Genomic DNA, 53,857 nt, shown 5'->3' on the forward strand with positions numbered 1-53,857 from the left:
TTCTCGGGGGAGTGGGAAGACGTCTTCGACGGCCTCCTCGGCGAGGATCGGGCCGCCGGCGGCGATCCGGCCGAGCACCGGGACGAAGGTCGGCTCGGGCAGCGCGTCGGAACCGGCGACATCGGTGGTGATGGTGGCTCCGGTCGCGTCGTCGGCGCCGCGGACGTCCACGGCGCGCGGACGGTTCGGGTCCCGGCGCAGATAACCCTTCTTCTCCAGCGTGCGCAGCTGGTGGGCCACCGACGAGGTTGACGTGAGGCCGACGGCATCGCCGATCTCCCGGATGCTGGGCGGGTAGCCGCGGGTGGTCACCGAGGCGCGGATCACGTCGAGGATGGTCCGCTGACGTTCGGTGAGGCTGCTGGATCGTCCGCCTGTCTGGGTGTCCGGGGTATCGGTGCTGTCGCTCATAGGGACGAATCTAGCCCAGTGCACCCGAATCATCAAACATGTGTTCGAGATGGCCGGATCGGCGTGTCGCGGGCGGGATCTGGTTGTGACGCCGGTTGTGACGTGGTGAAAGCGGTGACGAAGTCGCGGAACGGAACTTGTCGGTGGGTGGTCGTATCGTTCGCAACAGTTCGATCACATGTTCTACCGTTCGAACGTTTGGGCGATATAGTCGAACATAAGAGCGATCGAACCTATGTACGAACTCCTGAGAGGAACCGACATGACCGTCATCACCCGCGAATACCCGACCGACGTCGTCGTCCGCACCGTGCCTCGGCGTGGAGATGTGAATCGTCAGCGGCAGGCCCGGCTGCGGCCGGCCGGTTCCCGTCCCTCGGGTGCGGCGTTCCGGCACCGGGGCACCGGCGTGCTGACGTCTCGCGCCTCGCACCGGAGCAACCCGATCACGCCGTTGACGACGGTGATGCTGGCGCTGGTCGCGGCGGGGATCACCGTATGGCTGGGCCTGGTGGCGCAGTTCGGGGAGGCCGTCCAGCCGACCTCGTCGGCCGCCTCCGTGCCCGCGCAGCTCGCGGTGGTCCGGGTGCAGACGGGAGAGTCGATTCAGCAGGTGGCGCGGCGGGTGGCGCCCGACGCACCGGTCAGCGCCGTCGTCGACCGCATCAAGGAACTGAACAAGTTGCCGTCGGTGGCGCTGAACGCCGGGCAGACGCTGATCGCGCCGGTCGGCTGAGGACAGCCCGTGCGCACCTCGATCGGCACGGCGCCCGGCCGCGTCAGAGCGGCACGGGTAGGCTCGAGACCGTTCGAAACGGTCGATTGTCGGTGCGGCGAAGGAGCGGTGATGCACTGTCCGTTCTGCCGGCATCCGAACTCGCGTGTGGTCGATTCGCGAGAAGCTGATGAAGGGCAGGCGATTCGGCGTCGCCGGTCGTGCCCGGAATGCGGTCGCCGGTTCACCACGGTGGAGACTGCGGTCGTTTCGGTGGTCAAACGCAGCGGAGTCACCGAACCGTTCAGCCGGGACAAGGTGATCAAAGGCGTACGGCGCGCGTGCCAGGGTCGGCAGGTCGACGACGACGCCTTGAATCAATTGGCGCAGAAGGTCGAAGATGCGGTGCGGGCCACCGGATCTCCCGAAGTGCCGAGCCATGAGGTCGGGTTGGCGATCCTCGGGCCGCTGCGCGACCTGGACGAGGTCGCCTATCTGCGGTTCGCGTCGGTGTACCGCTCGTTCTCGTCCGCCGAGGACTTCGAACGCGAAATCGAGGCGCTGCGGGCACACCGCGGCGTGACGTCGTCGGGCTGACGGCCGCTAGGTCGCGCTGCGTTCGTCGGTCTCGAGTGCGTCGAGTACCGCAACCTTCGTATCGAGCGGGGCGTCGATCGATTTGGCGGTGACGCCGGCCTGCAGGAGGCCGCGCAGGGCATCGCGGTCGTAAACCGATGGCGTGGTCGTGTCGATGAAATTCTCGACGAGCGCCACGAATCGATCGGGGTCGTCATGAAATGGGAAATGTCCCGAGTTGTCGAAGAATTCGAGCCGGGAGCCCGGCATCGCCGCATGTGCCAGTTCTCCGTGGGCAGCCGGGATGACGGCATCCTGGGTGCCCCAAACCAATTGCACCGGAATGGCTTCGGTCAAATAACATCGGTCCAGCATCGTCACCACCTGGCCGCGCCAGTCGACCACTGCGCGTAGCGTCCGGGCGAAGGCGGATGAGGCCTTGGGCTCGGGCAGGTCGTTCAGAATTCGCAGCATGTTCGGCAGGTCGTGGCCCAGGCCGGTCGACCCGAGCAGCGCTCCGCCGAGGCGCCCGGCGAGCTGAAGAGCCGGCAGTACCAACGGGATTCGCAATAACGCCAGGGCCTCGGTGCCCAGTGGCAACGCCGCGAGCCGCAGTGCGATGTTCACGTCGCGGGTGACACCGCCGGCACCGACCAGTACCAGGCGATCGATCAACTGCGGGAACTGGTAGGCGAACTGCATGGCCACGCCGCCGCCCAACGAATGACCGATGACCGTCACGCGGTCGATGTCGAGCACGCTGAGGAGGTCCCGCATGCCGTTGGCGTACGCGGCAACCGAATAGTCGGCGCGCGGCTTGTCGGACTGACCGTGACCCAGCAGGTCCGGGGCGATGACGGTGAACCGCTGGGCGAGGCGCGTCTGCACGGTTTCCCACGTCGTGGAGTTGTCGCCGATGCCGTGGATCAACAGGATCGCCGGACCGGAGCCGGCCACCCGGTAGGCCCGCCGGTAACCATGGATGGTGCGGTATTCCAGGCGGGGTGTCACGTCACGTACAGAATGCAGGTTGGGCTTTCCGTCGGGCATCGTCCCAGCTCCTTCCCATCGTGTCGGCGAGGCCGACCGCGTGGGTCAGTCGCCTGCGGTGCCGTCGGCGCCCTGGTCGGGATCGGCGAATCCGTCACCGGACTGTTCGGCGAGGAACTGTTCGAACTGGGCGCCGAGTTCGTCGCCGCTGGGTAGTTCCTCGTCCCGTGCCAGCAACGACCGATTCTCCTGAGCAGCGACGAACGAATCGTACTGTTGTTCCAGTGCACTGACCACTTGAGCGACTTCGGAGCTGGCCTCCACCTGTTCGCTGATCTTCGTGTACACCTCGGCACCCGCCTCCGACAGCGCCTGCAGCGGAATCTGCAGCGACGCGATCCGTGAGACCTCGCCCAGCAGGGCCTCGGCGGCCGGCGGGTACGCGGTCTGCGCCAGGTAGTGCGGCACGTGCACGGTGAAGCCCAGCGCCTCGTGGCCGTGCTGAATCATCCGGTATTCCAACAGATTCGACACACTGGCCGGGACCTGCACCTCGCCCACCCACGGTGTGTGGTCGGCGATCAGCTCCTTGTTGCCCGCATGCGCCGTCAGGGTGACGGGGCGGGTGTGCGGGACCGCCATCGGGATGGCGCCCAGCCCGATGACCTGGCGGACGCCGAGGCGCTCGGAGAGCAGCCGCACCGCGGTGATGAAGCGTTCCCAGCGCAGGTCCGGCTCCATGCCGGCGAGCAGCAGGAACGGCGTCCCGGCGGTGTCGTGCAGCGCGTACAGGTTCAGCTCGGGATCGTCGTACTTGGTGAAGTGATCGGTGGTGAACGTCATCAGCGGACGTCGCGACCGGTAGTCCAGCAGTTCGTCGATGGCGAACGAGGCGACCAACTCGGTGTCGAGCGTGTTCTTCAGATGCTCAGCGGCCAGCTTGATGGCGTGGCCTGCGTCGGAGAAGCCTTCGAGGGCGTGCACCATCACCGGGCCGCGGCCGTCGGCGGCAGACAGCTGCGGCGCGGGGAACTCCAGCTCGTACATGCCGCTCTGCTCGGGCTGGTACTGCTGGCCCTGGCGCTCGTCGGGCGCGTTCCCGTCGTGCTCGCTCATTCACACTCCTTGCCGTACTGCGTGCCACACCTCGCTGGATGTGTCTCCTACAAGTGTCGCGCATTATCGCGTTGTTCCCGGTGGCACCCCGCAGTACGCCATGGTGCACCAGGTGCTGCCCGTGCTGCTGGGATCGGGCAAGATCGGACAGATGCTGGGCACCCGATTGGCCGTGAGCGCATTCATCGCGCTGCTGGCCACTGCGTGCACCCCGCCCGCGATCAGGGCCGATCCGCGTACCGGCGACGTCGGAGCGGTCACCGCAGGCCCGGCCGCGGTCCCCGGGCCACGTCCGGACCCGCGCGTCGGAGCGGTGTTCCTGGGCAGCGATTCGGTGCACACCTGCAGTGGCGCGGTGCTCGATTCGCTGGCAGGGAACCTGATCATCACGGCCGCCCACTGTCTGGACGCGTCGTTCGACGCGACGTTCGCACCCGGTTACCGCGGCGGCGTGCCCGGGGACTTCTGGCACGTCGACGCGGTGTATCTCGACCCGCGATGGGTCCGACGCCAGGATCCCGCTGCCGACTTCGCGATCGCGCGGGTCAGCCGCGGCGGCGCGGCCTCGACCGAAACGCTGGAACATCGCGCCGGCGGCGGGTTCGTGCTGGGCGTGGCACCGGGCCCGGATGTTCCGATCACAGTGACGGGATACCCGCTCGGTGACGGCGGGGTCCAGGTCAGTTGCAGTGGGCCGACGTCACTTCCGGACCGTGGGTTCCCGGCGCTGCGCTGTCCCGGGCTGGTGGACGGCACCAGTGGCTCGCCGTGGGTGTCGGCGGCCGAGGTCAGGGGAGTGGTCGGCGGGCTGCAGGGTGGTGGCTGCAGCAACAACGAGCTGTCCTACTCGTCGCCGTTCGATGTGCAGATTCAGGTGCTGTATCAGCGTGCCCAGGAGGGCGGTCCGGCGGACCGGGCCACCGGCGCCCCCGACGACGGCTGCAGTACCTAGCCTTTGAACTGGTTCAGGGCCCGCAGTTTGTTCATCACGTCGAGCGCGGCGACCTTGTAGGCCTCGGAGAAGGTCGGGTAGTTGAAGACGGCGTCGACCAGGTACTCCACGGTCCCACCGCAACCCATCACGGCCTGGCCGATATGGACCAGCTCGGTGGCGTTCGAACCGAAGATGTGCACGCCGAGCAGGGTCAGGTCCTCGGTGGACACCAGCAGTTTGAGCATCCCGTACGAGTCGCCGGCGATCTGCCCTCGGGCCAGTTCCCGGTAGCGCGACACACCGACCTCGTACGGGACCGAGCTGTCGGTCAGATCGACCTCGGTGGCGCCGACGTACGACACCTCGGGGATGGAGTAGATGCCGATCGGCTGCAGTTCCGTCATGCCCTTACAGGGCTCGCCGAAGGCGTGGTAGGCCGCCAGCCGGCCCTGATCCATCGAGGTGGCGGCCAGCGCCGGGAATCCGATGACATCACCGACCGCGTAGATGTGGTCGACCTTGGTCTGGTAGTTGTCGTCGACGAATATCCTTCCGCGGCTGTCGATCTCGAGGCCGGCCTGGGCGACGTCGAGGTGCTCGGTCTGCCCTTGACGGCCGGCCGAGTACATCACCGTCTCGGCCGGGATCTGTTTGCCACTGGCCAGCGTGGTCAAGGTGCCACCGGGACCGACGTCCACCGCGGTCACCTCTTCGCCGAACCGGAATGTCACCGCAAGGTCGCGCAGGTGGAATTTGAGGGACTCGATGATCTCGGAATCACAGAAGTCCAACATCGTCGGACGCTTCTCGATGACGGTGACCTTGGTGCCGAGCGCGGCGAACATCGACGCGTACTCGATACCGATGACGCCGGCGCCCACCACGACCATCGACTGCGGCAGGCTCTTGAGGTCAAGGATTCCATCGGAATCCAGTACGCGCTCCTCATCGAACTTCACGCCGGGTGGGCGTACCGGTTTGGTGCCGGTCGCGATGACGACGTAGCGCGCCTTGATGTTGACGTTCTCGTCGCGTGTCGGGTCCTCGATGACCAGGGTGTGCGGGTCGAGGAACCGGCCGTGCCCTTCGAACAGCTCGACACCGTTGCGCAGGAGCTGATTACGCACGACGTCCTGCTCGCGGCCGATGACGTGCGTGGTCCTGCGCAGCAGGTCGGCGGGCGTGATCCGTTCCTTCACGCGGTAGCTGGACCCATACAGTTCGCGCTGACTCATGCCGGTGAGATAGACGACGGCCTCGCGCAGCGTCTTGGACGGGATGGTCCCGGTATTCACACAGACGCCGCCGAGCATGCGTCCGCGCTCGATGACCGCGACGGATTTTCCCAGCTTGGCGGCGGCGATGGCGGCCTTCTGCCCACCCGGGCCGGATCCGATGACGACGAGGTCGAACTCCTGCATGGAACCCATGACAGCCAGGTTGGCACGGCGCGCGCGATCACGCAGCCCGATCATCGGCGAACTTTGCGGAAACACCTCGAGCGCTACCCGTTATCCACAGATCCGAGTTCATCCACAGACCGGTCCGCCGGTGGCATCAGCGGCCGATTGCTGACGGTCCGCGCTGCCACCTTCGGTGCATGACAACTTTCAGCTCATTCGATTTCCAACTGAACCGGCCCGGCGCCCTGATCGCGGCGGTGCCCGCGGTCCTGGGGTTTGCGCCGGAGAAGTCACTGGTGCTCGTCACCATCATCGGCGGCGAGATGGGCGCGGTCCTGCGCGTGGACCTGTCGGAAGGATTCTTCGATGCCTTGCCCGACGCTCTCGGGCATCTCGCCGACATGGCCACTGCGGCGGATGCGGACGCCGCCATCGCGGTGATCGTCGACGAGCACAGCATCGACTGCCCGATGTGCGCAGACCTGTACCGCGATGTGAGCGACGAACTCGGTGAGGCGCTGTCCGATCACGGCATCGAACTGCTCGCGGTCCACGTGGTGGACCGCGTGGCGGCCGGCGGCCGATGGCATTGCGCCGACGGCTGCGGGAACGCCGGTGTCGTCGAGGATCCCGAGTCGTCGCCGGTCACCATGGCGGCGGTGCTCGACGGCCGTCGCCTCTACGCCCGGCGCGCGGACCTCGTCGAGGTCGTCGCCGTCACCGATGCCCGGCGTGCTGAAGCCTTGCGGCCGGCGATCGAAAAGCGTGCTGCCGCAGTGAATTACTCCGGTCGTCCCGATGCCGAGGTGCGTGCCGACGTCGAACATGCGGTGGCCTGTGCCACCGGTTCGTCGGAGGGCGCGCCGCTACCCGACGACGATGCGGTGCGGCTGGCTTGCGCGGTGGCGGACGCGCGGGTGCGGGACACCTTGTATGCGTTGGCAGTCGGCGCGAACGCCGCCGAGGCCGAGTCGGTGTGGGCTGCCCTGACCCGCATGCTGCCCGCGCCGTGGCGAGTGGAGGCGCTGGTGCTGCTGGCATTCAGTGCCTATGCCCGCGGCGACGGGCCGCTTGCGGGGGTGGCACTGCAGGCCGCGTTGGACGTCGACAGCGGGCATCGGATGGCCGGAATGCTCGACGCAGCACTGCAGTCCGGAATGCGTCCGGACCGCATTCGTGAACTTGCGCTCACCGGCTACAAACTGGCGGAGCGCCTCGGCGTCCAGATGCCGCCGCGCAGCATCTTCGGCAGGTCGGCGTGACCGTTTCGCAGCGCGCGAATCAGACCTTCTCGACCCGGACCGCGTGGGCCATGTGATGCGGCAACTCGACCTGCTCGTGTCCGGGGATGACGATCATGACGCTGCCGTGCTCGGTGGCCTGCACCGTGACACGCGCGTTCGGTACGACGCCGGCGTCCTTGAGCCGGGCGATCAGCTCGGTATCGCCCTGGACGTGTTCTGTCAGCTGGCGCACCCGGACCGCGACTGGGAATCCGGTGGGCAGTTCGGTGAGCCGGACGAGGCTGACGTCGGAATCGCCGGTGGGCATGACGCCGAGTTCGGCGAGGCCCGGGATCGGGTTACCGAACGGCGACGTGGTCGGGTTGTCGAGGACCTGGACCAGCCGGCGCTCGACGTCCTCGCTCATCACGTGTTCCCAGCGGCACGCCTCGGCGTGTACTTCTTCCCACGGCAGGCCGATCACGTCGACCAGCAGGCGCTCGGCAAGCCGGTGCTTGCGCATCACCGACACCGCCAGCGAACGGCCCTTGTCGGTGAGTTCCAGGTGGCGATCACCGGCGACGTGCAGCAGCCCGTCGCGCTCCATGCGCGACACCGTCTGGCTGACGGTAGGGCCGCTCTGCTCGAGTCGTTCGGCAATGCGCGCACGCAGCGGCACCACGCCCTCTTCTTCGAGGTCGTAGATCGTCCGCAGGTACATCTCGGTCGTATCGATCAGATCGTTCATGCCAAATCCTCCAGGCCTCCGCCGGTGCCCAGCTTACCGGTTTGGCCGGGTCATCAGGCATCCACCACGGCCGATCGACGCGGTGATCGATGCGGCGGCCATCCGCGGGCGGCCCGGCCGCGAAAAACGGTGCCCGCCGGGTAATCCGGCGGGCACCAGGGGGGTGCAGTTGTGGGTGGTTGCGGATCAGCTCGCGTAGGCCCGCAGGCGCTCGGCACGCTCGCCGTTGCGGAGCTTCGACATGACCTCGCGCTCGATCTGCCGCACCCGCTCACGGGAGAGGCCGAACAGCTTGCCGATCTGATCCAGGGTGCGGGGCTGGCCGTCGTCCAGGCCGAACCGCAGCCGGATCACCTGCTGCTCGCGCTCGTCCAAGGTGGCGAGCACGTGCCGGATGTCGGTGTGCAGCAGCTCCGAGATCACGGCGTTCTCGGCGGAGAGCGCCTCGGAGTCCTCGATGAAGTCGCCGAGCGGAGCTTCCTCGTCGGTGCCGACCGGCATGTCGAGGCTCACCGGGTCACGGCTGTGCTCGAGCAGGTCGTTGATCTTCTCGACCGGGATGCCCGACTCTTCGGCGAGCTCTTCGTCGGTGGCCTCACGTCCCAGGCTCTGGTGCATCTCGCGCTTGATCCGCGCGAGCTTGTTGACCTGCTCGACCAGATGGACGGGGAGCCGGATCGTGCGGCTCTGGTCGGCCATGCCGCGGGTGATCGCCTGACGGATCCACCAGGTGGCGTAGGTCGAGAACTTGAAGCCCTTGGCGTAGTCGAACTTCTCCATCGCCCGGATCAGGCCCAGGTTGCCTTCCTGGATCAGGTCCAGCAGCGGCATGCCGCGACCGGTGTAGCGCTTGGCCAGCGAGACCACGAGGCGCAGGTTGGCTTCGAGCAGGTGCCGGCGCGCGGCTTCGCCGTCGCGGACGATGGCCGCCAGGTCGCGCTTGCGGTTGTCGCCGAGACGCTTCTTGGTCTCCAGCAGGTGGGCCGCGTACAGGCCCGCCTCGATGCGCTTGGCCAGTTCCACTTCGTCCTCGGCGTTGAGCAGGGCGGTCTTACCGATGCCGTTGAGGTAGACGCGCACCAGGTCCGCGGCGGGACTCTGTGCGTCAAGGTCGGAATCGATACGGCGTGTGGCGTTTGCCATTTGCGGCCTCCTGCTCGTGCTCAGCTCGAACTGTCACTAGCTTCAACGCCGAAGGGGCAGGAGAAGTTCCCGAGGCCCTCTTCGTTCATGGCCTCTGACCTGCGGTTTTTCCCGGTCGACCTGAGAATGTCCTTAGAAAGGAGAAAGAAGGAAACTCAGGTGGAGGTCAGGGCTCGACATCGCCGTCGATGACCGGGTGCCGGTCCTCGATTGCCGGGCGCTCCGCCGTCGGGAACATGGGTGCCCGCCGGGCCGCGTCGTAACGGCGCGGCTCCTGTGCGGTGCGCGGCGGCCGGTCGTTGGCGATGAGTACCGCGATCCACGGCAGGGGAATGGATGCGATCAGGATGGCCAGCGAGATGAGGCCGTTGTGCCAGATGCTGTAAGCGAGGGCAGCCAGCAACAGCGCCGGCACGCGGAACGACATGATGGTGAGGTAGCGGCGAACGCGCGCGCGGTGCTGCTCCTCGTAGGCGGGTGCTGCGCGAGTGATGAGGACCGGCCGACCATCGTCGTCGAAACTCAGCTCAGGGCCGTGTTTCATCCTTCTACTGTCCCACATCTGGCTCAGTGCCGCCGCGACCGGTTCGCCTGAAGTGCCACAATGAGTTCATGGAGACCGACACCCTCGAACGTACCGATTCCGATGAACAGGTCGACGACGGTACGGACGACGACCGACCCAAGCATTTCCACTACGTCAAGAAGGACAAGATCGCCGAGAGCGCGGTCATGGGCACCCATGTCGTCGCCCTGTGCGGCGAGGTGTTCCCGGTGACCAAGTCGCCCAAGCCCGGCTCGCCGGTGTGCCCGGACTGCAAGCGCATCTACGAACAGATGAAGAAATAGCCGCAGCCGGTCAGGCCGGCGGATCCGGCGCCGGTTCGGCGGGCTGATCGTTGGTGAGGGTCTCGGCCTTCTCCTCGAGCCATTCGCGCAGGCGCCGGGCGTGGGTGTCCGGCGCCGGCCATTCCTCCTGGATCGCCGCGTTGAGTTCGGCGCCGATCATGATCGCGAAGCCGAGCGCGAACGCGAACAGCAGGAACGCGATGGGTGTCGCCAGTGCGCCGTACGTGTAGCCCGTCGCGGTGATCCAGGTCAGATAGAACCGCAGTCCCACCGTCGCGACCACGAAAACCACGGTGGCCAGCAGTGCGCCGAACAGCAGCCGATGGGTCGGCAGCGGTTTGGGCAGCGACACCCGGTAGAGCACCGTCACGGCCAGCACGATGCCAAGCAGCAGCACCGGCCAGTACCCGTACTTCATGGCGTTGGACCAGGCTTCGGGAATGTGCTGGGCGATCTTCATCGGTCCGATGGCGGCCACCGGGGCGGTCGCGATCACGAACAGCAGCATCACGAGATACAGGCCGAGCGCGTAGAACCGCTGCCGCACGGGATGGCGCAGCGGCGTCTGGTCATGTGCCTCGACGACCGCGTCGACGAACGCCGAGATCGCCGACGACCCCGCCCACAGCGAGATGACGAACCCGAGGGACACCACCTCGCCGCGGGCGCCGACCGCGATATCGCGCACGGTCGGCTGGATGATCTCGTTGATGACGTTCGGCGAGAAGAAGTTCTTCGCCGTACCGATCAACTGCTCCTGGATCATCGGCAGCGTCTCGGGACCGAACAGCGGTGCCACGTACGCCAAGCTGCCCAGCATCCCCAGCAGCAGTGGTGGAAGTGACAACGCCGACCAGAACGCCGCCTGGGCCGACTCCGAGAAGATCGAGTCGTCCCAGCTCTTCGTCAGCGCACGTCGGATAATCCGCAACACGTGATGACGCGTCGGCTTGATCGGAGGAGTCTGGTCGTTCATGACCAGACCAGCATTACCGAAGAGACCCCATCAGGACCGTATTTGAGGTGACCGGCGGGTCACTCAGTCCTCGCTGCTGACCACCAGCACGGCAGCCAATTCGACCAGCTTGGATTCGTGCTCGTTGGCGTGGTGTTGGCAGAACAGAAGCTCCATGCCGGACGGCAGGGTAGCGCGAACGCGGGCGGCAGCACCGCACCGGTCACAGCGGTCGGCCCGTGTCAGTGTCGGGCCCGTCAGAGTTGCGTTCATGGCGCCTCCTTCTGCTCGTCGCCGCCTGGGCGCTTTGCCGGTTACACATCTCTACTCTGTCAGACGATTTGGATTCCAGCGTTGTTCCCCGGGTGTTCACGGGTGTGTCGTGTCTCACCTATCGCTGGAGTTGCGGGCGCGGCAGGCTGACCGCATGATCGCCGCGCCCGCATTCCTGGTCCATCTGTGCAGTGAAACGGATTGGGCGCGTGCTCGGTTCGATGGTGAGCTCCGGCCGCCCTCGCTGGACGAGGTCGGGTTCGTGCACCTGTCGGCGCCGGAACAGGTCCACCTGCCGGCCAACCGGCTGTACCGCGGCCGGTCGGACCTCGTGCTGCTGGTGTTGGACCCCGAGTTGCTGGCGTCGCCGGTTCGCTGGGAGCCCGGGGTGCCGACGGATCCGGCCTCGATGCTCTTCCCTCATCTGTACGGCGCGCTCCCTGTCGGCGCGGTGATCCGCACCGTGCCCTACCGGCCTGACGCCGAGGGAGTTTTCGCAGCTCTACTCGCGAATTTCGGCGGCGACGCCGTTGGTTAACGGCAAATGAACGACAGTCTGAGAAATCTGTCCACTCATTGGGAATGTGGCCCGAATCACGGTCGGGGGATTGGCACGATCGCGCGCGTAAATATCCCCGACACGGTGAGGGCATGATCAACCACACGAATTCTGAAGACGCGACGGGCAAGCGCCGTCGCGCAAGAGGGCTGAAGGGACTCGGTGTCGCGTTGACGGCGAGCGCTCTTCTGGTCATGTCGGCGCTGCCGGCATGGGCGGCCGAGAACATGACGATCACGTTCATTCGGCACGGTCAGTCGTACGGCAATACGTCGGGCAACATCGACACCCAGGTGCCGGGCCCGGTCCTGACGCCGGACGGTCAGCAGCAGGCCAAGGACATCGCGGCCCAGCTCGGGGACCGGAACTTCGATGCCATCTACGCGTCCACCATGGTGCGGACGCAGCAGACGGCTGTGCCGTTGTCGCAGTACCTGGGTCTGCCGATCCAGGTGTTGCCGGGTCTGCAGGAGATCGAAGCCGGCAAGTACGAGGGCACCCCGGAACGCGCGGGTCTCTTCGGCTACCTGACGGCGCCGCTGGCGTGGGCGGGTCTTTCGGTGACTCCGCCGCCCAACATCAGCTTCAATCCGATCACCCCGAACCTGGACGCGTTCATCCCGTCCGCGGCCGATCCGACGACCGGTCTGACCGGCCATCAGTTCCAGGATCGGGTCAACGGCGCCCTGCAGACGATCTACGACAACGGTGATCGCAACGCGGCGGTGTTCTCGCACGGCGGCACCATCATGATCTGGACGATGATGAACGCCAAGAATCTGAGCGCCGAGCAGAAGATCATGCTGTTCACGCAGCATCCGCTCGGCAACACCGGCGTGGTGGTCGTCGAGGGCAACCCCGAAGACGGCTGGAACCTGGTCGAGTGGAACGGCGTCAAGATCGCCGGCATGCAGAAGGGCCCGATCGAGAATGTGATGACCCAGGTCCGCACGCTGTCTCGTCAGCTCAACTCGGTGGTGCAGGACGTCGCCGCGGCGTTCCAGACCGGGAACGTCGGCAAGATTCTGACGGCGATCAACCACGGTGCGGCCGATGCGTTGTTCTCGACGGCCAAGTTCGTCCGGGCCATCAACGCCCAGGTCATCGGTGGCGTCACCACGGCAATCGACAACCTGCAGAAGAAGCTGGCTCCGCCGGCTCCGGCTGCGGGCACGCAGACCACCACCCCGACCTCGGGTGCAGCGGTCTCGCCGGCCGGCCTGTCGGCTCCGGTTGCGGCCAAGGCTGCGGCCGCGGCGCAGGCGGGCGACTCACCGGCCAAGGTTGCCGACGCTCCGGCGTCGGACAACAAGGTCGACGGTCAGGCCAAGGCTGATGCCGCCAAGGCCGACGCCGACGCCGCGAAGGCGGAGGGCCAGGCCAAGGCCGACGACGCCCAGGCCGACGCCGACGCCGCGAAGGCGGAAGGCCAGGCCAAGGCGGACGACGCCAAGACCAAGGCTGACGCGAAGAAGGCTGCGGCTGAGGCCAAGAAGGCCGCGGCGAAGGCCAAGGCCGAGGAAAAGAAGGCTGCCGCCGAAGCCAAGAAGGCCGAGGCCAAGGCAAAGGCTGATGCCAAGAAGGCTGCCGCTGAGGCCAAGAAGGCCGAGGCCAAGGCCAAGGCGGAATCTGCCAAGGCGACCGCCGGCGCAGGCGCCGGCAGCACCGACTGACGGTTCCTCGCCGGGAAGTAAGTGGATCGGCCCCCTGCTCTGTGGAGGAGGGGGCCGATTTGCGTCGTCGGTGTTTCGTCAATTGTGACAAAAGCTGCCCACTGACCGGGATTGTGGTCTGTATCACTGTTACAGGACTGGCACTGTCGCGCGGGTAAATATCTCTCCCGAGACAGTGAGGACATCATTAACCACACAAATTCAGGGGGCGCGGGACATCGTCGTCGCGCGCGTGGGCTGAAGGGACTCGGTGTCGCGTTGACGGCCGGTGCTCTTCTGGTCATGTCGGCGCTGCCGGCATGGGCGGCCGAGAACATGACGATCACGTTCATCCGGCATGGTCAGTCGTACGGAAATCTGTCGGGGCTCGGTGACACCTCGACGCCGGGGCCGACACTCACCGACCTCGGCCAGCAGCAGGCCAAGGACATCGCGGCCAAGCTCGGAGACCGGAACTTCGATGCCATCTACGCCTCGACGATGGTCCGGACGCAGCAGACCGCTGTGCCCATGTCGCAGTACCTCGGCCTGCCGATCACGGTGTTGCCGGGCATTCAGGAGATCGAAGCAGGCATGTACGAGGGCACGCCGGAACGGGCGGCGCTCTTCGGCTACCTGACGGCTCCGCTGGCGTGGGCGGGTCTATCGGTCACGCCACCCCCCAACATCAGCTTCAATCCGATCACCCCGAACCTGGACGCGTTCATCCCGTCCGCGGCCGATCCGACGACCGGTCTGACCGGCCATCAGTTCCAGGACCGGGTCAACGGCGCCCTGCAGACGATCTACGACAACGGCGATCGCAACGCGGCGGTGTTCTCCCATGGCGGCACCATCATGATCTGGACGATGATGAACGCCAAGAATCTGAGCACCGAGCAGAAGATCATGCTGTTCACCCAGCATCCGTTGTCCAACACCAACCATGTCGTGGTCGAGGGCAACCCCGAGGACGGCTGGAACCTGGTGAACTGGAACGGCGTCGAGATCGCCGGCATGCAGAAGGGCCCGATCGAGCAGGTGTTGACCCAGGTCCGCACGCTGTCCCGTCAGCTCGGCGGCGTGGTTCGGGATGTCGCATCGGCGTTCAAGACCGGTGACGTCGGCAAGATCCTGACCGCGATCAACCACGGTGCCGCCGCCGCGTTGTTCTCGACGGCCAAGTTCGCGCGGGCCATCAACGCTCAGGTCATCGGTGGCGTCACCACCGCTGTCGAAAACCTGCAGAAGAAGCTGACGCCGGCTCCCACTCCGGCAGGCGCCAAGACGGCCGACCCGGCCTCGGGTGCAGTGGTCTCGCCGGCCGGTTTGTCGGCCCCGGCTCCGGTTGCGGCCAAGGCTCCGGCTGCGGCGCAGGCGGGCGACTCACCGGCCAAGGCCGGCGACGCCAAGGATGACGACCTCAAAGCTGACACGAACGCCAAGGTCGACGACAGCCAGGCCGACCAGGCCAAGGCTGACGGTGCCAAGGCTGACGCCAAGAAGACCGCGGCTGACGCCAAGAAGGCTGCGGCTGAGGCGAAGAAGGCTGCGGCGAAGGCCAAGGCCGAGGAAAAGAAGGCTGCCGCCGAGGCCAAGAGGGCCGAGGCCAAGGCGAAGGCTGACGCCAAGAAGGCTGCTGCCGAGGCCAAGAAGGCGGCGGCTGCGGAGAAAGCCGACGCTGCCAAGGCGCACGCCACCTCCGGCGCGGCAAGCGCTGACTGACGGAACAACAGATCGGCCCCCTTCTCCGCGGAGAAGGGGGCCGATTCGTGTCAGCTCTCCGCGCGTGCGGAGAGCAGCAGGTCCCTGGTGATCTCCAGGTGTCCGACGTGCTGCGCGATGTCCTGCAGGATGTGCAGCAGCGTCCACTCCGGGCTCGCGGTGGCCAGCACTGCGGCACGGGTGGTGCCGCCGCGCACCCCGTCGGCCAGATCGCGGTCCTGGATTCCCTCGGTGACCGCGATCTCCACCCAGCCGGGGAAACGCCGCTGCAGGGCGGTCAGGCGGTTCAGCAGCTCGTCGACCTGCCCGGTCGCGGTGAATTCGCTGTCACGGTCCCGCGGGATCCGCTCCCCGGCGATGAAAGACCCGGCCCAGTAGTCCACGACCCCGATGCAGTGGTTGACGATGGCGTAGCAGCTGTTCGCGCCGGGGAGGTCAGGCCGGCGGTTTGCGAGGTCGTCACCGAGCACGGTGAGGATGTCGGCCATCGCGGCGAAGCATTCGGACGAGACGTCCAGCATGGCCTGGCCCAAGGGATGCTGCGAGATCGGCATGCGCGAAAGCCTTTCACACGCAGAGCTTTTCCCGCCTGGGGTTTTTGACCGGCGGGGGCATCCGGCAGCGCAAACTCAACTGATACAACGGTCGCGGCGAAACCGGCGACCACGGCTGCGGCGCGGGCTGGATCTGCAACGGAGAACGCTGGGTGGCCCTGCTGACCATCGCCGAACAAACGAAGACGCCCCGAAACCGGAAGTTTCAGGGCGCTTTCGTTGAGCCGGGGGACTAGTCCAGGTAGTCCCGCAGAACCTGCGAGCGGCTGGGGTGCCGCAGCTTGCTCATGGTCTTGGACTCGATCTGGCGGATGCGCTCACGGGTGACGCCGTAGACCTGGCCGATTTCGTCGAGGGTGCGCGGCTGACCATCGGTGAGGCCGAAGCGCAGCCGGACGACGCCGGCCTCGCGCTCGGACAGGGTCTCCAGCACCGACTGCAGCTGATCCTGCAGCAGCGTGAACGACACGGCGTCCACGGCCACCACGGCTTCACTGTCCTCGATGAAGTCACCGAGCTGGCTGTCGCCCTCGTCGCCGATGGTCTGGTCGAGCGAGATGGGCTCACGCGCGTACTGCTGGATCTCCAGCACCTTCTCGGGCGTGATGTCCATTTCCTTGGCCAGCTCTTCGGGCGTGGGTTCGCGACCCAGGTCCTGGAGCAGCTCGCGCTGGATGCGGCCGAGCTTGTTGATGACCTCGACCATGTGCACCGGGATACGGATGGTGCGGGCCTGGTCGGCCATGGCGCGGGTGATGGCCTGCCGGATCCACCAGGTGGCGTACGTCGAGAACTTGTAGCCCTTGGTGTAGTCGAACTTCTCGACCGCACGGATCAGGCCCAGGTTGCCTTCCTGGATCAGGTCCAGGAACGCCATGCCGCGGCCGGTGTAGCGCTTGGCCAGCGACACCACCAGACGCAGGTTGGCTTCGAGCAGGTGGTTCTTGGCGCGGTCGCCGTCACGGCAGATCCACTGCATGTCGCGACGCTGCGCGGCGGGCAGCTTCTCGCCCTTTTCCATCAGCTCCGACATCAGCTGCGTGGCGTAGAGGCCGGCTTCGATGCGCTTGGCGAGCTCGACTTCCTCCTCGGCGTTGAGCAGCGCGACCTTGCCGATCTGCTTGAGGTACGCACGCACCGAGTCGGCGGAAGCGGTGAGCTCGGCGTCCTTGCGGGCCTGACGCAGCGCCTCGGATTCTTCTTCGTCCCAGACGAAGTCGCCGGAAGCCTTGTCCTTCTCGGACGGCTCCGCGGTGTCGTCGGACTCGTCGCCTTCGGCGGCCTTGGGAGCGGCCTTGGCGCCCTCCGCGGTGGCTTCACCTTCGGCCTCAGCTTCTTCGGCTTCGTCCTCGTCGTCGGCCTCGAGGTCGTCGTCGAGTTCCAGATCGGCGTCGTCGACGTCGATCTCATCGGGTTCGACGGCGAGGTCGTCGACGTCGGTCACGTCGTCGGTGGCGACGCCGTCTTCCGGCTTGGTCGAATCGGTGGCCTTGCGCGGGCCGCGCTTGGCGGGAGCCTTCGCGGCGGCCTTCTTCGCGGGAGCCTTCGCGGCACGCTTGGCCGGCGCAGCCTTGGCGGCGGCCTTCTTCGCGGGGGCTTTGGTGGTGCGCTTCACCGGCTCGTCGGCTGTCTCGCTGGCTTTGGTCGCTACCACGGCCACCCTTTCGGTCTTTCGTACATCGGTGGCGTGGGCGTGCGCCACCGAAAAGCGTCGGCTGTCGAATATTGGCGTCGATCTTCGATCGGATGTTCGCCGCTATCCGTTCAGGCGGCCGCCGTTGACCATTGTAACGACATAGTGCCCAGAAGCCGGTATCGGAGCGTCGGCGTCCCGCTAATGACGGTGCAGCGCGCCGTCGGCGGCCATCGCGGCGCCGACGATACCGGCCGAGTTCTGCAGCGTCGCGGCGACGACGGGGGTGCGGTTCTTCAGCAGCGGCACCCACTTGTCGGCCTTTTTACTGATCCCGCCGCCGACGATGAACAGGTCCGGCCAGATGGCGTTCTCGACTGCCACCAGCACCTTGGTGACTTCCTCGGTCCAGCGTTCGTACGACCAGTCCTTGCGTTCCTTCACCGACGACGCGGCCCGGTGCTCGGCTTCCTTGCCGCCGACCTCGATGTGACCGAACTCGGTGTTGGGCAACAGAACCCCGTCGTAGATCACCGCCGAGCCGATGCCCGTGCCGAACGTCAGCAACACGACGAGGCCATGTACGTCCCGCCCTGCGCCGAACTTCTCCTCGGCCAGTCCCGCGGCGTCCGCGTCGTTGAGCACCGTCACGTCCTGGCCGGCCAACCGGGAGGCGAACATGTCCCGCACGTTGGTGCCGATCCAGCTGCTGTCGACGTTGGCCGCGGTGCGCACGATCCCATCGGTCACCACGCCCGGATAGGTGACGCCCAGCGGTCCCGTCCAGCCGAACTCGCGGACGACCGCCGCGACGGTCTCCGACACGGCTTCGGGCGTGGCCGGCTGCGGCGTGGGGAGCCGGAAACGTTCGCCGATCAGCTGGCCGGTGTCGAGGTCGACGATGCCGCCTTTGACGCCGCTGCCGCCGACGTCGATCCCCAGCGCTCGATGCTGCGAGCCGTCAGTCGCGGCGGTGGGCGTCTCGATCATCTGCACTCCTTGAAGGGGCTGGGCAAGAGGGCGCGACCCACACCCTAACCGCGTGTGCTGCGATAGGCGTCATGACAGCACGCGAACCCGAAAGTGGCACCGCGCCTGTGGCGCTCCGCGCGCTCGCCGAGCAGCTGGCGACCGAGGCCGCCGCGTTCGTCCGCCGGCGGCGCGGTGAGGTTTTCGCCGGTGCCCAGCAGGACGCGGCCGCGGTGCGCACCAAGAGCAGTCCGACGGATCCGGTCACTGTGGTGGACACCGAGACCGAGCGCCTGTTGCGCGAACGCCTGGCGGCGTTGCGGCCGAACGACGCGATCCTGGGCGAGGAGGAGGGCGGGGCGGCGCGCGCTCCCGCGGGTGTTCCGGTGTGGGTGCTCGACCCCATCGACGGCACCGTGAACTTCATGTACGGGCTGGGCGCCTACGCGGTGTCGGTCGGCGTGCAGATCGACGGGGTATCGGTGGCCGGTGCGGTGGCCAATGCGGCGACCGGAGAAGTGTTCTCCGCCGCGCGTGGTGAGGGCGCCGCGGTGACCCGCGATGGGGTGCGGGCGGCCTTGCACTGCAACGTGATCGACGAACTGCCGATGGCGCTGGTGGCGACCGGGTTCGCCTATGCGCGGGAGCGGCGGCGGCAGCAGGCCGGCGCGGTGGCCGAGCTGCTGGCCGAGGTGCGGGACATCCGCCGGGTCGGGTCGTGCGCGCTGGACCTGTGCATGGTCGCTGCGGGGAGGCTCGACGCGTATTTCGAATCCGGTGTGCACGTGTGGGATTGGGCGGCCGCGGCCCTGATCGCCGAGGAGGCCGGCGCCGCGGTGCGGCTGCCGGCACCCGGCGCGGAGGACGACGACCTGGTCATTGCCGCGGCACCCGGGGTATCCGCGGCGCTGGCCGGGCAGTTGGCGCGGGTCGGCTACCGCTAGCTAGCAGGTCCCGCTGTGGATCTTCGGCAGCAGTGAGGTGTCGGCCGGCTGCGTCGCGTCCGGCTTCAGGCTGGCGAGCATGGCCTCGATGTCGTCGCTGTGGGCGAGCTCGTTGAACTCGGTGCCGATCGCCAGGTCGACGGAGTCGTCGGGGCGCTGGTCCTGGAACAGTTGGGTGCACGGCGCGACCAGCCACAGGGCGGCGGCGGCAGACTTGCCGGCCGGGCCGAACCGGATCTGGCCCTGGCATTCCATGCGGGTGCTGGCGTACACGGGGTCATTGCTCGCGGCCGGCTGACCGAAACCGAGGTCGCGCAGCTCGCCGGCGACCTCGCTGGCCTGGCCGCCCTGACCGCTGGCGTTGAGCACGCGGATCTTGGTATCGGCGAGCTTGGCCGGCACCACGTTGACCATCGAGGACTGTGACACCTCGTCGCCCAGCTTGGGCTGGTTCGGTTCGCTCGGTGCGGGTGGGGGATTGCAGGTGATCGCCTGATGGATTTCGGCGGGCTGATTGGCGACGACGAGCCAGGCGATCAGCGTCGCGACGGCCAGCACCGCGAACAGAACCGCGGCGGGCACGTAGTTGCGGCGGCGGAACGGCCGGCCGTGCTTGTCGAAGGCGGTGCCTTCGGTGATTTGAGCGACCACATGTGCACTGTAGATGCCCCGCATCCAGCGTGATTACGAACCATCCCTGGCGTATGTGATGCAAATCACATACAATCGGCGCGCTTTCTGGGCACGAATCATTTGGTAGAAGCGTTCGACGCTGGTACAAAGCTCTGCTGCAAGGTAACGGAGGGGATGACCATGGCTACCGATTACGACGCCCCGCGGCGTTCTGAGACTGACGAGGTTTCCGAGGACTCTCTGGAGGAGCTGAAAGCGCGACGGAACGAGGCGCAGTCCGCCGTCGTCGACGTCGACGAAACCGACTCGGCCGAAAACTTCGAGCTGCCGGGTGCTGACCTGTCGGGCGAGGAACTTTCGGTCCGAGTGGTGCCCAAGCAGGCCGATGAGTTCACCTGCTCGAGCTGCTTCTTGGTGCAACACCGCAGCCGTCTCGCCAGCGAGAAGAACGGCGTGATGATCTGCACCGACTGCGCCGCATAGGGATTCACAAACGTCAGTGGCCGGTCTCGCACGCTTTACGTGCGTGGACCGGCCATTCGGCGTCTTATGGGCCCTGCAGCGCCGCCAGGATCTGATCGGGATGACGAGTGCTCACCAGCCAGTACGGGGTGGGGTCATCCGGATCGTCGAGGACCAGGAGGATCAGCGGCCCGGCCCAGGCCCGGTGCACGACGTACGCGGCCGGGTCCAGCTGCCGTCCCAGCGCCGCCGACTTCGCCGAGCGCGGCACCTCGGCCGACCGGGAGATGACACTGGTCGGGATGTGCGCCTGCCCCACCCACAGCTCGGTCTGGGCATCCGGTCCGGTTCCGGTGCGCACCACGCGCAGCTCGATGCGTCCCATCCACACCAGCGTCGCCGCGGCGACCGGGAGCAGGACGGCGAACGGCGCCCACGTGGGCACGCCCGACACGCCTTGCACCACTTCCAGCGCGATCAGGGCCGCCAGCCCGAAACCCGGTAACCACCACCACAAAGGCACCGTCAACCGTTCCCGATAGAGCACGGTTTGGGTGACTGCTCGCGTGTCCGACACGCGGCCAAGGGTAGTCTGTGCGGTCGTGTCCACCTCTCTGGCGGTAGTTCGGTTGGACCGGGATCTGCCGATGCCGGCCCGTGCTCACGACGGCGATGCCGGCGTCGATCTGTTCAGCGCGATCGACCTCGAACTGGCCCCCGGTCAGCGCGAATTGGTACCGACGGGAATCGCCGTCGCGGTTCCGCATGGCATGGTCGGCCTGGTGCATCCGCGCTCGGGATTGGCCATCCGGGTCGGCCTTTCGATCGTCAACGCACCCGGCACCGTCGACGCCGGGTATCGCGGCGAGATCAAGGTGGCGCTCATCAACCTCGACCCCAGCGAGCCCATCATCGTGAAACGCGGTGACCGGATCGCTCAGCTGCTGGTGCAGCGGGTCGAGCTGCCCGAGCTGGTCGAGGTCACGTCGTTCGACGAGGCGGGGCTGGCTGACACCTCACGTGGCGCGGGCGGCCACGGTTCCTCCGGCGGACATGCGAGTTTGTGATGGCATTCGAGTTCAACCCCGAAGAAGACGGCCCTTTCGACGTCGAGGACTTCGACGACCCGGCCGACGCTGAGGCGGCCCGCCTGGACCTTGGTGGGGTGCTCGTCCCGGTGCCCGACGGTTCGCAGCTCAACGTCGAGGTCAACGAACAGGGTGTGCCGAACGCCGTCTGGATCATGACGCCCAACGGGCGCTTCTCCGTGGCCGCGTACGCCGCGCCCAAGACCGGCGGGCTGTGGCGCGAGATCGCCGCTGAGCTGGCCGAGTCGCTGCGCAACGACAACGCGCAGGCCCGCATCGAGGACGGACCCTGGGGCCGCGAGGTCGTGGGCCTGCCGGCGCCGCAGCCCGGTCAGCCGCAGGTCGTGATGCGGTTCATCGGGACCGACGGCTACCGGTGGATGGTGCGCTGCGTCGTCGTCGGCACCGAGGAGACCATCGATGCCATTGCCGACGAGGCCCGAACCTCGTTGGCGGACACCGTGGTTCGCCGTGGTGACACCCCGATGGCGGTCCGCACCCCGCTGCCGGTGCAGCTGTCGGAGCCGCTGCTGGAGCAGCTGCGCGCGGCGGCCGCCCAGATGGCGCAACAGCAGATGGAGCAGGCTCAGCAGGCGCTCGAACAGCTGCAGCAGCAGATGCAGCAAGGGCAACAACCGCTGGGCGAGGCCGAACCCGGACCCGATGCCCGCCGCAGCGAGCAGGGCTCGGCCATGCAGCAGCTGCGTACCCAGCAGATGGGGACCATCACAGGAGGCTGACGGCCTCCCGCAACGCGGCGACACATGCGTCGCCCAGCACCGTCGGCTGCGCACCCATCGCATCGAGGGTGACGGTCCGCAGCGCGGCCCTGGGGGCCGCCACGGCCCATTCCGCCGCGACCGCGACCGGGTGGACGGCGTCGTCCACCGCCCCGGCCACGCCCATCGGCACCTGCAACTCCGCCAGTTGTTCGCGGGTCGGCCCGCCGTAGCCCGCCGCCTCTTCCATCGCGTCCGGCAGGCCCGGCCACTGCGCCGTCCACGACCGCGTCAGCTCGTCCGCGAGCCAGGCCGGGCTGCCCGCCCGCATGCCGGCGACGGCGGCATCCAGCCCGATCTCGCGCAGTTGCTGCGCCGAGTAGCGGGCGGCCTGGGCGGCCGGCGCGCCGTCCGACTCGCCGGTCCAGGCCGGTAGTGCGGCCAGGACGGCTGCGCAGCGGTCGGGGTGGCTCAGCGCCCAGTTGGTCGCGACGGCCGCGCCCAGCGACACTCCGCCGACCATGATCGGGCCGTGCTGAGCGGCGGCGTCGAGCGCTTCGAGATAACCGGCGATCAGGCCGCCCGGCAACGGTCGCGGGGCGATCACCACGGCACCCGCATCGACCAGCGCGCCACCGAAGGCCCGGCGGATGTAGTCGTCGTCGGAACCCGTGCCGGGCAGCAGTACCGCGGTCATCCCTTGCAAGTTGGCCGTCATCCCTCGATCGTGCCCGGCGGTCGATACGGCGCTCGCAAGGGGGTCGCGCCGGGTGCGGTGTCCAGTGAGCGGGATAACGAAGATATATCCCGCGCCGAAATGGCGAATCGGAACCAAGAGGTCTAGCGTGACGTTGGTTAGATAGCGGGTCCACGGTGGATTCGCAGCAAGTCTCAGGAGAGACCATGGCTACGGCGGAAGGCTATTTACGCCGACTCACCCGGCGGCTTACCGAGGACCTCGAACAGAGCGATGTCCAGGAGCTGAACGACGAGGCCCTGAACACCGGCGCCATGCGAGCGGTGGACTGCACGCGCGGACAGGAAGTGACGATGGTCGGCACACTGCGGTGTGTCGAGACCAACGGCAAGGGCTGTTCGGGTGGCGTGCGAGCCGAGCTGTTCGACGGCACCGACACGGTCACGCTGGTCTGGTTGGGTCAGCGGCGCATCCCAGGCATCGAATCCGGTCGCACCCTTCGGGTGCACGGACGGCTGGGCAACTTGGACAGCGGGGCCAAAGCGATCTACAACCCGCATTACGAGATTCAGAAGTGACTTTCCCCGACAAGGGGACCGCGGACAGCGAGCAGGCCGAAGCCGACGTCGAGGCCCAGCAGGACGACCGGGACTCCAGGCTGACGGCGCACGTCCTGCTGGAACAGATGGGTGGCCTCAGCGGCCTGATCTATTCGTCCCTGCCGGTCCTCGTCTTCGTCCCGGTATCCAGTTTCTTCGGGCTGACCGCCGCGATCTACGCCGCGCTCGGTGTCGCCGCCCTCGTCCTGGTCTGGCGGTTGGCGCGGCGCGAATCGGTGCAGCCTGCGGTGTCCGGCTTCATCGGCGTGGGCATCAGCGCGCTGATCGCCTACCTGATCGGCGCCTCGAAAGGCTATTTCCTGCTTGGCATCTGGTCGTCGCTGATCTACGCCGGGGTGTTCGCGCTCTCGATCCTGATCCGCCGCCCGCTGGTCGGGTACGGCTGGAGCTGGGTCACCGGACACGACCGTAGCTGGCGCGAGGTCCGGCGCGCGGTGCTGGCGTTCGACATCGCGACCGCGGTGTGGGTGCTCGTTTTCGCATCCCGGTTCCTGGTGCAGAATCACCTGTACGGGGCGGACCGGACAGGTCTGCTCGGCGTGGCCCGGATCGCCATGGGCTGGCCGCTCACGGCGGTCGCCGCGCTGGCGTCCTACCTGGCCATCCGGACGGCCCAGAAGGCCCTCCACGACGCCGAGCACCACGCCGACGAAACGGTCACCGCGGACTAGCTCGGATTCAGTACCTGGTTGCGCAGCTCCTGCTCGACCTCGGCCACTGCGACGAACAGCAATTCGTCGCCGCCCTCGAGCGGCTCGTCGGATTCGGGCACGATCACGCGTGGGCCGCGCAGGATGGTCACCAAGGTGGCGTCGCGGGGCAGCTGGAGACGTTTGACGGCCTTGCCGCCCCACGGCGTGTCGTCGGGCAGCGTGATCTCGACGAGGTTGGCCTGCCCCTTGCGGAAACTCATCAGGCGGACCAGGTCGCCCACCGAAACGGCTTCTTCGACCAGGGACGCCAGCATGCGCGGTGTCGACACCGCGACGTCGACGCCCCAGCTGTCGTCGAACAGCCACTCGTTGCGCGGGTCGTTCACGCGGGCCACGACGCGGGGGACCGCGAACTCGGTCTTGGCCAGCAGACTGACCACCACGTTGGCCTTGTCGTCGCCGGTGGCGGCGATGACCACGTCGAACTCGTGCAGCTTGACGGACTCGAGCAGCGACAGCTCGCAGGCGTCGCCCAGGCGCCACTGCGCCGCGGGGACGGCATCGACGTCGATGTGGTCCGGATTGCGCTCCAGCAGCGTCACCTCGTGGTGATCGACCAGTTCCCGCGCGATGGAACGGCCGACGGCGCCGGCGCCCGCGATTGCGACCTTCATGTGCGCTCCCTAGTGGCTTTCCACGTCGTCGCCGGGCGGCAGTGATGCGATGGCGATGGCCTCGGCGACGCGGCCCGACACGGCGGCCATGTACACCTGATCGCCGGCCTGGATGACGGTCTTGGCGTCCGGCAGCACGCCGCTGCCGAACCGGATGAGGAACGCGACGCGGCCGCCCGTCGCGCCTTCCAGCGCGGTGACGCGGTAGCCGACCCAGTCCTCGTGCAGGGACAGTTCGGTGACGCCGACGTTGCCGGACGGGTCCCGCCACTTCGTGGTCTCGGTCTCGCGGGTCAGCAGATTCAGCAACCGGTCGGTGGTCCACGGCACCGTCGCGATCGTCGGGATGCCCAGCCGCTCGTACACCGCCGCGCGCTTGGCGTCGTAGATCCGCGCCACGACGCGCTGCACGCCGAACGTCTCGCGCGCCACCCGCGCCGAGATGATGTTGGAGTTGTCACCGGAGGACACGGCGGCGAACGCGCCGGCCTCTTCGATACCGGCCCGCTCCAGCACGTCCCGGTCAAAACCCATGCCCAGCACGCGTTCTCCGGGGAATTCGGGTGACAGGCGGTGGAACGCGGTTTTGTCCCGGTCGATCACGGCGACCTCATGACCGATGCGGGCCAATCCGTCTGCCAGCGATGCGCCAACCCGGCCGCAGCCCATTACGACTACTCGCACCAGCCGATCCTTTCTGGGCCAGGAACCGGCCCCGAAGCGAATTTCATGCCTCAGCTCAGTCCGAACGCTACAACCCGAGCCCGGGGGGCTTACCCTAGCCCTCGTGTCCAAGCTTTCGACCGCTACGCGACGGTTGGTGATCGGTCGACCCTTCCGCAGCGACAAGCTCGCCCACACGTTGCTGCCCAAACGTATCGCCTTACCGGTCTTCGCGTCGGATGCGCTGTCGTCGGTCGCCTACGCCCCGGAGGAAATCTTCCTGGTGCTGTCGGTCGCCGGTCTGTCGGCGTACTCGATGGCGCCGTGGATCGGTCTCGCGGTGGCCGCGGTCATGTTGATCGTGATCGCCAGTTATCGGCAGAACGTGCACGCCTATCCGTCCGGAGGCGGCGACTACGAGGTGGTCACCACGAACCTCGGGCACACCGCCGGGTTGACGGTGGCCAGTGCACTACTGGTCGACTACGTGCTGACCGTGGCGGTGTCGACGGCGTCGGCGATGTCCAACATCGGATCGGCGGTGCCGTTCATCGCCCAGAACAAGGTCCTGTTCTCGGTACTGGCGATCCTGATCCTGGCGTCGCTCAACCTGCGCGGCATCCGGGAGTCCGGTACCGCGTTCGCGATTCCCACCTACGCCTTCATGATCGGCATGTACCTCATGTTGGCCTGGGGCTTCATCCAGATCTTCGTGCTGGGCCACCCGCTGCGCGCCGAGTCGGCCGGTTTCAGCATCAAGTCCGAGCACGGCGACGTGCTGGGCTTCGCCATGGTGTTCCTGGTCGCCCGGGCGTTCTCGTCCGGCTGTGCCGCCCTCACCGGTGTGGAAGCCATCAGCAACGGTGTGCCCGCCTTCCAGAAGCCGAAGTCGCGCAACGCCGCAACGACGCTGCTGCTGCTCGGCGCCATCGCGGTGTCGTTGTTCATGGGGATCATCGTGCTGGCCAAGGAGATGGGCCTGAAGATGGCCGACAGCGTGGACCAGTTGGTGGGCGCGCCCGCCGGCTATCACCAGAAGACGGTGGTCACTCAGCTTGCGGAGGCAGTGTTCCAGGGATTCCCGGTGGGCCTGTACCTCATCGCCGGCGTGACGGGTCTGATCCTGGTGCTGGCCGCCAACACCGCCTTCAACGGTTTCCCGGTGCTGGGCTCGATCCTGGCGCAGGACCGCTACCTGCCCCGGCAGCTGCACACGCGCGGTGACCGGCTGGCGTTCTCCAACGGCATCCTGTTCCTCGCGTTCGCCGCGATCGCGTTCGTGGTGGCGTTCAACGCCGAGGTCACCGCACTGATCCAGCTGTACATCGTCGGTGTGTTCGTGTCGTTCACGTTGAGCCAGATCGGCATGGTGCGGCACTGGAACCGGTTGTTGCGCACCGAGACCGAGGGGTCCGAGCGCCGCCGCATGCAGCGCGCGCGGATCGTCAACACCATCGGTTTCCTCTGCACGGGTGCCGTGCTGCTTGTGGTCATCGTGACCAAGTTCATGGCCGGCGCCTGGATCGCGATCCTTGCCATGAGCGTGCTGTTCGTCCTGATGAAGGCGATCCACAAGCACTACGACACCGTCGCCGCGGAGCTGCGTTCCCGGTCCGGGCCGGACGAGGACGTCGTGTTGCCCAGCCGCAACCACGCCGTGGTGCTGGTCTCCAACCTGCATCTGCCGACGCTGCGGGCGTTGGCCTACGCGAGGGCCACCCGGCCGGATGTGCTGGAGGCCATCACCGTCAGCGTCGACGACGCCGAGACGCGCGAGCTGGTGCACAAGTGGGAAGACAGCGACGTGTCCGTCCCGCTCAAGGTCATCGCGTCGCCGTACCGCGAAATCACCAGGCCCATCCTCGATTACGTCAAGCGCATCACCGCCGAGTCGAAGCGCACGGTCGTGACGGTCTTCATTCCGGAGTACGTGGTGGGCCACTGGTGGGAGCACATCCTGCACAACCAGAGTGCGCTGCGCCTCAAGGGCCGGCTGTTGTTCATCCCGAACGTGATGGTGACTTCCGTTCCGTGGCAGCTGAATTCGTCGGAGCGTGTGAAGGTGACCATGGCTCCGGGCTCGGCGCCCGGTGACACCCGACGGGGCATCATCGAGTGACTGAGGTAACACTGACGGTTGGGCCGCCGGCCAACGGTGGCAGCTGCGTCGCACGCCACGACGGCCGCGTCATCTTCGTCCGGCACGCGCTGCCGGGCGAGGTGGTGCGCGCCGAGGTGACGTCCGAGCGCGGGTCGTACTGGCATGCCGACGCTGTCGAGGTGATCGAGCCGTCTCCTGACCGGGTGGATTCGTTGTGCGCGATCGCAGGCGCCCAGGGATCCGGTTGCTGCGACCTGGCTTTCGTCGATCCCGCCGCGGCGCGGCGGCTCAAGGGTGAGGTCGTGGCCAATCAGCTGGCCCGACTCGGCGGACACGAGGCCGGCGATCTGGTCGCGGCGGAAGTTGGGACGGTCGGCCCCACCGGGTGGCGTACCCGGGTCCGGCTGGAGGTCGGCGCGGACGGCCGGGCCGGATTCCACCGGTATCACAGCGACGAACTGGTCACCGATCTGTCGTGTGCCCAGGTGCCGGCCGGAATGTTGGATGATCTGCCGCTGCAGCCGCCCGGTGCCCACCTGCACGTCGTGCTCGACGACGACGGGCGCCGGCATGTCGTGCGGTCCGGCCCGCGCGGAGGCAAGAAGAGCAAGGCCGGCTTGACCGAGGTGGTCTCGGGCGAGTACGAGGCCGTGCAGCGGGTCGGCGATCGGGAATGGCTCGTGCCGGTGACGGCGTTCTGGCAGTCTCACCGCGACGCTGCCGGCACCTACAGCGAGCTGGTCACCGAGTGGGCGGAGCTGTCCGAGGGGCAGACGGCGTGGGATTTGTACGGCGGCGCAGGCGTTTTCGCCGCGGCGCTGGCCGGCTCGGTGGGGGAGTCCGGCAAGGTGCTGACGGTGGACACCTCGCGCGGATCTGCGCGCGCCGCCCGGGCCGCGCTCGGGGATCTCGGTTGCATCGAGGTGCTGACGGATTCGGTGCGCCGGGCGCTCGGCACACAGCGGGTCGCTGCTGATGTTGCCGTCCTGGACCCGCCGCGCACCGGCGCCGGGCATGAGGTGATCGATCAGCTGGCCGCCGCGGGGGTGCCGCGGGTGATCCACATCGGTTGTGAGGCAGCGTCTTTCGCCCGGGATATCGGTCTGTACCGCGGTCACGGCTACCAGGTCGCGAATCTGCGGGTCTTCGATTCGTTCCCGTTGACGCACCACGTCGAGTGCGTGGCCCTCTTGACGCTTTAGTCCTGCCGGCGGATGTCCGTCAGCCGGCCTGCCGGCGCCAGCGCTCGAGCAGAGCGGGGATTTCGGCGAGCAGGAACGCGTAGAAATCGCGCATCTGGGTAAGGCGTTGCCGAGCCAGGCTGTCGGCAGGCGTGGCGGCGATACCGGTATCGGCTGCGGCTTGCATCGCCGAAATGGTGACGTTCTGGCCGGTGAACAGCACGGCCCAGGCGTCGTCGCGCAGGCGGTAGTGGTCGCGGCGGCTGCCCGGGACCGGGACACGCTCGGCCAGCCCAACCGACGTCAGCATCTTGAGCGCTCCCGAGATCGCCCCGGAGCTGGCCTGAAGCTGCTCGCCGAGGTCGGCCATGGTCATGGCCGAACTCTCGGTGAAGAGCAGTGTCGCCAGTACCCGCGCCGTCATCCGCTGCAGTCCGAGGTCGGTCAGCACCAGTGCGAGCTGTTCGGCGACGTCCTGAAGACCGATGTCTTTGGCCACGGGTTCCTCTCCGCTGCAAAATGTTTCAATAATCTCTGAAACTTCAGTATATAGTGACAGTAGGTATTCGGCGGGCATTCTGTTCGAAAGGGGACGCCGCGGAACATGACGCAGACAGGAACGGCAGAGGTCATCCGCGTCCGAGGGCTCACCTACACCTACCCGAAGGCCGGGGAACCCGCCGTGCGCGGCATGGATTTCAGCGTCGGCGAGGGGGAGATCTTCGGGTTTCTCGGACCCAGCGGGGCCGGTAAATCCACGACTCAGAAGCTTCTGATCGGACTCCTGCGCGGTCACGGTGGCGAGGCGACGGTGTGGGGCAGGGAGCCGCTCGAATGGGGATCCGACTACTACGAACGCGTCGGGGTCTCGTTCGAACTGCCGAACCACTATCAGAAGCTGACCGGGCTGGAGAATCTGCAATTCTTCGCATCGCTGTACGCCGGATCGACAGCGGATCCCATGGAACTGCTGAACGCCGTCGGACTCGCCGACGATGCCGGGACCCGGGTCGGCCGCTACTCCAAGGGCATGCAGATGCGACTCACTTTCGCCCGGGCATTACTCAACGATCCGGAGTTGCTGTTCCTCGATGAGCCGACCTCGGGGCTCGATCCGGTCAACGCCCGCAAGGTGCGCGACATCATCCTGGACCTGAAAGCGCAGGGCCGCACGGTGTTTCTCACCACCCACAACATGGCCACCGCCGACGAGCTGTGCGACCGGGTGGCGTTCGTGGTCGACGGGCGGATCGTCGCGATGGACACGCCCGCGGAGTTGAAGATCGCGCGGAGCCGACGGTCGGTGCGGGTCGAGTTCCGCGGCGCCGACGGACTGCTGGACTCCGCGGACTTCGGCCTGGACGGCCTCGCCGACGACCCGGATTTCCATGCGGTCTTGCGGCACCGGAATGTCGAGACCATCCACAGCCGCGAGGCGAGTCTTGATGATGTCTTCGTCGAAGTCACGGGAAGGCAGTTGCTGTGAAGCGATTTCGCAGCGCGGTGAGATTGGAGCTCTTGCTGCAGATTCGACAGCGCTTCCTGTACGCCGCGGTGTTCTCGGGGCTGATCTGGCTGGCGGTGCTGTTGCCGATGCCCGCGGGGTTGCGTCCGGTCACTGAGCCCTACGTGTTGTTGGGTGACACCTCGATCATCGGGTTCTTCTTCGTCGCCGGGACGGTGTTCTTCGAGAAGCAGGAACGCACCCTCGGGGCGGTGATCTCCACGCCACTGCGATTCCGTGAATACCTTTCGGCAAAACTCACTGTGCTGTTGGCGGTGTCGCTGTTCGTGGCGATCTCGGTGACGGCGATCGTGCACGGTCCTGGTCACCTGTCCGCCATCCTGCTCATGGGTGTGGTGCTCGGGACACTGCTCATGCTGCTTGTCGGGTTCACCACCTCGCTGCCGTTCGGCTCGGTCAGCGACTGGTTCCTCGCCGCGACCATCCCGCTCGCGGTGATGAACCTGCCAATCCTGCACTACTCCGGACTCTGGCCGAATCCCGTGCTCTACCTGATCCCGACCCAGGGCCCGCTCCTGCTGTTCGGCGCGGCGTTCGGGCAGATCGACCTGGCGGCCTGGCAGCTCGGCTACGCCGTCGCATATCCCTTGCTTTGCATCGGTGCGCTGTTCTGGGTGGCGCGCGTGCTCTTCGACCGCTACGTCGTCTCGAAATCGGGTGGGATGTGACGGCCCGCCGCAACACCACCGTCCGGGCGCTCATCGCGTTCGGCCGCAACGACATTCGCGGTACCTATCGCGATCCGTTGTTGGTCATGATCGTCGTCGCTCCGGTGATCTGGACCACTGGCGTCGCAGTGCTGACTCCCCGGGTAACTGCAATGTTGGCCAGGCGCAACGGTTTCGACCTGGTCCCGTACTACCCGCTGATCCTCACCGCGTTCCTGCTGCTCACCAGCATCATCATCGCCGGCGCCCTGGCCGCTTTCCTGGTGCTCGACGAAGTGGATGCGGGCACCTTGACGGTGTTGCGGGTGACGCCGGTACCCCTGTCGACGTTCTTCGGGTACCGCGCGGCGACCGTGATGGTGGTGACCACCGTCTACGTCGTCACGACGTTGTCGCTGAGCGGCATCCTGGCACCGGGCCTGCTCCCTGCTCTCATCCCGATCGGGATGCTGGCCGGCATGTCGGCGGTAGTCACCTTGCTGCTGATTCTGGCCATGGCCGGAAACAAGATTCAGGGACTGGCCGCGGTGCGGGGACTGGGCATGCTGATCGCGGGCCTGCCGTGCCTGCCATGGTTCATCGACTCGAGCTGGGGTCTGCTGTTCGGCGTACTACCACCGTTCTGGCCGGCAAAAGCTTTCTGGGTGGCCGGCGCCCACGGCGTCTGGTGGCCGTATGTCATCGGCGGCGTCGCGTACAACGCCGCCATCGCCTGGCCGTTGTTCCGCAGATTCCTGTCGCGGAACGCGAACGACCGGTGAATTGCCAGGCGCCGTCGTGCGCCATGACGCCCGACCGGTAGGTTTGCGGTCAGGTGTGCCGGGAAGCCTGGTCGGCGCCGTTCGACGCTGCCCAGGAGAGTCCCGATGAACAACCGCAACACGCGCCGGCGCCTACTGACCCGAGGTAGTTGGCCCGAAGCCCAGCGGTTCACCGAGATCCTCCGCAAGGAGACCGTCGGCGGCATCCTGTTGTTGCTGGCCGCCGGCGTCGCTCTCGTGTGGGCCAATTCGCCTGCCGCGCACAGCTATCACGCGCTGTCGGAGTTCGCGGTCGGCCCCGAGGCCTGGCATCTGCGCCTTAGCCTGTCGGCCTGGGCGGCCGACGGACTGCTGGCGATCTTCTTCTTCGTCGTCGGCGTCGAACTCAAACGCGAGTTCGTCGCTGGCGATCTGCGCGATCCGGCGCGGGCCGCGCTGCCCATCGCCGCGGCCGTCGGCGGCATGCTCGCGCCCGCCGGCATCTTCGTGGGCCTGAACCTGGCGCTCGGCCACCCCGAGAACCTGGACGGTTGGGCGGTGCCGATCGCGACGGACATTGCCTTCGCGTTGGCTGTCCTCGCAGTGATTTCAACGCACCTGCCCACCGCGCTGCGCACCTTCCTCCTGACGCTGGCAGTGGTCGACGACCTGCTGGCCATCATCGTCATCGCCTGCTTCTACACCGACCACCTCAACCCGGCCGCGTTGGCGCTGGCCGTCATCCCCGGCGGGCTGTTCGTCGCGGCCGTGCAGCGCGGCAGCCGGCACTGGTGGCTCCTGTTGCCGCTCGCCGTGGCGACCTGGGCCCTGGTGCACGCGAGCGGTATCCACGCCACGGTGGCCGGGGTGCTGCTCGGGTTCGGGGTGCCGGTGCTGGGCAAGCACGCCTCGGCCGAGACGTTCGAGCACGCGCTGCGGCCGCTGTCGGCGGGCGTGGCCGTGCCGGTGTTCGCGTTCTTCGCCGCGGGCGTGAGTGTCGGCGGGTGGCCAGGCCTGGTCGACGCGATCACCCATCCGGTAACGGCCGGCGTTCTTCTGGGGCTGGTGTTCGGTAAAGCCATCGGCGTGTTCAGCACCACATTCTTGCTGGCGCGGTTCACCGGCGCAGAGCTCGACGAGGGACTGGGCTGGCTCGACGTCGCCGGGGTGGCGCTACTGGCGGGGATCGGCTTCACGGTCTCGCTGCTGATCGGTGAGCTGGCGTTCGGTACCGGCACGGCCGCCAGCGCTGATGCCAAGATCGGCGTGCTCACCGGTTCGGTCATCGCCGGGATGCTGGCGGCGGTGGTGCTGCTGTCCCGCAACGCCGTGTACCGCCGAATCCACGACCAGGAGACCGCCGACGACGACGGTGACGGTGTGCCGGACATCTATCAGCCTTGACCGGCTCTACCCGGTATGCGTGCGTAGACTGTCGGAATGCTTGAACAGGTCCGCGGCCCAGCTGATCTGGCGCACCTGTCGCAGCCCCAGCTGACCGAACTTGCCGCCGAGATCAGGGAATTCCTGGTGCACAAGGTGGCCGCCACCGGCGGGCATCTCGGTCCCAACCTGGGTGTCGTCGAGCTGACGCTGGCCCTGCACCGGGTCTTCGATTCGCCGCACGACCCGATCATCTTCGACACGGGCCACCAGGCCTACGTGCACAAGATGCTGACCGGCCGGTGTCCCGACTTCGAGACGCTGCGGATGAAGGGTGGCCTGTCCGGCTACCCGTCGCGCGCCGAGAGTGAGCACGACTGGGTCGAGTCCAGCCATGCCAGCACCGCGCTGTCCTACGCCGACGGACTGGCCAAGGCCTTCGAACTCTCCGGCTACCGCAACCGGCACGTCGTCGCCGTCGTCGGCGACGGCGCGCTCACCGGCGGCATGTGCTGGGAGGCGCTGAACAACATCGCGGCCGCGAACCGGCCCATCGTCATCGTCGTCAACGACAACGGCCGTAGCTACGCACCGACCATCGGCGGCCTGGCCGACCACTTCGCGGCGCTGCGCCTGCAGCCCGGCTACGAGAAGGCACTGGAGCGCGGCAAGAACGCCCTGCGCGGCGTGCCCGTGGTCGGCGAATTCTGTTACCAGTGCGTGCACAGCATCAAGGCCGGCATCAAGGACGCCATCGCACCGCAGGCGCTGTTCACCGATCTGGGCCTCAAGTACGTCGGGCCCATCGATGGGCATGACGAGCACGCCGTCGAGGCCGCCCTGCGCCACGCCCGCGGGTTCAACGCGCCCGTCATCGTGCACGTCGTCACCCGCAAGGGCATGGGTTATGCGCACGCGGAGAACGACGAAGCCGAGCAGATGCACTCGACCGGCATCATCGACCCGCACACCGGGCGGTCCACCGCCGAGTCGGTGCTCGGCTGGACGTCGGTGTTCTCCGAGGAACTGATCAAGCAGGCCACGAAGCGGCGCGACATCGTCGCGATCACCGCGGCCATGCCGGGCCCGACGGGACTGTCGGCGTTCCGGCAGCGCTTCCCGGACCGGTTCTTCGACGTCGGCATCGCCGAGCAGCACGCGATGACGTCGGCCGCGGGCCTGGCCATGGGGGGCATGCATCCCGTCGTCGCCATCTACTCGACATTCCTGAACCGGGCGTTCGACCAGATCATGATGGACGTGGCGCTGCACAAGCTGCCCGTCACCATGGTCCTCGACCGCGCCGGCATCACCGGCAACGACGGTGCCAGCCACAACGGTGTGTGGGACATGTCGATGCTCGGCATCGTGCCCGGCATGCAGGTCGCCGCACCGCGCGACGCTGCCCGGTTGCGTGAGGAACTCGCTGAGGCGATCGCGGTGTCGGACGGGCCCACCGCGGTGCGGTTCCCGAAGGGTGCCGTCGGCGACGACATTCCGGCGGTCCGCCGCCAGCACGGCGTCGACATCCTGACCGAGCCCGCGGACGGCCTGTCCGACGACGTGCTGCTGGTCGCGGTGGGTGCGTTCGCGCGGATGGCCCTGGTGGTCGCCGACCGGTTGCGCAAGCAGGGCATCGGTGTGACGGTCGTCGACCCGCGCTGGGTGCTTCCGGTCCCGGCGGCCATCGCCGATCTGGCCCGGGCCCACAAACTCGTTGTGACGCTTGAGGACAACGGTGTCGCCGGCGGTATCGGCTCCGCGGTCTCGGCATCGCTGCGCCGCGCCGAGATCGACGTGCCGTGCCGCGACGTCGGCGTGCCCAAGGAGTTCCAGGAGCACGCGAGCCGCAGCGAGATCTTGATGTCGATCGGCCTGACCGATCAGGACATCGCCCGCCAGGTCACCGGCTGGGTCGCCGCCCTCGGCTCCTCTGTGGACATCGCCTCGCAGTAGTTCACCTCCCGCGAGCGGCCGTGTTTGTACGCCCAATTGCGGTGTGTCGCGGGCATTTTAGTTGCGCTCGCGGGCGGTGAGAGCTACCTATACGTGGAGGGCGATCACTTTGCCCAACGGGATCAGCGCCCAGGCGACAGCGATGCCGGCGGGAATGCCGATCAACGGCGTCCACCGCCGACGCGCTGCCAGAGCCGCGGTCACCACGGCGGCGACGATGCCGCCACTCAGGCACATCCATGGAATCGCCAGGAGGAAATTCTGACCGCGCGCGGACAGCTTGCACACCCAGTCGGTGCTGCCGTCGTGGCACCCGTCGGTGGCCATCGCCAGCGGAATCATCAGGAGGAATGCGAAGCCCGAACCCAGCACTCCGAGCAAACCCACGATTCCGCCGAACCAGGCCCAGTGCCCCGAAAGCCCCGGACGAGTTGGCTTGTCGCCGCTGATCACGACGCTAGTCCCCGCCCTCGCGATCGACCTTGCCCCTGATCTCCGCATACGCCGCGGCAAGCGCGGTGATCCTGTCCACCGACGACGACGACGTCTGGGACGGCGCCGCGTCGATGCCGTACAACTTGGCGGCCATGCGGCTCCGGACGTCGTCACGTTTCTCGGCGAGCTGTGCCCGCGCGCGATCGTCGCGCAGCGACTGGTCGATCTCCTCGGCCTTATCGGCACACATCTGGAGATCGTCGACCCGCTGCCGGCACTGAACATGCAGTTGCCGGGCCTTCGTCCGTGCGTCCGCCAGCATTGCCAGGTCGTCTGAATCGGGATCGGCGAGGGCGCTGAGCTCTTTGATCAGTCCGTTGAGTTCTACTGTGGCTCGGCAATTTTCGCGGATCGGAGTGAAGTCGCCGGTGAAGTCGAGGTCGTTGCCGAGCCAGCCGCCGGTTGCGGCTTCCGAGCGTTCGATCCGGTCGATGGCTGCCTGGGCGCTGTCCAGCAGCTCGGCACCGTCGGCTCCGAATTCCTCAACAAGCCGGGCGCGTGCCAACTCCCGGGGTGACGGTCGCGCCGTCGTGGAGCCGGCCCGGTTGTCGATCACAATGTGCGTGATCAACAACCCGATGGCCGCGATGCCCATCGCCGGTAGGAGTGCGATGCCCTCCGTCGCGACACCGACCACGATCACCATGACGCTGCACAGCAGCCAGGCCCGTGTCATGGCTGACATGGGACGGGGCGACTTCCGATCGGATGTGAAGACCGCGCCGAGCGCAGCGCCGCCGAGGATCATGATGACAGCGAGGATGACCGCGACGACGCCGAGCACTAGCAGGAGCCGAATCATCCGGATGTCCTTCTCTGGTCAATGCTGTCAATGGTAGTTCGGTGGGCCAACATGCCTGGCTGACGCGGTGTAGCGGCGTCGCACTGCCCGCGGGCCTACGCTCAACCCCATGCACGACGAACTCGAAGCCTGGAAGTCTGCGGGCCGGTATTTCGACTACCTCGGATTCGACATCTTCTATCGGGTCGACGGGCTGGAACTGGGCACCGGCCCGGTGCTGCTGCTCATCCACGGCTACCCATTCAATTCCTGGGATTGGTCGCTGATCTGGCCGACGCTGACGGAGAAGTTCACCGTGATCGCGCCGGACATGATCGGCATGGGCTTCTCCGACAAGCCGTCTGCCTACCAGTACTCGGTGCACGACCACGCCGACATGCACGAGGCGCTGCTGGACCATCTCGGCGTGCAGACGGCCCACATCTTGGCCCATGACATCGGCGATTCGGTGTGCCAGGAACTGCTGGCGCGCAACCATTTTGGCGATCAGTCGTATGGCAGCCTGAACATCGAATCGATCACCTGGCTCAATGGCGGGCTGTTCGTCGAGTCGTACACCCCTCGGCTGCTGCAGAAGGCGCTGTCGCGAACTCCGTTGGGCGACATCATCAGTCCGTTGCAGGGCACCCCGCTGTCGCGGCGGCTGGCGGACCCGACCATCAACGAGATGTTCGGGGTCAACACGAAACCGTCCAAGGAACTGATGGACAAGTTCCACCAAATCCTCGACTACAACGATGGCAAGAAGGTCATGCACCAGGTCGGCCGTTTCATCAACGACCGCTACACCTACCGCAACCGCTGGGTGCGCGCCATGCGTGAGACCACCATCCCGATGCGACTCATAGACGGCCCGTCCGACCCCAACTCGGGCGCCCACATGGCCAAGCGCTACCGGGAGGTCATCCCGAACCCGGATGTCGTGATGCTGGCCGACGACATCGCGCATTGGCCGCAGATCGAGGCGCCCGACGCGGTGCTCGAGCACTTCCTCGAGTTCGTCACACCGATGTTGTGGCGGCCGATCGACCACCGCTGATCGCGCGCATAACGCTCAGCCAACTGGTTCACTTGCGACATGCGCGTCAACCGCCCGGATCTGGTGGCGCTGCTCGCGGTCTTGCTGATCAGTGCGTGCGACGGCGGGACGCCGATCGTCACCTCGATCGTGTTCGACGGCGAACCGCACACCATCGACACCGGCAAGGTGGTCTGCACCCGGCTGCCCGTCGGGGGAATCCTGGTCATCCTGGCGCAGGGAAAGTCGGGTCAGCTGGTCCGGATCCAGCTCACGCAGGTCGGCCGCATCGTCGTCCAGAAGGTCGGACTGCGTGACGGCGACGCGGTGGATTTCATCGCCGACCCGCAAGAGGTCACCGGAACCAGAGTCGACGACACCTACACGGTCAACGGCCGCATGCCGCCGAATCGGGGTGAGGTCCAATGGCATACGTTCAAAATTCAGACCACATGCCCGGGCTATCAGGACGCGCCGCAGCACGACACGGTGCCGGCGATCGGGGCGCCCTGAACACTCGTCGGAAACGAGCGTGCGCAAACACGCACGCTCGCGGAAATAGCTAAGAGGACAACGCGGCAGTCAGCACCGGGACGCAGAGCTCCCGCTGCCACGGCCGCGCGCCGGCGGCCACCAAGAAGTCCTCGATGGCACCGGCCACATCATCCGAAGGCTGCCAATCCCAGCACAGCCGTCGCACGGTTTCGGGCGTCAGCAGATTCTCGGTCGGTACCGAAACCTTTTCGGACAGCAGGGTCAGCCCACTACGGCACGCCTCCAGCCGCTCGAACGCCTCGGGCTTGCGCCGCGACCAGCGTGCCGGCGGCGGCAGCCCATTGTTCGGCTCGGACGCCGGCGGGTCCGCCTCGCGCGCCCGAGCCAACGCATCCAGCCACACCTGCGCGCCGCGCTTCTGCCGCGAGCCACCGAAAATCGGTAGCGCCGTGAGCTTTTCGATGGTGTCGGGATTGGCGGCGGCAGCCGAGATGATCGCCGAGTCGGGCAGGATGCGGCCCGGCGCGATGTCCCGCCGCTGGGCGATCAAGTCGCGGGTCTGCCACAGCTCGCGTACCGCGGCCAGCGCCTGACCGTTGCGAACCTTGTGGATGCCGGATGTCCGCCGCCACCGGTCGCGTCGCGTGGGCGAGGGCTCGACGGTCCGCATGTACTCGAATTCCTGTGCGGCCCATTCGGTCTTGCCCTGCGACTCCAGCTCTGCGGCAACGGCGGCACGCAACTCGAGAAGCACCTCGACGTCCAGCGCCGCGTAGTTCAGCCAGTCGGCGGGCAGTGGCCGCTTGGACCAGTCGGCCGCGCCGTGGCCCTTCTTCAACCCCAGCCCCAGGAGCCGCTGCACCATGGCAGCCAGGTTCACCCGGTCATAGCCGGCGAGCCGCCCGCCCAATTCGGTGTCGTACAGCGACGGCGGCGTCATGCCCAGTTCGGCCAGGCAGGGCAGATCCTGGTCGGCCGCGTGCAGAATCCACTCGTCGGAATTCACGACTTCGGCCACCGGCGCCAGCGCCTTCAGTGGGTCGATGCCGTGGCTGACGGGATCGATGAGCACCGTGCCGGCACCGGCGCGGCGAATCTGGATCAGGTAGGCCCGGTTGGAATAGCGGAAGCCCGACGCCCGCTCGGCGTCGATCGCGAACGCGCCGTGTCCGGATGCCAAAAGCTCACCGGCACGGGCGATGTCGCTCGCATAGATGGCGAGGGCCGGCACACCTTCGGCGGGTGCCAGCAGGGGAGTGACGTCGGGATCGTCGGCAGCTTCGCCGGCGTCGGTCCCGTGAGAATCAGAATCAGTCATGCGGTCACGCGCGGGTGCGCGAACCCAGATCGGTCACGCCGGCGGGCGGCAGTCCGGCGGCGTGCTCGAGCACCTCACAGAATGCCTGCACGTGCGGTCCCAGTTCCAGCGACGTCGCGGTCCACGACGCGCGCAGCTCGAGCTGGTGGGCCCGCGGCGGGCCGGAGATGTCGCCGTAGCGGACCGACGTCGTCGCGGTGACGGTGCCGCCCAGCGCGGTGACGCCCTCGGCGTGCGACTCGAGCGCATCGACCAGCCAGCTCCACGCGACCTCGGGCAGCAGCGGGTCGACGGCCTCGGTGGAGTCCAGGTCGGCCTGGATGTACGCGACGAGACGCATGGTGCCGTCCCAGGCTTCAGCACCTTCGGGATCGTGCAGCAGGATCAGACGTCCGAAGGCGTCGCCCTCCGAGCTCTCCGGGACGACGGCGGCGTCAGGATGACGCACCTCTGCGCCCAGCGCGTAGCTGAAGGGTGCCAGCCGCTGCGGCGGACGGATCGGGCCGAGTTCGATCTCCTGGCGCACAATGGCGGCGTTCATTGCCGCAACAGCAGTGCGGAACTGGGCCGGCTCGGCGGAGGTCACATTCTGGGACGCTAGCCCGATCCGGCCGGTCGCGTAAGCAGGCGCGCCGATAGCCCGACATTTGGCTGCGCGACAGGGTATAAGCAACCGATCGGGACATGGCAGCATTAGCAGTGATGAGCACCCGTCGTGAACTGCCGCAATCGCCCTATCTGGCTGCCGCCAACGGCCGCACTCCGGACCGGACCCCGGTGTGGATGATGCGGCAGGCCGGCCGGTCCCTGCCCGAATACCGCGCCCTGCGCGCCACCCACACCATGCTCTCGGCGTGTTTCAACCCGGAGCTGGTCTGCGAGATCACCATGCAGCCGGTACGCCGCCACGGCGTCGACGCCGCCATCTTGTTCTCGGACATCGTGGTGCCGCTCAAGGCCGCCGGCATCGATCTGGACATCGTGCCGGACGTCGGGCCGGTCATCGCCCACCCGATCCGCACCGCGGACGATGTGGAGGGCATCAAGCCGCTCGAGCCCCATCAGGTGGCGCCGGTGGCGGAGGCCATCGGCCTGCTCACCAGGGAACTGGGCGACGTGCCCCTGATCGGTTTCGCCGGTGCCCCGTTCACGCTGGCCTCGTATCTGGTGGAGGGCGGCCCGAGTCGCAACCACGAGAAAACCAAGGCCATGATGCTCGGTGAATCGGCGACGTGGCATGACCTCATGGAGAAGCTGACCGATCTCACCATCGAGTTCCTGCGCGCGCAGCTGGCCGCCGGGGTCGACGCGATCCAGCTGTTCGACTCTTGGGCGGGCACCCTGTCGCTCGCCGACTACCGCACCTATGTGCTGCCGCACAGCACCCGCATCTTCGCGTCGCTGAAAGACGAAGGCGTGCCGATGACGCACTTCGGCGTCGGCACCGCCGAGCTGCTGGGTGCCATGGGTGAGGCCGGCGCGACGGTCGTCGGCGTCGACTGGCGAACCAACCTCGTCGACGCCGCAGGCCGGGTCGGGCCGGGCAAGGCGCTGCAGGGCAACCTCGATCCGGTGGTGCTGCTGGCCGGCTGGCGGGTGGTCGACGACGCCGTGCGGCAGGTTGTCGCGGACGGGCGCCGCGCCGTCGCGGCCGGTGCCGCCGGGCACATCTTCAATCTCGGTCACGGTGTTCTGCCGTCGACCGATCCCGGTGTGGTCACCGAAGCGGTGGCGCTGGCGCACTCATTGTGAGTCACCGATGAGCAAGACGTATTGCGTTGTCGGCGGTGGTATTTCGGGTCTGGTCGCGGCCTACCGGCTGCGTCAGGCCGACTCGGCGGCACGCATCATCGTCTTCGATCCGGCCGACCGGCTCGGTGGGGTGCTCCGGACCGAACGGCTCGCCGGCCAGACCCTGGATGTGGGCGCCGAGGCGTTCGTGGCCCGTCGGCCCGAGGTCACCTCGCTGCTGAAGGCGTTGGGCCTGCGGCAGCTCGGCACCACCGGCGTCCGGCCGCTGATCTGCAGCGGTGGTCGCCTCCACCCCATGCCCGAGGGCACCATGCAGGGCATCCCGGGCCCGGGCGCAAACCTGCGCGGCCTGGTCGACGACGCCACCCTGGCCCAGATCGCCGCCGAGCCGACGCGGCCGCTGCGCTGGCAGCTCGACGCCGATCCGACTGTCGCGCAACTGGTCGGCGACCGGTTCGGCGCGCAAACCGTGACGCGGTCGGTCGACCCGCTGCTGGCCGGTGTCTACGCCGGTTCGGCCAAGACCATCGGCATCCGCAGCGCGGTGCCCGCATTGGCGGCCGCGCTCGATCGAGGTGCCCCGAGCCTGACCGCCGCGGTCGGCTCGGTGCTGGCCGCGGCGCCTCCCACGAGCGCCTCGGTGTTCGGTGCCGTGGACGGCGGCTACGCCGTCCTGGTCGACGAACTGGTCCGCCGGACGGGCGCCCAGTGGGCTCAGGTGGGCATCGAGGGGCTGGCCCCGGGCCACGGCTGGCAGCTGCGTGACGACGAAGGCAAGCACTGGTCGGCCGACGCCGTGGTGCTGGCGCTCCCGGCGCCGCGCGTGGCCGGGCTGCTCACAGACATCGCGCCGAGCAGCGCGGCCATGGCCCGGTTGATCCCGGTCGCGTCCGCCGCGGTCGTCGCCCTCGCGCTACCCGGTGGCACACCGCTGCCGCAGCAGTCCGGGGTCCTGATGGCCGCGGGAGAAGCGCTGCACTCCAAGGCGATCACCCTCACCTCGCGCAAGTGGGGGCGCGGCGGCAATGTGGAGTTGCTGCGGCTGTCGTACGGCAGATTCGGTGACGACCTGGCCCGCAACGTGGGTGACGACCGCCTGCTGGCGTGGTCGCTCGAGGACCTGCGGACGCTGTTCGGCATCAGCGCCGAGCCGGTGGATTACCTGGTGCAGCGCTGGATCGATGCCATGCCGCAGTACGGTCCGGGCCACCTCGAACTGGTCGAGGAGCTGCGGGCGGGGCTGCCCTCGGGGCTGGCCGTCGCGGGTGGATATCTGGACGGCATCGGGGTGCCGGCGTGCGTCGCCTCGGGAACACGGGCGGCCATGGAGGTGGCCGGTGGTGGCCTTTCGCGATAGGGCACGATAGAGCCATGGCCAAGCTCGATTACGACGCCCTCAACGCGGTGACCAGGTACATGATGATCTCGGTCTTCGCCGTGCAGCCGGACGAGCTGTCGGCGGACGAGAAGTCGCGGGCCGCCATCGCCGCGGACACCGCGGCCTACCTCAAGAAGCGCGAGGACGCGGGCGTCGTGGTCCGCGGGCTGTACGACGTCGCCGGCTTCCGGGCCGACGCCGACTTCATGATGTGGACTCACGCCGAGCGGGTCGAGGACCTGCAGGCCACCTACACCGGCTTCCGTCGCACCGCCCTGGGCGCCGCCACCGAACCGGTGTGGAGCGTGGTCGCCCTGCACCGTCCCGCCGAGTTCAACAAGAGCCACCTGCCGGCGTTCATCGCGGGTGAGGATCCCGGTGACTACATCTGCGTCTACCCGTTCGTGCGGTCGCTGGACTGGTACCTGCTGCCCGACGAGGACCGCCGCCGGATGCTCGTCGAGCACGGCATGGCCGGCCGTGAGTATCCCGATGTGCGCGCCAACACCGTGCCGGCCTTCGCGCTGGGTGACTACGAGTGGATCCTCGCCTTCGAGGGCCCGGACCTGGCCCGCGTCGTCGAGCTGATGTGGAAGCTGCGCTACACAGACGCCCGGCGCCACGTCCGCGAGGAGACGCCGTTCTTCACCGGCCCGCGGGTCGGTATCGAGCAGCTGGTCGCGAACCTGCCGTAGCCGGGACCTGACAGGCCTAGGTGGTACCGCCGGCCTTGCCGTCGTCGGCCGCCATGATCCGGCGGTGCAATTCCGTTGTGAGCGTGTGGATTTGGCGGGTCAGGTCGGTGTTCGTCCGCAATTCGAGTTCCTGCGTCTCGAAGTCGTGATCGGCCTTGATGTGCTGGAATTCGGCCTGCCGGTTCTGCCCGATCATCACGAACGTCGACAGGAAGATCGCCTCGAGCGAGACCACCAAGGTCAGCGTGGGCCATGGGTTGCGTTCGAAGACGATCATCCACGCCGCGAACAACGCACGTGACACGGATTTTGAGAATGATTAGGAAAGCTAATTTTACTCTGGCTCTTTGGTCGGGCGGTTCGGCAAGCCCGCTAGGAACGAACTACTCCTGAAGGCGACTGCGTCGCTGTCGATTTCGACGCCCTGGGGTTTAGCAGAGGGCACGAATAATCACTGGCGGGCGCCCGTCCATGTCGCGCCCTGAATGAACACGTCGACGGCGGCATCGGCAGCCTGTTCGGGGGTGAGTTGTCCGGTGACAGTCAGAACAAGTGCCCGCCCGACCAATGCGTCATACATCGCGAACAATGCCCCGTCGGGCAAGTCGGCGCGCAGTTCACCGCTGCGGATGCCGCGCTCGACGGCCTCGCGCACGGGTGCCATCGCCCGCTCGTGCGGCGGGTGCTCGGTGTGCTCATCGTCGCGGCTCACTACTGCCGCGTACTTGGCGCCGGTTCGCAGGAATACATGGGTGATCCTGGCGATGGCACGGTCGGCTGGCAACGTGGCAAGGTCCGCCGAGGCCAACGCGTCGAGAAGTTCAGTGACCCCCTCGTCTTGTACGCCGCGCACCAGCGCTTCGCGGGTCGGGAAATGCCGGTAAAGGGTGGCGCGACCCACGCGGGCTTCCTCGGCGATGTCGTTCATAGCCGCGTCGGGCTTGCGACTGAGCACTCGCGCCGCAGCGTCCAGAATCGCCTGCCGGGTGCGTTCAGTCATGTCTTCCCTAGCCACGAAAGCAAGTATAGGTCTCGTGGTGAGACAATTGCGTCTCACCACTACCGGTCGGTGTTGGGCCGCCGCAAATGTCATCAAAAGCCCATGTCAATCAATATGCGGCGCGGTTTGCAGGCGGCGCGGCGGGCGCGTCGTTGGCGTGACAGGCGAGCTATACGCGGCCCATGACGAGACGTTAGTGTCTCGTCATGGTGTACGGTGCTCTCATGACCACACAGCAGCTGGGACTCACCGATCTCCGGGTCTCGTCGATCGGCCTGGGCACGGCACAATTTGCGGGTAAGGGCTGGATTTCGGCGCTGACCCCCACGATTCCGCAGGTGCACGTCAGCAGGATCATCAAGACCGCACTCGACGGCGGCATCACGTGGTTCGACAGCTCGGAGATGTACGGCGGCGGGACCGCCGAACGCGCGCTGGCGGCCGGCCTCGTCGAGGCCGGCGTCGCGCCCGGGCAGGTCACGGTGGCCACCAAGTGGCTGCCGATCGGACGTACCGCCGGCAGCATCGAGCGCACCATCGGCAAGCGACTCGGCGCGTTGGACCCATTCCCGATCGACTTGCATCAAATCCATCTCAACCGGGGCAGCTTGTCCTCGATCCGCGCCCAGATGCGGGCGATGGCCCGTCTGGTCGCAGCCGGCAAAATCCGCGCGGTAGGGGTCAGCAACTTCACCACTGCACAGATGGAAACCGCGCACGACGAACTATCAAAGTACGGAATTCCGCTGGCCAGCAACGAAGTTCAAGTGAACCTGCTGCACCGAACGATCGAGACCGACGGCATGCTCGAGACGGCCGACCGGCTGGGTATTTCCCTGCTGGCCTATTCAGCGCAACGCCAGGGCATCTTGACCGGCAAGTACCACGCCGATCGCAGCCTCATCGCCGGCGTGCACCCCCTGCGCCGCAAGGTCATGGGACTTACCCCCGAGGTGCTCGACCGGACCCAACCGTTGATCGACGCCATGACCGAGATCGCCACTGGCCACCAGGCCACCGTCGGGCAGGTCGCGCTCGCATGGCTCGTCGACTTCTACCGCGGCACCGTGATCCCCATCGCCGGCGCGTCCAAGCCGCACCATGCGCAGGACTCCGCCGGCGCTCTGGCCGTGGTGCTGTCCGCCGACGAGGCCGCGTTCCTAGACAAGCTGTCCAGCCAGCTCACCGCGCGCTGAACTCCTACCTCCGAAAGACGAGCCGCGGATTCCGCCGCGACTCGCGTCACCCAATGAAAGGAAACTTCCCATGCCCACTATCGCCATCGTCGGCGCTGGCCAAGGCCTCGGATTGGCCCTCGCGCGAACCTTCGGCGCGCACGGCTACGACATCGCCCTCATCGCCCGCAACCAGGACAAACTCGACACCCTCATCAGTGCCCTGGCCGCAGAGGACATTACCGCCGCCGGCTTCACCGCCGATGTCCGCGACCGGCCAGCTCTGACTCGGGCACTCACCGACGCCGCCGCCCACTTCGGCGGGATCGACGTCCTCGAATACTCACCCGGTGGCACCGCGGCAACCACCAAGCTGAGCCTGCCATCGGCAACCACCCCCGAGGACCTGCAGTTCGAAATCGAATTCCAGCTCTACGGGGCCCTCACCGCTACCGCGGTAGTCCTGCCAGCACTTCGCGCTGCTCAGGCAGGGACCCTGTTGTTCACTACCGGCGCCGGATCGGTCGACCCGGTTCCCCAAGTGGGCAACGTCAATGCCGCTGCCGCCGCGCTGCGCAACTGGGCCATCAACCTCAACAAGGAACTTGCAGGCACCGGCGTCTACGCCGCCCACGTCGGCATTGACGTCGTGATCGGCGGCTCAGCCAACAGCGAATCGGTGCTGCCCGGCTTTCCCGTCGCGCCCGCTGCCGATATCGCCGCCGCCTACTGGGACCTGCACGTCACCCGCGACGTCCCTGAATACATCTACCGCGCCCAGTAAGACTGGCGACCCCGCGACACCAATCAGCGACACGACCTCCACAGACAAGGAGTACAGACAGATGACCGATCACGCTCAGGACTTCGCCGGGCAGCGGGTTCTCGTCACCGGTGGCACTCGCGGCATGGGAGAGGCGACCGCCAAACGCTTCGCCGCACCCGGCGCACAGGTGTTCGTCACCGCACGTGACGCTCCGTCTGACGGGTTCCCGGCTACCTTCATCGCCGCCGACCTGTCCACCGAAACGGGCGTCACCACACTGGGCCGACGCATCATCGACGAAGCCGGCGGCATCGACATCCTGATCAACAACGCCGGTGCGGCCAGTGCGCTCGAACCCACCCTGGAGGCCTCCGACGTCAACTGGACCGACGCCCTGGCCCTGAACTTGCTCAGCGCGGTACGTCTGGACCGAATTCTGGTCCCCGGCATGATCGAACGCGGCTCCGGTGTCGTCGTGCACGTCTCATCAGTGCTCAGCCGCCAACCCCAAACCGGGCAGGTGCCCTACGCAGCGGCCAAAGCTGCCCTGAACGTCTACAGCCGCCAACTCGCCACCGAAGTCGGACCACACGGCGTGCGTGTACTGACCGTGCTGCCCGGTTTCATCAACACACCCGGCTCAGCAGCATTTGTACAGAAGATGGCCGACAGCCAGGGCAGCGACGTGGATCAGCTGCTCTCCGGACTGTCCGATCAACTCGGCCCACTCGGACAAGTAGGCCAACCCGACGACATCGCCGAAATGATCGCCTTCTTGGCCTCGTCGCGCGCCAAGTACCTCACCGGCGCCCAGTTCCGCGTCGACGGCGGCCTCTTGCCAGTGGTATAGCCCATCGTGCTCACCCGAGGTGCCGGAGCGTCATCCGGTACCTCGGGTGCTCCATCAATCCATCACCTCGGCGCGCGTCACCGGCTGCGACATCGCAACGCCCCACTTGAAGAAGACCCACCGATGAACCCGTTGCTGTGGACACTGCAAGAACTGCTGGCGGCAGCATTCCTTGCCTCCTGGATTCTCAGAGAACCCAGCCTCTCGACAAGCTTCAACCGAACTGGTCTGGATATCAATCAGAACCCGCCGAAGATATTCGATGAAGCCGCCCCGAGGGGCCGCGCGGAAAAATAACAAGATTTGAGAAATGCTGGCGTGACACCGCTTGAGAAGCTGATCAAAGGCGCACTTCACGAAGCGATCCAGTGACAAGCTGTTTGAGAACGGACAGCTGGATCAGCTGAGCGACGTCGTCGTGTGGGCGCTCCATGCGCCAATTGTCCACGACGACGGTGACGCTGGAATTCAGCCGACCGCGGTACCGAACAACAGCCCGAGCACGTACGTCACCGCGGCGGCGCCGTAGCCGATCATCAACTGTCGCAACGCCCGTCGCAGTGGCGGGCCGCCGGAGAGCAGGCCGACGACCATGCCTGTCGAGAGCAACGCCAGCCCGACCAGGACCGCCGAGACGACGACGGCGGTGATGCCGGTAAGCCCGAACAGGTACGGCAGCACCGGGATCAGCGCGCCGGACGCGAAGAACAGGAAGCTGGACACCGCGGCGCGCAATCCGGTGCCGACGGCTTCGTGCTTCTCGGTCGATACCTCGCCCAGCGGTGAGTCGGAGAGCGCACCGGCGCGCAGGCTCGCGAACACACCCGCGGCGCGGGCGGCCGCCTCCTGCGGGCTCAGCCCGCGGGCGCGGTACACCAGCTCCAGCTCGTTGGCGTCGACATCGAGGGCTTGCACCGCGCTGCCGGCCGTGGCGCTGGGCAACGAGGCTTCCAGCAGTTCGAGCTGGGAGTTGACCGACACGTACTCGCCGGCGCCCATCGACAGCGCGCCTGCGATCAGCCCGGCCAGTCCGGTGGCCAGAATCGTCGCGCTCGATACCCCGGTGGCGCCGATACCCAGGACCAGCGCCAGGTTGCTGACAAGTCCGTCGTTGGCGCCGAACACCGCGGCCCGGAAGCTGCCGGACAACTGGTCGCGGCCGCGGCTGGCGAGGGCGCGGACGACTTCCCCGTGGATGCGCTCGTCGGCGGCCATCGTGGGGGTGGCATCGACGTCGGTGTCGTACTCCGAGCGGGCTTCGGCCCGTTGCGCCAGGGCCAGCGTGAACACCGATCCGAGGTGACGGGCGAGAAACCCTAGCGCCCGGGTCCGCAGGTCGGGGCGACGAGGCTTGCCGACCTGATCGCCCAGCAGCGTCAGCCAGTGCTTCTCGTGCCGGCCTTCCGCGGTGGCCAACTCCAGCAGGATGTCGCGTTCGGCGCCCTGACGGCGTTGCGCCAGATCGCGGTAGACGGCGGCCTCGGCACGTTCATTGGCCAGATGCTGTCGCCACCGCCGCAACTGTGCGTCGGTGGGCTGCGAGACCACGTCTCAGCTCTCGGCCGGGACCAGGCGAAGCGAAATCGAGTTGATGCAGTAGCGCTGGTCGGTCGGGGTGGGGTATCCCTCGCCCTCGAAGACGTGCCCGAGGTGGCTGTGGCAGTTGGCGCACAGCACCTCCACGCGCCGCATGCCGAGGGTGTTGTCGGCCCGCAGGATCACCGCGTCCGAGTCGGCCGGGTCGAAGAACGACGGCCAGCCGCAATGGGATTCGAACTTCTCGGTGCTGCGGAACAGCTCGGCGCCACAGGCCCGGCACTGGTAGATGCCTTCGGTCTTGGTGTCGGTGTACTCGCCGACGAATGGGCGTTCCGTGCCGGCTTCACGCAGCACGTGGAATTCCTCCGCCGACAGTTTCTCGCGCCACTGGGAGTCGGAGAGTTCAACCTTGGGAGGCGGCATACTCATGCGCTCACGCTACCTGCGGCCGGCGCCGTGGGCTCGGACTTGGGCCCGGTATTGGCTTCGGAGTCCGTCAACCACAACGGGTCGATGCCCTGATCCAGCCTGCCGTCCTTCTTGGCATCGAGGTAGCGGAAGTGCAGGACGCAGAACACCACGACGAGCATCAGCGACCAGCCGTAGGTGATCTTGATGTACTCGAGGAACCGGCCGGTGGTCGGCCAGCGCCACATGAGCCAGCGGTCCATCGTGAGGAAGCCGTACACCGCGAGCCAGGCCGGCCAGCTACGGATCGTCGACCGCGGCAGCACCACCGTCATCAGGAACGGGAACAGCATCATCGAGTAGTAGCCCTGCGCCAGTGACAGCACCAGCCACGAGGTGATCAGCAGGACGCCCGACGACGTCAGCATCCAGAACAGCTGGTCGCGCTCGCGGTAGTAGCGGTACAGCAGCCACAGGCTGGCCGCGGCCAGCAGCACGAAGGCAACGCGCAGCGCCATGATCAGCCACATCGGCAGGCCGTAGTAGATGCCGTTGCCCAGCAGTGAGCTGTTGAAGTAGTCGCGGGTCTGGAAGATGTAGGGCACGGTGTTGCGGACGAAGCCCATGGGGTCGGCCGACAGCGGCCAGGCCACCGCGTTGAACACGACGGGCACCGCGAACGCGGCCACCAGGGCGCGCCACTGCCGGTTGAGCAGCGGCAGTAGCAACAGCGGCAGCAGCAGCGGCTTGAGCACCACGGTCAGGCCGATGGCCGCGCCGGCCAGCCATTCATGATTCTTCTTGCCGTCCAGCAGCCACCGGAAGAACAGCACCTCGGCCAGCAGGATGCAGCCGTTCACGTTGGTGAAAACCAGTGTGTTGGTGACCGATTCGGTGCAGTACATGGCCAGCAGGAGCGCAGGCAGTGCCACCGAGGTCAGCGAGAACTTGAACAGCCGTACCAGAAGGCAGGCGGCGATGATGATCGCCACCGAGTTGATCGCCACGAACCAGAACCGCGACGCGAACTCCGGCAGGAACCCGAACGGCGACAGCAGCAGGGTGCCGCCGGGCGGGTACAGGTAGTGCGGGTCGACGTAGTTGAAATGCTCGTTGTAGATGGCCCAGCGCCGCCGGAAGTTCGACACCGCGCGGTACACCGGACCGAAGTCGTCGGTGATGTAACCGTTGGTCGTCAGCACGTAGCTGCGGTGGATGATCGACACGATCGCGATGGGCCACAGCGCATTGCGGACGATGTTCGCGGTGCTCTGCGGGCCGGTGCGGGGACCGAAGACGCTCAGGAGCGATAGAGGGCGCGTCACCACCGAACCCTATAACGGGGCGCCGGACGGCCCTGTCAGGCCGGGCAGAACGTGTCGGTGTCCGGCAGCTTGCCGGTGTTCAGGTAACCCTGGACGGGCGGCAGGGCGCAGGCCGTGTAGATGACGGTGCCGTGGCCGGTGCCCTGCCACATCACGCGACGGCTGTTGTTGCCCGCGTTGATCGCCATCGCGGCCACGGCAGCCACGCCGTCGCCCCCGACGATCGCGTCGTTGTGAGTGCCGAGCAACAGGATCGGCACCTTCAGCTCCTTGGGCGCCGCGGGTGCGGGACTGCTGGGCCAGCTCAGGCACGGCGCCAGGCTGAGGGCGCCGACGGCGCCGAACTGCGGGTACTTCTTGGGCCAGGCCACCAGCAGCTCACGCACGCGATCCGGGGTGGGCCGGTTGACGGAGTCGTCGCACCGGTTGACGAACTGCCCGTCGGTCTGGCGCGTCGCCTCGGCCGTCGCACTCAGCGCGTTGAGGGCGGTCGCGTCGCCGCCGCGCGCCGCGGCCAGCGCTCCGGCGAGGGACAGGGTGTTGGCGAGCCCGTCGCCGCGCGGGTAGCCCAGCGCCGTGGTGATCGACTCGACCAGACCGGCTGTCGAGGCGCCGCCGGCACCGCGTCCGGCGCGTGCCTCGGCCAGCATGCCGTCGATGGCACCCTTGGGGTCTGGGCCCAGCGGGCAGTTGTTGGCGACGCACTGCGCGGCGAACGCGTCGAGCGCCGCCTGCTGGCCCTTCACCCGCTGCTCGGCCATGGCTTCCGCCGAGATGCCCAGCGGCAGGGGGGAGTCCAGCACCAGCCGGGAGACCTTGGTGGGATGCGATGCCGCGTACGCCAGGGCGATCTGGGCACCGTTGCCGATCCCGAGGACGGCGAGTGCGGGCACGTCCCAGGTGCTGCGCAGCCGCTCCAGGTCTTCGGCCGAGTGCGCGTTGTCGTAGGCCGACTCCCCGGGGGCGATGCTGTCGGTGCAGTCGGTGGTGGCCGAGGTGGCGACCTTCGCCAGGTTGGCCACCTGGTCGTCGCCCGACAGGAACTGGGCCTGGTCCAGCAGGTCCTGGCGATCATTGCTCGACACACAGCTGAGCGGCGCGGACATGCCCATACCGCGGCGGTCGACAGCCACGACCGGGCGAGTTTTCAGCAGGTCGACCCCGCCGCGCTGCAGCCACACCGGCAGTTGATGTGAGGTCGGGACGTCCGACCCGGTGGTCATCACGATCGGGCCGGCGTCGGCCGGCGTACTGGCGAGCCGGGCACGCACCACGCCGATGCTGACGGTCCCGGACGAGCCGCCCAGAGAATCGAGGTCGGCGTCGTAGTCAGAGCAGTCGAGGATGACGCCGGGCACGGCGGGCACCGTCGCGTCGCCGAACACCCGCGACGTGCATTCATGCCACGTCATGTCCTTCTTGGGCACACTGATCGGCGGCGGGCCGTCAGGTGCCTTGGAGGTGGTCGCCGCGCCCTGCGGACGGGCACCGGAGTCGGTGACGTACCGGGGGTTGGCGGCCAGCAACGGAGCGCATCCCGCGACGACCGTCGACAGCACCACGGTCGACAGGCTCAGGGCCGGGAGCAGCAGGCGGCGACGCATGGCCACCACAGTAGCGATGCCGGTGCGGCGGATCCGTCAGCGGACGTAGCGCGTGTACAGGTAGCCCGCGGTGTCGGTGAGGACGTGGCTGCGACGCAGCCGGGTGTGCGCCTCGCCAGGGCCGGAGGCGATCCGCCGGGCGAATCCGCCGACCAGGATCGGCGCGATGGTCACACACATCTCGTCGATCAGGTCTTCCTCGATCAGCATGTTCAGCACTGACGGTCCGCCTTCGGTGAGCACCCGCCGCAGCCCGCGCTCGCCGAGGATGCGCAGCACGACGTGCGGGTCGACCCGGTCGGGGGCGGTGCCGGAGGCGTCGATGACCTCGGCGAGCCCGGTGAACCGGCGGCAGGTGTCGTCGATGCTGTCGCGGCTGGTGAGGATAAGTGGCGGTACCTCGGTGCGGGTGAAGAACTTGGCGTCGTGGGGGATGTCGGCGCTGTGCGTGATGACCGCGATCGGCGGCACCTCGGCCTGGCCGCGGAGCTGACGGGCCTGCCGCTGCGGCGCAGACATCTGGGCGCCGGAGTAGTTCTCGATGCGCACGGTCGCCGCGCCGACCAGGATGACGTCGGCCTGCTGGCGCATGAAACCGAACAGCGCCCGGTCACCGGGACCCGCCAGGCCGCCGGCGCGGCCGTCGTCGGTGGCGCCGCCGTCCAGGCTGGAGATCATGTTGGCGCGCACCCAGGGCCGGTCCAGTTCGGCGGGGTAGCTGTAGAAGGGCGCCAGCAGCGTGTCGTCGCCGGTCTCGGCGCCGGCCGGGAAGGCAGCGCCTACCGCGCTGAGCTCTGTGAGCTGCGTCGCAGCGTCGGGATCGGACACGTGGATCATTGCAACACGCCGCTATGGTGCGTTCATGCCTGGGGCCAGCGAAGTAGCGCACCTGACCGATCGTCACCCGACCGTCACGCCGGAAAGACTGATCGCCGAACTGGTCCCGCCGCCCACCTTCGCCGACGTCAGCTACGACTCCTACCGGCCCGACCCGAATGAGCCGTCGCAGACCGCGGCCGTGGTCTCGGCACGCAAATTCTGCGAGGACGCGGCCCGCCAGCGGGCCGGCAAGAAGAAGCTGTTCGGCAAGCGTGAGGCACTGCCCGGGGTCGGCATGTACCTCGACGGCGGCTTCGGTGTCGGCAAGACCCACCTCTTGGCGTCGACCTACTACACGCTGGCCGGAGCCAACGCGGGCCCAGCCGCGTTCGCCACGTTCGGTGAGCTGACGCAGCTGGCCGGCGTCTTCGGCTTCACCGAGTGCATCGACCTGCTGTCCGACTATGTGGTGGTCTGCATCGACGAGTTCGAGCTCGACGATCCCGGCAACACCACGCTGATCTCGCGGCTGCTCTCGGCGCTGGTGGAGCGCGGCGTGTCGATCGCGGCGACCTCGAACACGCTGCCCGAACAGCTCGGTGAGGGCCGCTTCGCCGCGCAGGACTTCTTGCGGGAAATCAACACGCTGTCAAGCATTTTCACCACGGTCCGCGTCGAAGGACCCGACTACCGCCAGCGCGCCCTGCCGTCGGCTCCGGTGCCGCCGTCGGAAGACGAGGTGCGGTCCTGGGCCGTCGGCGTCGAAGGCGCCACGCTCGACGAGTTCGACGCGTTGTGCGCGCACCTGGCGACCATGCACCCGTCGCGGTATCACGCGTTGATCGAAGGCGTGCAGCGGGTTTTCATCACCGGTGTGCACATGGTCTACGACCAGGCCGTCGCCCTGCGGCTGGTGTCGCTGATCGACCGGCTCTACGACGCGGGCATTCCCGTGGTGGCGTCGGGGGAGAAGATGAACACCGTGTTCAGTGAAGAGATGCTGGCCGGCGGCTTCCGCAAGAAGTACCTGCGGGCCACGTCCCGCTTGCTGGCGCTGACCCATGAGGGCACCCAGCTCCACGCCTGAGGGCTACAGCGGCCGCACCAGGACGTAGTCGCTCTCGGTCCGGGTACCGAGCTGAAATGTCTTGGTGCCGCTGATCTCGAACCCGTGCTTGCGGTAAAAGCGTTGGGCGCGTTGGTTTTCCTGGTTGACGCCCAGCCACACGCACCGCGCGCCGAGGTCCCGGGCGAACCCCACCGACGCGTTCATGAGGGTCGCG

At 67.3% G+C, this 53,857-nt stretch carries 61 protein-coding genes (2 of these 61 only partly in view); 31 read left to right on the top strand and 30 right to left on the bottom strand.

The annotated features are described in order from the left end of the window. A protein-coding gene (lexA, locus tag ACWW1C_RS11680) for a transcriptional repressor LexA (protein WP_455983585.1) crosses the window boundary here: on the bottom strand, positions 1–411 show its 5' portion. 279 nt of this gene lie to the left of the window's left edge; 411 of the gene's 690 nt are visible here — the first part of the coding sequence; the start codon lies at positions 409–411; its stop codon lies beyond the left edge, outside the window. Positions 412–673: 262 nt separating this feature from the next. On the opposite strand from lexA, the gene ACWW1C_RS11685 reads away from it, so the two are divergent. Together ACWW1C_RS11685 and nrdR are read left to right on the top strand one after the other, a co-directional pair. Next, positions 674–1,147 carry a LysM peptidoglycan-binding domain-containing protein gene (locus tag ACWW1C_RS11685; protein ID WP_455983586.1) on the top strand — a complete coding sequence of 158 codons (474 nt, stop codon included), beginning with the start codon at positions 674–676 and terminating at the stop codon, positions 1,145–1,147. Between the two features lie 111 nt (positions 1,148–1,258). Further along, positions 1,259–1,723, top strand: a complete 465-nt coding sequence (gene nrdR, locus ACWW1C_RS11690) for a transcriptional regulator NrdR (RefSeq protein ID WP_455983587.1) — start codon at positions 1,259–1,261, stop codon at positions 1,721–1,723. Positions 1,724–1,729: 6 nt separating this feature from the next. Here the strand turns inward: nrdR and ACWW1C_RS11695 are convergent, their stop codons facing one another. Beyond that, complete coding sequence (locus ACWW1C_RS11695) at positions 1,730–2,752, bottom strand: alpha/beta fold hydrolase (protein ID WP_455983588.1); 1,023 nt, start codon at positions 2,750–2,752, stop codon at positions 1,730–1,732. A 45-nt stretch (positions 2,753–2,797) separates the two neighbouring features. Then, positions 2,798–3,808, bottom strand: a complete 1,011-nt coding sequence (locus ACWW1C_RS11700) for a proteasome assembly chaperone family protein (protein WP_455983589.1) — start codon at positions 3,806–3,808, stop codon at positions 2,798–2,800. Between the two features lie 151 nt (positions 3,809–3,959). Between ACWW1C_RS11700 and ACWW1C_RS11705 the strand changes: the two genes are divergently transcribed. Further along, the gene (locus ACWW1C_RS11705) at positions 3,960–4,760 is read left to right on the top strand and encodes a trypsin-like serine peptidase (protein WP_455984241.1); all 801 of its coding nucleotides are present in this window, start codon (positions 3,960–3,962) and stop codon (positions 4,758–4,760) included. Here ACWW1C_RS11705 and sthA read toward each other — a convergent pair. Next, positions 4,757–6,163, bottom strand: a complete 1,407-nt coding sequence (gene sthA, locus ACWW1C_RS11710) for a Si-specific NAD(P)(+) transhydrogenase (RefSeq protein WP_455984242.1) — start codon at positions 6,161–6,163, stop codon at positions 4,757–4,759. The two genes, ACWW1C_RS11705 and sthA, sit on opposite strands and share 4 nt — an antisense overlap. A gap of 179 nt (positions 6,164–6,342) precedes the next feature. Here sthA and ACWW1C_RS11715 point away from each other — a divergent pair, with 179 nt between their 5' ends. After that, entirely contained in the window at positions 6,343–7,407 is a 1,065-nt protein-coding gene (locus ACWW1C_RS11715) for a DUF4192 domain-containing protein (protein ID WP_455983590.1), read from the top strand. 19 nt (positions 7,408–7,426) lie between these two features. On the opposite strand, the gene ACWW1C_RS11720 is transcribed toward ACWW1C_RS11715, so the two are convergent. The 3 genes from ACWW1C_RS11720 to ACWW1C_RS11730 form a co-directional block, all read right to left on the bottom strand. Further along, positions 7,427–8,116, bottom strand: a complete 690-nt coding sequence (locus tag ACWW1C_RS11720) for an iron dependent repressor, metal binding and dimerization domain protein (protein ID WP_455983591.1) — start codon at positions 8,114–8,116, stop codon at positions 7,427–7,429. Positions 8,117–8,302: 186 nt separating this feature from the next. Continuing rightward, complete coding sequence (locus ACWW1C_RS11725; RefSeq protein WP_455983592.1) at positions 8,303–9,259, bottom strand: sigma-70 family RNA polymerase sigma factor; 957 nt, start codon at positions 9,257–9,259, stop codon at positions 8,303–8,305. A 166-nt stretch (positions 9,260–9,425) separates the two neighbouring features. After that, positions 9,426–9,821 carry a DUF3099 domain-containing protein gene (locus tag ACWW1C_RS11730; protein ID WP_455983593.1) on the bottom strand — a complete coding sequence of 132 codons (396 nt, stop codon included), beginning with the start codon at positions 9,819–9,821 and terminating at the stop codon, positions 9,426–9,428. Positions 9,822–9,871: 50 nt separating this feature from the next. Between ACWW1C_RS11730 and ACWW1C_RS11735 the strand changes: the two genes are divergently transcribed. Then, entirely contained in the window at positions 9,872–10,108 is a 237-nt protein-coding gene (locus ACWW1C_RS11735) for a DUF3039 domain-containing protein (RefSeq protein WP_455983594.1), read from the top strand. A gap of 10 nt (positions 10,109–10,118) precedes the next feature. Here ACWW1C_RS11735 and ACWW1C_RS11740 read toward each other — a convergent pair whose 3' ends face one another. Together ACWW1C_RS11740 and ACWW1C_RS11745 are read right to left on the bottom strand one after the other, a co-directional pair. Continuing rightward, the gene (locus ACWW1C_RS11740; protein ID WP_455983595.1) at positions 10,119–11,084 is read right to left on the bottom strand and encodes a YihY/virulence factor BrkB family protein; all 966 of its coding nucleotides are present in this window, start codon (positions 11,082–11,084) and stop codon (positions 10,119–10,121) included. A 63-nt stretch (positions 11,085–11,147) separates the two neighbouring features. Continuing rightward, positions 11,148–11,336, bottom strand: a complete 189-nt coding sequence (locus ACWW1C_RS11745; RefSeq protein ID WP_029118279.1) for a DUF7455 domain-containing protein — start codon at positions 11,334–11,336, stop codon at positions 11,148–11,150. A 154-nt stretch (positions 11,337–11,490) separates the two neighbouring features. Here ACWW1C_RS11745 and ACWW1C_RS11750 point away from each other — a divergent pair, with 154 nt between their 5' ends. The 3 genes from ACWW1C_RS11750 (at position 11,491) to ACWW1C_RS11760 (ending at position 15,272) form a co-directional block, all read left to right on the top strand. Continuing rightward, on the top strand, positions 11,491–11,874 hold the full coding sequence (locus ACWW1C_RS11750) for a DUF952 domain-containing protein (protein ID WP_455984243.1): 384 nt from the start codon (positions 11,491–11,493) through the stop codon (positions 11,872–11,874). Between the two features lie 113 nt (positions 11,875–11,987). Continuing rightward, positions 11,988–13,568, top strand: coding sequence for a histidine phosphatase family protein (locus ACWW1C_RS11755; RefSeq protein ID WP_455983596.1), 1,581 nt, complete (start codon positions 11,988–11,990; stop codon positions 13,566–13,568). A 258-nt stretch (positions 13,569–13,826) separates the two neighbouring features. After that, positions 13,827–15,272, top strand: a complete 1,446-nt coding sequence (locus ACWW1C_RS11760; protein WP_455983597.1) for a histidine phosphatase family protein — start codon at positions 13,827–13,829, stop codon at positions 15,270–15,272. A gap of 50 nt (positions 15,273–15,322) precedes the next feature. Here the strand turns inward: ACWW1C_RS11760 and ACWW1C_RS11765 are convergent, their stop codons facing one another. The 3 genes from ACWW1C_RS11765 to ppgK form a co-directional block, all read right to left on the bottom strand. After that, positions 15,323–15,826: a mycothiol transferase gene (locus ACWW1C_RS11765; protein WP_455983598.1), complete on the bottom strand. Its 504-nt coding sequence runs from the start codon at positions 15,824–15,826 to the stop codon at positions 15,323–15,325. Positions 15,827–16,058: 232 nt separating this feature from the next. Then, a complete protein-coding gene (locus tag ACWW1C_RS11770) occupies positions 16,059–17,480 on the bottom strand; it encodes an RNA polymerase sigma factor (RefSeq protein WP_455983599.1) in 1,422 nt (473 codons plus the stop codon). A gap of 180 nt (positions 17,481–17,660) precedes the next feature. Beyond that, entirely contained in the window at positions 17,661–18,449 is a 789-nt protein-coding gene (gene ppgK, locus ACWW1C_RS11775) for a polyphosphate--glucose phosphotransferase (protein WP_455983600.1), read from the bottom strand. A 71-nt stretch (positions 18,450–18,520) separates the two neighbouring features. Here ppgK and ACWW1C_RS11780 point away from each other — a divergent pair, with 71 nt between their 5' ends. Continuing rightward, positions 18,521–19,372 carry an inositol monophosphatase family protein gene (locus ACWW1C_RS11780; RefSeq protein WP_455983601.1) on the top strand — a complete coding sequence of 284 codons (852 nt, stop codon included), beginning with the start codon at positions 18,521–18,523 and terminating at the stop codon, positions 19,370–19,372. Here the strand turns inward: ACWW1C_RS11780 and cei are convergent, their stop codons facing one another. Next, positions 19,373–20,023, bottom strand: a complete 651-nt coding sequence (gene cei / locus ACWW1C_RS11785) for an envelope integrity protein Cei (RefSeq protein ID WP_455983602.1) — start codon at positions 20,021–20,023, stop codon at positions 19,373–19,375. A 162-nt stretch (positions 20,024–20,185) separates the two neighbouring features. Here cei and ACWW1C_RS11790 point away from each other — a divergent pair, with 162 nt between their 5' ends. After that, entirely contained in the window at positions 20,186–20,488 is a 303-nt protein-coding gene (locus ACWW1C_RS11790; RefSeq protein WP_029105318.1) for a DUF4193 domain-containing protein, read from the top strand. 64 nt (positions 20,489–20,552) lie between these two features. On the opposite strand, the gene ACWW1C_RS11795 is transcribed toward ACWW1C_RS11790, so the two are convergent. After that, positions 20,553–21,044, bottom strand: a complete 492-nt coding sequence (locus ACWW1C_RS11795; RefSeq protein WP_455983603.1) for a DUF3093 domain-containing protein — start codon at positions 21,042–21,044, stop codon at positions 20,553–20,555. A gap of 25 nt (positions 21,045–21,069) precedes the next feature. Here ACWW1C_RS11795 and dut point away from each other — a divergent pair, with 25 nt between their 5' ends. After that, positions 21,070–21,534: a dUTP diphosphatase gene (dut, locus tag ACWW1C_RS11800; RefSeq protein ID WP_029105316.1), complete on the top strand. Its 465-nt coding sequence runs from the start codon at positions 21,070–21,072 to the stop codon at positions 21,532–21,534. Continuing rightward, entirely contained in the window at positions 21,534–22,295 is a 762-nt protein-coding gene (locus ACWW1C_RS11805; protein ID WP_455983604.1) for a DUF3710 domain-containing protein, read from the top strand. Before dut ends, ACWW1C_RS11805 begins: the two co-directional genes overlap by 1 nt. On the opposite strand, the gene ACWW1C_RS11810 is transcribed toward ACWW1C_RS11805, so the two are convergent. After that, complete coding sequence (locus ACWW1C_RS11810) at positions 22,282–22,992, bottom strand: alpha/beta hydrolase (protein WP_455983605.1); 711 nt, start codon at positions 22,990–22,992, stop codon at positions 22,282–22,284. The two genes, ACWW1C_RS11805 and ACWW1C_RS11810, sit on opposite strands and share 14 nt — an antisense overlap. Positions 22,993–23,177: 185 nt before the next feature. Between ACWW1C_RS11810 and ACWW1C_RS11815 the strand changes: the two genes are divergently transcribed. Both ACWW1C_RS11815 and ACWW1C_RS11820 read left to right on the top strand, forming a co-directional pair. Beyond that, positions 23,178–23,549: an OB-fold nucleic acid binding domain-containing protein gene (locus tag ACWW1C_RS11815; RefSeq protein WP_020101829.1), complete on the top strand. Its 372-nt coding sequence runs from the start codon at positions 23,178–23,180 to the stop codon at positions 23,547–23,549. A 107-nt stretch (positions 23,550–23,656) separates the two neighbouring features. Beyond that, the gene (locus tag ACWW1C_RS11820; RefSeq protein ID WP_455984244.1) at positions 23,657–24,262 is read left to right on the top strand and encodes a DUF3159 domain-containing protein; all 606 of its coding nucleotides are present in this window, start codon (positions 23,657–23,659) and stop codon (positions 24,260–24,262) included. Here the strand turns inward: ACWW1C_RS11820 and ACWW1C_RS11825 are convergent. Both ACWW1C_RS11825 and ACWW1C_RS11830 read right to left on the bottom strand, forming a co-directional pair. Then, positions 24,259–24,918, bottom strand: a complete 660-nt coding sequence (locus tag ACWW1C_RS11825; protein WP_043393866.1) for a potassium channel family protein — start codon at positions 24,916–24,918, stop codon at positions 24,259–24,261. The genes ACWW1C_RS11820 and ACWW1C_RS11825 overlap by 4 nt on opposite strands. Before the next feature lie 9 nt (positions 24,919–24,927). Further along, positions 24,928–25,602: a potassium channel family protein gene (locus ACWW1C_RS11830; protein ID WP_081633431.1), complete on the bottom strand. Its 675-nt coding sequence runs from the start codon at positions 25,600–25,602 to the stop codon at positions 24,928–24,930. A 103-nt stretch (positions 25,603–25,705) separates the two neighbouring features. Between ACWW1C_RS11830 and ACWW1C_RS11835 the strand changes: the two genes are divergently transcribed. Both ACWW1C_RS11835 and ACWW1C_RS11840 read left to right on the top strand, forming a co-directional pair. Continuing rightward, positions 25,706–27,700, top strand: a complete 1,995-nt coding sequence (locus ACWW1C_RS11835; RefSeq protein WP_455983606.1) for an APC family permease — start codon at positions 25,706–25,708, stop codon at positions 27,698–27,700. Further along, the gene (locus ACWW1C_RS11840; RefSeq protein ID WP_455983607.1) at positions 27,697–28,884 is read left to right on the top strand and encodes a class I SAM-dependent RNA methyltransferase; all 1,188 of its coding nucleotides are present in this window, start codon (positions 27,697–27,699) and stop codon (positions 28,882–28,884) included. Before ACWW1C_RS11835 ends, ACWW1C_RS11840 begins: the two co-directional genes overlap by 4 nt. 19 nt (positions 28,885–28,903) lie before the next feature. Here the strand turns inward: ACWW1C_RS11840 and ACWW1C_RS11845 are convergent, their stop codons facing one another. Beyond that, positions 28,904–29,287 carry a GbsR/MarR family transcriptional regulator gene (locus ACWW1C_RS11845; RefSeq protein ID WP_455984245.1) on the bottom strand — a complete coding sequence of 128 codons (384 nt, stop codon included), beginning with the start codon at positions 29,285–29,287 and terminating at the stop codon, positions 28,904–28,906. 180 nt (positions 29,288–29,467) lie between these two features. On the opposite strand from ACWW1C_RS11845, the gene ACWW1C_RS11850 reads away from it, so the two are divergent. From ACWW1C_RS11850 to dxs, 5 genes are all read left to right on the top strand, one after another. Next, positions 29,468–30,349, top strand: coding sequence for an ABC transporter ATP-binding protein (locus ACWW1C_RS11850; protein ID WP_455983608.1), 882 nt, complete (start codon positions 29,468–29,470; stop codon positions 30,347–30,349). Next, on the top strand, positions 30,346–31,056 hold the full coding sequence (locus ACWW1C_RS11855) for a fluoroquinolone export ABC transporter permease subunit (RefSeq protein WP_455983609.1): 711 nt from the start codon (positions 30,346–30,348) through the stop codon (positions 31,054–31,056). Before ACWW1C_RS11850 ends, ACWW1C_RS11855 begins: the two co-directional genes overlap by 4 nt. After that, positions 31,053–31,817: an ABC transporter permease gene (locus ACWW1C_RS11860; protein ID WP_455983610.1), complete on the top strand. Its 765-nt coding sequence runs from the start codon at positions 31,053–31,055 to the stop codon at positions 31,815–31,817. The genes ACWW1C_RS11855 and ACWW1C_RS11860 overlap by 4 nt, the downstream gene beginning before the upstream one ends. A gap of 105 nt (positions 31,818–31,922) precedes the next feature. Further along, on the top strand, positions 31,923–33,200 hold the full coding sequence (gene nhaA / locus ACWW1C_RS11865; RefSeq protein ID WP_455983611.1) for a Na+/H+ antiporter NhaA: 1,278 nt from the start codon (positions 31,923–31,925) through the stop codon (positions 33,198–33,200). A 36-nt stretch (positions 33,201–33,236) separates the two neighbouring features. Beyond that, complete coding sequence (gene dxs, locus ACWW1C_RS11870; protein WP_455983612.1) at positions 33,237–35,135, top strand: 1-deoxy-D-xylulose-5-phosphate synthase; 1,899 nt, start codon at positions 33,237–33,239, stop codon at positions 35,133–35,135. Between the two features lie 87 nt (positions 35,136–35,222). Here the strand turns inward: dxs and ACWW1C_RS11875 are convergent, their stop codons facing one another. Both ACWW1C_RS11875 and ACWW1C_RS11880 read right to left on the bottom strand, forming a co-directional pair. Further along, on the bottom strand, positions 35,223–35,588 hold the full coding sequence (locus ACWW1C_RS11875) for a hypothetical protein (RefSeq protein WP_455983613.1): 366 nt from the start codon (positions 35,586–35,588) through the stop codon (positions 35,223–35,225). A 4-nt stretch (positions 35,589–35,592) separates the two neighbouring features. Beyond that, a complete protein-coding gene (locus ACWW1C_RS11880) occupies positions 35,593–36,432 on the bottom strand; it encodes a hypothetical protein (RefSeq protein WP_455983614.1) in 840 nt (279 codons plus the stop codon). 109 nt (positions 36,433–36,541) lie between these two features. Here ACWW1C_RS11880 and ACWW1C_RS11885 point away from each other — a divergent pair, with 109 nt between their 5' ends. Further along, positions 36,542–37,471, top strand: a complete 930-nt coding sequence (locus ACWW1C_RS11885; protein ID WP_455983615.1) for an alpha/beta fold hydrolase — start codon at positions 36,542–36,544, stop codon at positions 37,469–37,471. Between the two features lie 39 nt (positions 37,472–37,510). Further along, positions 37,511–37,963: a lipoprotein LpqH gene (locus tag ACWW1C_RS11890; protein WP_455983616.1), complete on the top strand. Its 453-nt coding sequence runs from the start codon at positions 37,511–37,513 to the stop codon at positions 37,961–37,963. 49 nt (positions 37,964–38,012) lie between these two features. Here the strand turns inward: ACWW1C_RS11890 and ACWW1C_RS11895 are convergent, their stop codons facing one another. After that, the gene (locus ACWW1C_RS11895; RefSeq protein WP_455983617.1) at positions 38,013–39,263 is read right to left on the bottom strand and encodes an HRDC domain-containing protein; all 1,251 of its coding nucleotides are present in this window, start codon (positions 39,261–39,263) and stop codon (positions 38,013–38,015) included. Positions 39,264–39,267: 4 nt separating this feature from the next. Further along, on the bottom strand, positions 39,268–39,804 hold the full coding sequence (locus tag ACWW1C_RS11900) for a DUF3000 domain-containing protein (RefSeq protein WP_455984246.1): 537 nt from the start codon (positions 39,802–39,804) through the stop codon (positions 39,268–39,270). 161 nt (positions 39,805–39,965) lie between these two features. Between ACWW1C_RS11900 and hemE the strand changes: the two genes are divergently transcribed. The 3 genes from hemE to hemQ are packed head-to-tail and all read left to right on the top strand — an operon-like array spanning position 39,966 to position 43,088. Continuing rightward, entirely contained in the window at positions 39,966–41,015 is a 1,050-nt protein-coding gene (gene hemE / locus ACWW1C_RS11905) for a uroporphyrinogen decarboxylase (protein ID WP_455983618.1), read from the top strand. A 7-nt stretch (positions 41,016–41,022) separates the two neighbouring features. Next, the gene (locus ACWW1C_RS11910; protein ID WP_455983619.1) at positions 41,023–42,372 is read left to right on the top strand and encodes a protoporphyrinogen oxidase; all 1,350 of its coding nucleotides are present in this window, start codon (positions 41,023–41,025) and stop codon (positions 42,370–42,372) included. 14 nt (positions 42,373–42,386) lie between these two features. Then, the gene (hemQ, locus tag ACWW1C_RS11915; RefSeq protein WP_455983620.1) at positions 42,387–43,088 is read left to right on the top strand and encodes a hydrogen peroxide-dependent heme synthase; all 702 of its coding nucleotides are present in this window, start codon (positions 42,387–42,389) and stop codon (positions 43,086–43,088) included. A gap of 16 nt (positions 43,089–43,104) precedes the next feature. On the opposite strand, the gene ACWW1C_RS11920 is transcribed toward hemQ, so the two are convergent. Both ACWW1C_RS11920 and ACWW1C_RS11925 read right to left on the bottom strand, forming a co-directional pair. Beyond that, positions 43,105–43,392, bottom strand: coding sequence for a DUF1003 domain-containing protein (locus ACWW1C_RS11920; protein WP_455983621.1), 288 nt, complete (start codon positions 43,390–43,392; stop codon positions 43,105–43,107). Positions 43,393–43,539: 147 nt separating this feature from the next. After that, the gene (locus ACWW1C_RS11925; RefSeq protein ID WP_455983622.1) at positions 43,540–44,103 is read right to left on the bottom strand and encodes a TetR/AcrR family transcriptional regulator; all 564 of its coding nucleotides are present in this window, start codon (positions 44,101–44,103) and stop codon (positions 43,540–43,542) included. A 209-nt stretch (positions 44,104–44,312) separates the two neighbouring features. Between ACWW1C_RS11925 and ACWW1C_RS11930 the strand changes: the two genes are divergently transcribed. From ACWW1C_RS11930 to ACWW1C_RS11945, 4 genes are all read left to right on the top strand, one after another. After that, positions 44,313–45,284: an aldo/keto reductase gene (locus tag ACWW1C_RS11930; protein WP_455983623.1), complete on the top strand. Its 972-nt coding sequence runs from the start codon at positions 44,313–44,315 to the stop codon at positions 45,282–45,284. Positions 45,285–45,354: 70 nt separating this feature from the next. Beyond that, a complete protein-coding gene (locus ACWW1C_RS11935; RefSeq protein ID WP_455983624.1) occupies positions 45,355–46,047 on the top strand; it encodes an SDR family NAD(P)-dependent oxidoreductase in 693 nt (230 codons plus the stop codon). Positions 46,048–46,108: 61 nt separating this feature from the next. Further along, positions 46,109–46,879, top strand: a complete 771-nt coding sequence (locus tag ACWW1C_RS11940; RefSeq protein WP_455983625.1) for an oxidoreductase — start codon at positions 46,109–46,111, stop codon at positions 46,877–46,879. 123 nt (positions 46,880–47,002) lie between these two features. Then, positions 47,003–47,176 (top strand): hypothetical protein, encoded by a 174-nt coding sequence (locus ACWW1C_RS11945; RefSeq protein WP_455983626.1) that lies wholly within the window; start codon positions 47,003–47,005, stop codon positions 47,174–47,176. A gap of 171 nt (positions 47,177–47,347) precedes the next feature. On the opposite strand, the gene ACWW1C_RS11950 is transcribed toward ACWW1C_RS11945, so the two are convergent. From ACWW1C_RS11950 to ACWW1C_RS11970, 5 genes are read right to left on the bottom strand one after another with little or no spacing between them, the layout of a single operon-like run. After that, positions 47,348–48,427, bottom strand: a complete 1,080-nt coding sequence (locus tag ACWW1C_RS11950; protein ID WP_455983627.1) for a VIT1/CCC1 transporter family protein — start codon at positions 48,425–48,427, stop codon at positions 47,348–47,350. Between the two features lie 3 nt (positions 48,428–48,430). After that, on the bottom strand, positions 48,431–48,841 hold the full coding sequence (msrB, locus tag ACWW1C_RS11955) for a peptide-methionine (R)-S-oxide reductase MsrB (protein ID WP_455984247.1): 411 nt from the start codon (positions 48,839–48,841) through the stop codon (positions 48,431–48,433). A gap of 2 nt (positions 48,842–48,843) precedes the next feature. Next, positions 48,844–50,151: an arabinofuranan 3-O-arabinosyltransferase gene (gene aftC / locus ACWW1C_RS11960; protein WP_455983628.1), complete on the bottom strand. Its 1,308-nt coding sequence runs from the start codon at positions 50,149–50,151 to the stop codon at positions 48,844–48,846. Positions 50,152–50,186: 35 nt separating this feature from the next. After that, a complete protein-coding gene (locus tag ACWW1C_RS11965) occupies positions 50,187–51,755 on the bottom strand; it encodes an alpha/beta fold hydrolase (protein WP_455983629.1) in 1,569 nt (522 codons plus the stop codon). Between the two features lie 36 nt (positions 51,756–51,791). Continuing rightward, positions 51,792–52,583 carry a pyrimidine reductase family protein gene (locus ACWW1C_RS11970; RefSeq protein ID WP_455983630.1) on the bottom strand — a complete coding sequence of 264 codons (792 nt, stop codon included), beginning with the start codon at positions 52,581–52,583 and terminating at the stop codon, positions 51,792–51,794. Positions 52,584–52,617: 34 nt separating this feature from the next. Here ACWW1C_RS11970 and zapE point away from each other — a divergent pair, with 34 nt between their 5' ends. Beyond that, the gene (gene zapE / locus ACWW1C_RS11975; protein WP_455983631.1) at positions 52,618–53,661 is read left to right on the top strand and encodes a cell division protein ZapE; all 1,044 of its coding nucleotides are present in this window, start codon (positions 52,618–52,620) and stop codon (positions 53,659–53,661) included. Between the two features lie 3 nt (positions 53,662–53,664). Here the strand turns inward: zapE and ACWW1C_RS11980 are convergent, their stop codons facing one another. Then, positions 53,665–53,857: the final stretch of an N-acetyltransferase family protein gene (locus ACWW1C_RS11980; protein ID WP_455983632.1), read on the bottom strand. The gene runs 338 nt beyond the window's last position; only the last 193 of its 531 coding nucleotides appear in the window; its start codon lies off the right edge, out of view; its stop codon occupies positions 53,665–53,667.

The sequence above is a fragment of the Mycobacterium sp. HM-7 genome, assembly GCF_053852335.1.

Bases quoted from the DNA above. Each gene is read 5' to 3' on its own strand.
- ACWW1C_RS11685 (WP_455983586.1), top strand. From the start codon at position 674: ATGACCGTCATCACCCGCGAATACCCGACCGACGTCGTCGTCCGCACC.
- nrdR (WP_455983587.1), top strand. From the start codon at position 1,259: ATGCACTGTCCGTTCTGCCGGCATCCGAACTCGCGTGTGGTCGATTCG.
- ACWW1C_RS11695 (WP_455983588.1), bottom strand. From the start codon at position 2,752: ATGCCCGACGGAAAGCCCAACCTGCATTCTGTACGTGACGTGACACCC.
- ACWW1C_RS11700 (WP_455983589.1), bottom strand. From the start codon at position 3,808: ATGAGCGAGCACGACGGGAACGCGCCCGACGAGCGCCAGGGCCAGCAG.
- ACWW1C_RS11705 (WP_455984241.1), top strand. From the start codon at position 3,960: ATGCTGGGCACCCGATTGGCCGTGAGCGCATTCATCGCGCTGCTGGCC.
- sthA (WP_455984242.1), bottom strand. From the start codon at position 6,163: ATGCAGGAGTTCGACCTCGTCGTCATCGGATCCGGCCCGGGTGGGCAG.
- ACWW1C_RS11715 (WP_455983590.1), top strand. From the start codon at position 6,343: ATGACAACTTTCAGCTCATTCGATTTCCAACTGAACCGGCCCGGCGCC.
- ACWW1C_RS11720 (WP_455983591.1), bottom strand. From the start codon at position 8,116: ATGAACGATCTGATCGATACGACCGAGATGTACCTGCGGACGATCTAC.
- ACWW1C_RS11725 (WP_455983592.1), bottom strand. From the start codon at position 9,259: ATGGCAAACGCCACACGCCGTATCGATTCCGACCTTGACGCACAGAGT.
- ACWW1C_RS11730 (WP_455983593.1), bottom strand. From the start codon at position 9,821: ATGTGGGACAGTAGAAGGATGAAACACGGCCCTGAGCTGAGTTTCGAC.
- ACWW1C_RS11735 (WP_455983594.1), top strand. From the start codon at position 9,872: ATGGAGACCGACACCCTCGAACGTACCGATTCCGATGAACAGGTCGAC.
- ACWW1C_RS11740 (WP_455983595.1), bottom strand. From the start codon at position 11,084: ATGAACGACCAGACTCCTCCGATCAAGCCGACGCGTCATCACGTGTTG.
- ACWW1C_RS11745 (WP_029118279.1), bottom strand. From the start codon at position 11,336: ATGAACGCAACTCTGACGGGCCCGACACTGACACGGGCCGACCGCTGT.
- ACWW1C_RS11750 (WP_455984243.1), top strand. From the start codon at position 11,491: ATGATCGCCGCGCCCGCATTCCTGGTCCATCTGTGCAGTGAAACGGAT.
- ACWW1C_RS11755 (WP_455983596.1), top strand. From the start codon at position 11,988: ATGATCAACCACACGAATTCTGAAGACGCGACGGGCAAGCGCCGTCGC.
- ACWW1C_RS11765 (WP_455983598.1), bottom strand. From the start codon at position 15,826: ATGCCGATCTCGCAGCATCCCTTGGGCCAGGCCATGCTGGACGTCTCG.
- ppgK (WP_455983600.1), bottom strand. From the start codon at position 18,449: ATGATCGAGACGCCCACCGCCGCGACTGACGGCTCGCAGCATCGAGCG.
- ACWW1C_RS11780 (WP_455983601.1), top strand. From the start codon at position 18,521: ATGACAGCACGCGAACCCGAAAGTGGCACCGCGCCTGTGGCGCTCCGC.
- ACWW1C_RS11790 (WP_029105318.1), top strand. From the start codon at position 20,186: ATGGCTACCGATTACGACGCCCCGCGGCGTTCTGAGACTGACGAGGTT.
- ACWW1C_RS11805 (WP_455983604.1), top strand. From the start codon at position 21,534: ATGGCATTCGAGTTCAACCCCGAAGAAGACGGCCCTTTCGACGTCGAG.
- ACWW1C_RS11810 (WP_455983605.1), bottom strand. From the start codon at position 22,992: ATGACGGCCAACTTGCAAGGGATGACCGCGGTACTGCTGCCCGGCACG.
- ACWW1C_RS11815 (WP_020101829.1), top strand. From the start codon at position 23,178: ATGGCTACGGCGGAAGGCTATTTACGCCGACTCACCCGGCGGCTTACC.
- ACWW1C_RS11820 (WP_455984244.1), top strand. From the start codon at position 23,657: ATGGGTGGCCTCAGCGGCCTGATCTATTCGTCCCTGCCGGTCCTCGTC.
- ACWW1C_RS11825 (WP_043393866.1), bottom strand. From the start codon at position 24,918: ATGAAGGTCGCAATCGCGGGCGCCGGCGCCGTCGGCCGTTCCATCGCG.
- ACWW1C_RS11845 (WP_455984245.1), bottom strand. From the start codon at position 29,287: ATGACGGCGCGGGTACTGGCGACACTGCTCTTCACCGAGAGTTCGGCC.
- ACWW1C_RS11850 (WP_455983608.1), top strand. From the start codon at position 29,468: ATGACGCAGACAGGAACGGCAGAGGTCATCCGCGTCCGAGGGCTCACC.
- nhaA (WP_455983611.1), top strand. From the start codon at position 31,923: ATGAACAACCGCAACACGCGCCGGCGCCTACTGACCCGAGGTAGTTGG.
- dxs (WP_455983612.1), top strand. From the start codon at position 33,237: ATGCTTGAACAGGTCCGCGGCCCAGCTGATCTGGCGCACCTGTCGCAG.
- ACWW1C_RS11880 (WP_455983614.1), bottom strand. From the start codon at position 36,432: ATGATTCGGCTCCTGCTAGTGCTCGGCGTCGTCGCGGTCATCCTCGCT.
- ACWW1C_RS11885 (WP_455983615.1), top strand. From the start codon at position 36,542: ATGCACGACGAACTCGAAGCCTGGAAGTCTGCGGGCCGGTATTTCGAC.
- ACWW1C_RS11890 (WP_455983616.1), top strand. From the start codon at position 37,511: ATGCGCGTCAACCGCCCGGATCTGGTGGCGCTGCTCGCGGTCTTGCTG.
- ACWW1C_RS11895 (WP_455983617.1), bottom strand. From the start codon at position 39,263: ATGACTGATTCTGATTCTCACGGGACCGACGCCGGCGAAGCTGCCGAC.
- ACWW1C_RS11900 (WP_455984246.1), bottom strand. From the start codon at position 39,804: ATGAACGCCGCCATTGTGCGCCAGGAGATCGAACTCGGCCCGATCCGT.
- hemE (WP_455983618.1), top strand. From the start codon at position 39,966: ATGAGCACCCGTCGTGAACTGCCGCAATCGCCCTATCTGGCTGCCGCC.
- ACWW1C_RS11910 (WP_455983619.1), top strand. From the start codon at position 41,023: ATGAGCAAGACGTATTGCGTTGTCGGCGGTGGTATTTCGGGTCTGGTC.
- hemQ (WP_455983620.1), top strand. From the start codon at position 42,387: ATGGCCAAGCTCGATTACGACGCCCTCAACGCGGTGACCAGGTACATG.
- ACWW1C_RS11930 (WP_455983623.1), top strand. From the start codon at position 44,313: ATGACCACACAGCAGCTGGGACTCACCGATCTCCGGGTCTCGTCGATC.
- ACWW1C_RS11935 (WP_455983624.1), top strand. From the start codon at position 45,355: ATGCCCACTATCGCCATCGTCGGCGCTGGCCAAGGCCTCGGATTGGCC.
- ACWW1C_RS11940 (WP_455983625.1), top strand. From the start codon at position 46,109: ATGACCGATCACGCTCAGGACTTCGCCGGGCAGCGGGTTCTCGTCACC.
- ACWW1C_RS11945 (WP_455983626.1), top strand. From the start codon at position 47,003: ATGAACCCGTTGCTGTGGACACTGCAAGAACTGCTGGCGGCAGCATTC.
- msrB (WP_455984247.1), bottom strand. From the start codon at position 48,841: ATGCCGCCTCCCAAGGTTGAACTCTCCGACTCCCAGTGGCGCGAGAAA.
- ACWW1C_RS11965 (WP_455983629.1), bottom strand. From the start codon at position 51,755: ATGCGTCGCCGCCTGCTGCTCCCGGCCCTGAGCCTGTCGACCGTGGTG.
- zapE (WP_455983631.1), top strand. From the start codon at position 52,618: ATGCCTGGGGCCAGCGAAGTAGCGCACCTGACCGATCGTCACCCGACC.